The following is a 57,671-nucleotide window of genomic DNA, read 5'->3' as shown; positions in this document are numbered from 1 at the left end:
GGTTATCATTGTTGGATGGCCGGTTGGCCGTCCGTATTGCCGTTCTTGCAAGGCAGCGTCTAACTGACTTAACGGAACTACATAAGTTCTTGAGCAATATAGCGGCCAGCAAGGGAGTCGGAACAGGCTCGTAAAGGTAAAGTTAAGTTAAAGAATGTTAAGGCTTTTCGGCCAATGTTAAATTGATGGCGTATCCCGAAAGAATGGTCTGGAAAAAACCGTGCAGTTTGTTACCAACCGGCAAATGATTGCCGTTGTTGCCGACGGATGAATGGCTTTAAGTTGATTGTCGGAGGTTTGGCGGTTACAGTTAGCCGACTGATTTATAAAACACTTTTAAAAGGGATTGCGCATGAAAGCATTATGTATGCTGATTTTTGCCTTATTGACAAGCTGCACCGGCATTCCCGAAGGGGTTACGGCGGTTGACGGTTTTGAAGTTAACCGCTATCTGGGCACCTGGTACGAAATCGCGCGGCTCGATCATCGATTCGAGCGGGGCTTGGAGAATATTTCTGCAACCTATACCTTGCGTGAAGATGGCGGTGTTGATGTGCTGAACAAGGGCTGGGACACGAAGGCCGGTGAATGGCAGCAGGCGCAAGGCAAGGCCTATTTTGTCGAGCAGGCGGATAAAGGCAGACTGAAAGTGTCTTTTTTCGGGCCGTTTTATGGCGGCTATAATATTATCGAGCTGGATAAAAAGGATTACGCTTATTCGATGGTAACCGGGCCGGATCGCTCTTATTTCTGGATATTATCCCGAACCAAACAACTGCCGGAGGCGACTTTGCAAGCATTGATCGATCGCGCCAAGGCATTGGGTTTTGCTACCGACAAGCTTATTTTTGTCAAGCATGACTAGCTTTTCGGTCTACGGATTACGGTCGTTCAAACTATAATCTTGTGACTTCAATCCTTACCGAACTTATGCGCCACAATACCTTGCCGAAACTGGATAATTTGTTTGGTCGCACCAGTTCCCTACCGGTCGCGACACTTCCACCATCCATGGCAGTCGTATGAATAAACCGGCAGAACCTCGCAAACGGGCCAGTGTCAAACTGGAGACGGCTGTAAAACCTAAACCCCGAACGCCACGGAAAACATCGAAAAAGACATTGCCCAAACCGCCGGTTGCCAGTTTTAAACATAGACTGTTGATGATCGGTCTTGAAGTGCTGGGGTTGGCAATAACTGCGGTTTTTGTCGTTATGATTTTGTTGGGCTATTCGGCCGGCTGGTTTTCCGGCACCCGTTTTTTCACCAGCCTATTGCCGTTTGCAATCGGCGTATTGGGATTGATATTGGCGGCGGCCGTGTTGCTGATAGGCTGGTGGAAGCTGCGTAAATGGTTGCAGGACAGGGCGGCGATATTATCCCCGATTCTGGCTATCAGCTTTGCGCTGGTCATCGGCTGGTTTGTGATGCAAAACCATTTTGCCCAAGCGTTCGGACACTTTCGCATGCTGGTCGGAGGCAAGCAGGAAGCCAGCCGGGTTACGCTGGCTCATCAGGTCTACGCCGCCTACCGGCGTTATGATCCGACGCAATTGCTACAGATGGTTAACCGGGCAGAGACCTATAATCCGGCTATTGTTGAAGCGGCCAAGGTGTTCGATATTGATCCCAATCTTCTGCAAGGCATCGCCGCGACGGAATCCTCCTTTTTGCCCAGAGACAGCCGGGATGGTGGGCATGGTCTGTTTCAAATTACCCAGGTACCGAAAGCGGTCATGGCGCAGGCCGGCAAACAGCTGGCGGTAAACAAGCCTTCATTGCTTGATCCACGGCACAATGCCTTTATCGCCGCCGCTACATTAAAATACTATCTGACCGAGATGCACAACGATCTGTTTTTGGGTCTGCTGGCCTATAACATCGGTCTTGCCAATGGCGGCCTTCGCTTTATCATGCAACAGTACGGAGCGACCGATTTTGTCACCATACAGCCTTATTTGCAGCAATTGCCCCGCGATTATCCGATTCGTGTTTTATCGCATGCGCTCGCTTTCCGGCTCTGGAAAATAGAAGGAAGATTGCCGGTTTATGAAGAAGGCGACAATGCTATGCGTATCCAGCGCATTGGCATACCTGGACTGCAAGCGGAGCTTTAGTCAGGTAATGCGTAACAGGCGGGCGACAAACAGGGACAATGGACAGTTGCCCTAATAAACAACAACCATATGTTATTTAAACACTTTATGGTTAAGAAAAAGGAGCTTTTGTAGGGCTCATTCCATTAACGAAGTATTCAATTTATCTTGTTATGGAATCGGTGGATTTCGTGGGCGTGGAAATAACCGGGGTCAGAGTAAAGGTTTACTCTGGCCTTTCCGGTTTTATTGTTGTGAAGTTGATAACTGTATTATTTACGGCTGCCGGCTGCGGTATCGGGCGTGTCCATAATACGGTTTAGCAGGTTGGTCTGTTGTGATACTCTATCGGCTTGAGTTAAATCGATCATACCTTTAAGATCTGAAAAACGTTTCTCAGCTTCTTTTAATTCTTCTGTTGCCTTAATCAAATCACCTTGTTGTACAGCTGTTCGAGCTTTTTTCAAATAATCATTAGCACGGTTACGATTACGGTCAAGTTTATCGTTAGCATTGATTTCTTTACTTAATTTTAGTGCATCTTTGATATTGTTTATAATGACATCGTCACCGGCTTTGCCAGTGTCTGCCGCGCCCCCGCTGTTTCTTACCTGAATAGCGTTCAATGCTTCAGTAACTTGACCTAAAGTAGCATTGATTCCTTCAATTGGAGTCATTCTATTATACATACATGCCATGCCCAAACAGGTATCGGCAGTAGCGGAAAAAGATCCTAAAGAAAGTGCCAATGTAGTAGCTACGACAGCGCTTTTTAATAATTTCATGTAATGTAAACCTCGTTGTAGTTATTATTATTAGGTCTGTAACTGCCTAGATATTAAGCATATTTAATTAGTTACATGACAATGTGAACTTTATCATAACTCTTGTGAATATTAAATGAATTAACTCGGCTCCAGAAATTTAGGGCATCTCAGGTAGACTCTCTTCCCGATTTCGTGGGGTAGCAATTACATGTAGTTGCAAAAGAGCGAGGAAGTTTTGTCAGCTGTTAATCACTGTCTTATTGTTTCTAATGCGTTCGTTATTTTTATTGACGGCGCAAACAGTACTAAATAGTGGAGAAAATTGAAAGATGTCTTGTACAACTATCAATACAGCGGCCCGGTTAAGCCGATTTTCTAACAACCAACGCATTCCGCATCCTAAGCAGGTCAGTCATACAAGACCCAAGGTCCCGTAAAGGTACGAAGATGGATGAACTCCGTCCGAAGTCACCTCGCAATTACTTTCGACACTAAATGATAACTTAAGCCCACTCTGCACTCAAACTTTCTGCCTGCTCCAGCACCAGTTGCACAGCCTCTTCCTGTTTGTTAGGTGGGTATTTATATTTACGCAATATCCGCTTTACCATCAATCTCAAGCTGGCACGGACGCTTTCACGAACAGCCCAATCTACACTGGTGCTTTTGCGTAAATTTTCCGCCAGCTCATGGGCGATTTTCTTCAGGGTTTCATCACCCAGTTCGCGCACAGAATCTTCGTTGTTCGCCAGCGCATCGTAGAAGGCTAGTTCGTCACTGTTGAGACCAAGATCGGTTCCGCGGTTTACTGCCTCCTTGAATTTTTTTGCCATCTGGATCAGCTCTTCCATCACCTGTGCGGTTTCGATAGAACGGTTCTGATAACGCTTGATGACGTTGGCGAGCAGTTCTGAGAATTTATTCTGCTGCACGACATTGCTGGCAAAGCGGGTTTTGATTTCGCCTTCCAGCAAGCGCTCCAGCAATTCCACGGCGAGGTTGCGCTCCGGCAGGTTACGCACGTCGTTCAGGAAGTCTTCGTCCAGGATGCCGATATTCGGTTTATCCAGCCCCACGGCATTGAAGATGTCGACGACTTCTTCGGATACCACCGCCGAGCCGATGATCTGGCGGATGGCGAGTTCGCGCTCTTCATTGGTTTTCTTTTTGCCGCTGATTTCTTTCTTCGTCAGCAACACTTTGACCGCCTGAAAGAAGGCGACTTCTTCACGCACGGCCTTGGCTTCGTCCAGCGTGCAGCAAAGAGTAAAGGCTTTGGACATCGCCAGGGCAGTATCGCCAAAGCGTTTCTTGCCATCCTTGATGCCAAGAACATGGTTGGCAGTTTTCGCCAGCATGCTATGGCCACCCGTCAGGAATCCGCTGTAATCAAATTCGTGCAGCATGGCCCGTAATATATCGAGCTTTTCTTCCAGCACGGCATAGGCTTCATGAGAATCGACGGTCGGGCGTCCGCGTCCTTTACTGGCGGTGTATTCCTTTAATGCGTGTTGCAGGTCATTGGCGATGCCGATGTAATCAACCACCAAGCCGCCCTGTTTGTCGCGGAACACGCGGTTGACTCGCGCAATGGCTTGCATCAGGTTGTGACCCTTCATCGGCTTGTCCACATACATCGTATGCACACAAGGCGCGTCAAAGCCGGTCAGCCACATATCGCGCACGATCACCAGACGTATTGGATCTTCGGGGTCTTTGAAGCGCTTTTCCAGACGCTTTTTGACTTGCTTGGAATAGATATGCGGTCGCAGCAGTGGCTTGTCGCTGGCGGAGCCGGTCATCACCACCTTGATCACACCCTTTTCCGGGTCTTCATCGTGCCAGTCGGGGCGTAGCGCGATGATGGCGTTGTACAGGTGCGCGCAGATTTCGCGGCTCATTGCCACCACCATGGCCTTGCCGGATTGTGCCTTGCTGCGTTCCTCGAAGTGAGCGACCAGATCTGCGGCCACTTGCCGGATGCGGGGTTCTGCACCAACGACGCTTTCCAGCGCCGCCCAGCGACTCTTCAGCCGGGCTTGCTGGTCTTCTTCCTCGTCTTCCGCCAGTTCATCGACTTCGGCGTCGATGTCTGGCAATGACTCTTCCTTCAGACCCAGCTTGGCCAGCCGTGACTCAAAATAAATCGCCACTGTCGCGCCGTCTTCGCGGGCCTGCTGCATGTCGTAAATGTGGATGTAATCGCCGAACACAGAACGGGTATCGCGGTCTTCGGAGGATACGGGCGTGCCTGTAAAAGCGACGAAGGTGGCATTCGGCAGTGCATCACGTAAATGTTGGGCGTAACCGACCTGATAGCGCGTTAAATAGCTGGCCGGCTCTTCGGCAGCCATCAAAACGTCGTCATTCCTGTTAAGTTTGCCCCCGAAAGCTTCTATCGGGGAGTGGGTACGACGGACAGTTTTGAGTTTTGCCTCAAAACCGTACTGGGTGCGGTGCGCTTCATCGGCAATCACCACGATATTGTGACGATCCGACAGCACAGGGAAGCTGTCTTCATCCTCGCCGGGCATGAACTTCTGGATCGTCGCAAACACGATGCCGCCGGAAGGACGATTGGCCAGCTTGGCGCGTAAATCCTGACGGGTTTCGCCCTGTACCGGCTGCTCGCGCAATAAATCCTGCGACAGCGAAAACACGCCAAACAATTGCCCATCCAGATCATTGCGGTCGGTAATCACCACGATGGTCGGGTTTTCCATCGCCACTTCCCGCATCACGCGGGCGGCAAAGCAGGTCATGGTGATGCTCTTGCCGGAGCCTTGCGTATGCCAGACCACGCCGCCCTTGTGACTGCCGCCGGGGCGTGATGCGGCTACCACCTGCGTGATGGCCGAACGCACCGCATGGAACTGGTGATAACCGGCGATCTTCTTGACCAGCGTGCCGTCATCTTCAAACAGCACAAAAAAGCGCAAAAAACCCAGCAGATAAGCCGGAGCCAACACACCGCGCACCAGTGTTTCCAGTTCGTTAAACTGACCGAGCGGATCAAGCTCCACGCCATCAATCGTGCGCCATGCCATAAAACGCTCTTTGTCGGCAGAAAGCGACCCCATCAGCGCTTCGGTGCCGTCCGAAATCACCAGCACTTCGTTGTACTGGAACACATCTGGAATCTGCTCTTTGTAAGTGTCAATCTGGTCGTAGGCCTTCCAGATATCGGCAGTGAGGTCGACAGGGTTCTTCAGCTCCAGCAGCACCAGCGGCAAGCCATTGATGAACAGGATGATATCGGGGCGGCGGGTATATTTTGGGCCCTTGATCGAGAACTGATTAATCGCCAGCCATTCATTGGCAGCAACATCCTCAAAATCGATCAGGCGCACAAAATCGCCGCGTGTTTCAGCCTGTTTTTGATATTCCACCGGCACACCGTTGACCAGCAAGCGGTGAAAGTGTCGATTGGCCGCCAGCAGCACCGGCGTATCCAGATTCAAGACCTGCTGCAAGGCATCTTCGCGGGCGACCAGCGGAACCAGAGGATTGAGCCGATTGATCGCATTACGCAAGCGTTCGACCAAAACCACCTGGATATAATTGCTGCGCTCGGGCGCACTGCCGTCCACCGCAATCTCGGGGCCATAGACAGCCGTGTAGCCGACATCGGCCAGCCAGCTTAGGGTTTCTTGTTCCAGTTGATCTTCGGTCATGGTTTTTGTTCCAATACTTGCCAGTGGCCACCCTTCGCCGAACCAATACGCGCCAAGCGCCCTTGTTGCTTAAGTTTCTCAATTTGCTTCAAAACAGCGCGTTTGCTGATACCTAGCGCATCGCCCAATTGCTGAGTCGAACATTGCGGGTTTTCACGAAGTTGTTGAAGAATTTTTTCCCCGGTTTTTGGTGAGCCTATCGGTGAACCTATCGGTGAACTTATCGGTGAACTTTCGATGGAATCCGTTAGAGAGGGCTGCACCCAATCCATCTCGAGCAGGGTCTGATCAAATGGTTCGCACGAATCAAACAAGCGCATAATGTTTCCTGCTGTCTCCCAGCCTGCGCGAATTTTCGGCAGACCAGAGCCCGCCCTTTCCCCCAAGTTGATGAACAGAAACATCTGGTGCAGTGTGCGATTACGACAGTCGCTGGCTCCGCCGTGCAAAGCTTGCTCTACGGGAACCCGCATCATGCCGGGATTGCGAAAAACGAATCCCGCCGGTTGTTTCACCACCAGTACTGAGGCACGATCTGAATAGTCCGCATGGATCAGGGTATTTACCAAGGCTTCGCGCAGCGCCTGATGCACCGGCGTGTCATCAATCCGGGTATCGCCTTTCAAGACAAAGGGTACCTTCAGGTCGGCGGTCAGCTTGCGAATCACGCGACGAAAAAAATCAAACAAATTGCCGGACCAGGAACCGTCGGGGACCACGCGATCCAGCCAACGGGTTTGAGAATCCTGGTCGGCAGGCCGTTCCTGATAATCGAGAAAATACAGCGGAAACGCCTCTACGATGGATGGCCAATGCCCAAACATCAACAGCCCCGCTGCCGTCAGCCCAGTTTCGCCGGAGGTTCGATGCTCGCGCCAACCGCCGATCAGCCGCAGAAAATCAATATCGGTTACATCGATCCACGGATGCCCGGGGCGATGCACAGCAAAAGCATTGCGATAGGCATGCAGGCTTTCTATATCCAGGTCCTGCAAGCCAAATTTGTTGAGGATGCGCGTGTCGTGACTGTCTTCCAGTTGCTCGGCCAGCATGCGCTTGACGGTTTCGTCGTCGCAAGAACGGTCGCCTTCATGCAGGCGGCGATAGGTATTGCCCAGGGGCTGGCCGTTGAGATACACCGGCTTTTGTTTGCGCGTCGCTGCAGGTATACGGATCATTAACACCGTTTTTCCTTCCATCGTTACTGCCGTCACATCCTTATCCGTCAGCAAATTCATGCTGACCTTGGCGCGATTGTTCAGGGTATTGAACAAATCGGTACGGATTTTCTCGACATTGGCAATGCCGGCGACACTGAATACACCGGCCTTTTCGCGCACACCCAGCAGCACCACGCCACCGTGCATGTTGGCCATCGCCGAATAAGTCGACCAGAAATCTTTCGGCACTTCACCCTTGCCGTCCTGGCCTTGCGCCAGTTTGCATTCCAGGTCGACCGATTCTGCCAGCAGCGACAGGTCTTCCAAATGATACGGGTCTATCATGCGATGGTTTCCTCAAGCAATGTTTTGGCTTCGGGCAAGCGCAGCTGACCGGAGATCAGGCGGGGGAGCAAGGTGTCGCGGAGGGTGGTTAGGGTTTGGGCTTGTTTTTCGTTTTCTGTCAAGCGAGTAAAAATTGGATTTGCGACGTCTAAAAAATTATCTAACAGATCCACAGGCGGAACCTGCACAGGTATTGGCCGAAAGGCTTTTTTGCTTATCTCCATAAAAGTCGATCCATTAGCGCGGCTCTTGATTACTTCCATGTTTTGCTTGCACCAAAAATACATATAAAGCGGCGGTAACTGACTGCTTGGCAAAATAGCGATGTAGCCTTGATTGATCGCTAGTGGTATTTGAGCAATAGCGAGATAGCCAATTGGTGCACGAGAAGAGAGCAATAAAGTGCCAATTGGTAGTAATCCTGAACTTACTTTTAACACACCTTTTGCTGACAATAACCGCTCAGTTTTCAAAAGTACTGGCGATTGCAAACCAGATAAATCTCTAGGAGTGGTCCAAGCAAATTCAGCTGGCTCCCAATATTCCGTCTCTTTTGTATTCGGGGTGCCACCACCTACGATTTCCACGACATCACCAACAGGCGCAACCCGCCAGCCACTCGGCACCAACCCCAGTTCCGATTCCTCGAAGCTGTCGGGGAAGAGCGCGGCGGCTTCGGCATCCATGCCTTCCGGCTCGCGACCTTGTTGTTTGGCGCGCACGGGGTCGAAGTCCACGAACCAGGATTTGAACAGGGCCTGCGCGATGGCTTCGAGGGTGGTGTTAGTTTTGCGTAGTAGTGCGATGCGGTCATCAATTGGTTTTAATACAGCTACAACTAATTGCTGCACATCAGTACTTGGTATCGTCGCCGTAATTTTTCGCTGATCCCTCAGACTGACATAATCAGCCATATCAGTCTGGCCCTTCAAATAGCCAAGCTGATTTAAAAATTCTTGGCTGTTCATCCAGTAATAGAGATATTCTGGCAATAACTTTTTTTGATCCAAAGAGCGCCAAAAACATAGCTGCGGCGAATAAACGAATCGGGGGGTATTTGCACCGACCAAAGCAAACCGGCCTACGGTGCCTTTCGATGTAAACACCACATCACCTGGTTTGCTGATTTTATTTCCTACTTTTGCTAGATCAGCTTCGGGAAAAAAATCAGGATCGTTAAATTTAAATCCATCGTTGATATTTGCAGCTCGCGCAAACGGGATACCGGTGGAGGAAAGCTCACTGTTTTTTGCGCGATAGCCATCCCCAATTTCCAAGAATTTCTTACTAATTAATTGTTCAACTTGGTAAGTGGCAGCCTCAAAACTCATACCCCAAGCCTCCCAACTTCTGGCGTATCAGTTGATCCAGTTTCGCGCCTTTCGCCATTTGCTCGCCCAGCGTTTCGGTCAGCCCCGTAGGTCGGGTTAGCCTCGTAGGTCGGGTTAGCGTAGCGTAACCCGACATGTTCGTCGGGGGCTTGTCGGGTTACGCTACCGCTAACCCGACCTACATTGCCATTATGTTTATTCATGTCCAATGCCTTCAAAATTGATGATGTTTTGACCCCAATCGGGCGGAAGAATACCGGCTTCGACATAATGCTGGAAACCGGAATAGCCTCGTAGGTCGGGTTAGCGCAGCGTAACCCGACATTTTCGGTCTTTGGTGCATCGGGGGCTTGTCGGGTTACGCTATCGCTAACCCGACCTACGGTTTGTGATTTGTTGTGGGGTTTATTCATGACCTATGCCTGCAAAATTAATGGCGTTTTTGCCCCAATCGGGCGGAAAAATACCGGCTTCGACATAACGCTGGAAACTGGAATACGGCCATTCTATGGGCGATGATGCTAATCCATGTTTGACCGGGTTGTAATGTATGTAATCGACGTGACGTTCGAAATCGCTTTCGTCACGAAGCAAATGCTCCCAATAACGGTGTTGCCAAATGGCCTGCTCGCCTCGCGCTTGGCGGGATGCGTTACGCATGCTGTGTAAGGCCGGGTCGCAATGCTTGGTAAACCAGGTTTTGATTAATCGCCAACGGGTCGCGAAATCAGCATCGCCGGGCGGTAATGTCCAAATGCAATGTAGGTGATCAGGCATAACCACCATTGCATCGATTTCGAATGGACGCGATTTGCGGACGTTACGAAAGGCGTTGCGCAGGACTTCGACTGCTTCGGGGTTGGAGAAAATGGGTTTTCTTCCTTGCGTCACTAGAGTGAAGAAGAAGGAGCCGCCGGGGGTGAATGCGCGTCTGTATTGCATATGTGAGATTGGTTGTCGGGTTACGCGATAAGGCTGCTAACCCGACCTACGGGGTGTCTGTCAAAACTCATAGCCCAAACCTCCCAACTTCTGGCGTATCAGTTGATCCAGTTCCGCGCCTTTCGCCATTTGCTCACCCAGCGTTTCGGTCAGCTTTTGCATTTTCTCGGCAAAGCCCTCGTCATCGTCTTCAACCGCTTCCGCGCCGACGTAGCGACCCGGGGTGAGGACGTGGCCGTGTTCGGCGATTTCTGCCAGGGTGACGCTGCGGCAGTAGCCGGGGATGTCTTGATAAATCCCCCCTTCGACGGGCTCAGGGCGAACGATTTCTTCATCCGTTCGTGGTGAGCTTGTCGAACCACGCCATGCGGCCACGGTGTTGGCAATCCTTTCGATGACTTCATCGGTAAATTCGCATTGCACGCGGCTGATCATGCTGCCCAGCTTACGGGCGTCGATGAACAGTACTTCGCCTTGTCGAGTGCGCTTTTCTTTGACCAGGAACCACAGGCAGGCCGGAATCTGAGTGTTGAAAAACAGCTGGCCCGGCAGGGCGATCATGACTTCGACCTTGTCGGCATCGACCATCGCGCGGCGGATGTCGCCCTCGCTGTTCTGGCTGGATGACATCGAGCCGTTGGCGAGCACGATACCGGCGCGGCCTGCGGGTTTAAGGTGGTGCAGCATGTGTTGCAGCCAGGCATAGTTGGCGTTGCCTAGCGGCGGCGTGCCGTAAATCCAGCGCGGGTCGCCTTCCAGGCTGCCGTGCCACCAGTCGGAGATATTGAATGGGGGATTAGCGAGCACAAAATCGGCGCGCAGGTCGGGGTGCTGGTCGCGCACGAAGGTGTCGGCGGGTTCTTTGCCCAGATTGAAGTCGATGCCGCGAATGGCGAGGTTCATCGCCGCCAGTCGCCAGGTGGTCGGATTGGCTTCCTGCCCGTAGATGGAGACATCGCCCAACTTGCCGCCGTGGGCTTCGATAAATTTTTCCGATTGTACAAACATGCCGCCCGAGCCGCAGCAGGGGTCATATACCTGGCCGTGATGCGGGGCGAGCACGGCGACCAGGGTTTTAACGATGGAAGCTGGCGTGTAGAACTGTCCGCCGCGTTTGCCTTCGGCGCTGGCGAACTGGCCGAGGAAGTATTCATAAACCTGGCCGAGCAGATCGCGGGCGTGGTTTTTAGCGGTATCAGTCGATTCGCCAAAGCCGATTTGCGAGACCAGATCGACCAGTTCGCCGAGTTTGCCGTCGGGCAGTTGCACGCGGGCATAGCGTTTGTCGAGAATGCCTTTGAGTTTGGGGTTTTCGGCTTCGATCAACGACAGCGCGTCGTCGATGCGCTTGCCGATGTCGGCCTGTTTGGCCTGGGCGCGCAGGCTTTCCCAGCGGGCGGCTTCCGGCACCCAGAACACGTTGACTTCCTTGTAGTAGTCGCGGTCTTCGAGTTCTTCATTGATCAGGTCTTGGTCGGCGTCATCAAGATAGTAATCGTCCTGGCTATCGGCAAACTTGCGCGTGAGTTCGGCGCGGCGGGTCTGGAAGGTGTCGGAGATGTATTTGACGAAAATAAGGCCGAGCACGATATGTTTGTATTCGGCGGCGTCCATGTTGGCGCGCAGTTTGTCGGCGGTGGCCCAGAGTGTTTTCTTGATGTCTTCGATCATGCGTATTTGCTTGAGAAATTTGAATTATTATTAATCTACAACTGAGATAAAGAATTATTTGCTGTTGGTGCGCATCCGTTCCTGTAATTTAGATGCAGATTGGCGGGCATGGTAGCATGAAACGGTGGGGCATTGACGTGGTAAGCACCGTCAGACCAAGGAAATCACACTATATTGTTCTATACCTTTACGACTTATTTGGCATTGGAAGAGGCTATATCGGCCCTCTTCCTTGGATAGGTCTACAATCGAAAAAGTCATAGTTGACTAAGGTTTAGATGGGCTAACAGCAGCTGATAGATACCTACAGCTTACTAAGTGGGGGATCCAGGGAATGTCAACGACATCAGAAGTTGCCGGTGGATTGTCCAAAGAGATTCAATCTAAGCTGCCGCGCAAAGTCGGGCAAACAGGCATAAAAAAACCGATTGTTTTTAAAAAACAATCGGTTTTTTATATATGGCGGAGAAGCAGGGATTCGAACCCTGGGAGGGGATCAACCCTCAACGGTTTTCAAGACCGCCGCTTTCGGCCGCTCAGCCACCTCTCCATACCCGGCGTATTATATAGGGTGTTATATTTATTGCAATATTAATTCTTTAATTTAAACCGGATATGATGGAATCCGAAGCCTGTGTAACGGAATGCATTCTGAACGGGTGCACAATAGGTTTCATCTGTTGCCGTAATTAATATCAACAACTGTGTACCGGGTTTCTTTAAGCTCATTGTTAATGGCGACTTCATCATCAACGGTTTTTTTAAGCAGTGCTCTTGCCAGCGGCGAATCGAGGCTGATGTATTGTTTCTTAGGATTAAGTTCATCAGCTCCGACAATGCGGTAGGTCACTTCTTCGCCCGCTTCATTCTCCAAGGTCACCCAGGCGCTAAAGAAAATCCTGTCCTGATCGTCAGGCGGTTGGGATACGATGTTAAGGTCGGGCAGGCGTTTTTGCAGATAGTGAATGCGCCGGTCGATGCCGCGTAATTCTTTTTTTCGGTAAATGTATTCGGCATTTTCGGAGCGATCGCCTTCCGCTGCCGCCGCTGATAAAGCCTGGGTAACCTCTTTGCGTTTGGTCCACAGGTCCCTCAGTTCAGTTTCCAACGCTTGATAGCCTTCCGGCGTGATGTAAGGGGATGACTTGGGCCCCGGCGGTCTCCAGCGCGACATGATTGATTTCCTGTGGTTGTATGATGGATTGAAATAATTTTTCAGACAAAAGAGCTGCAACTCTTTATCATAGTCGGCTTTTAAATTACGAAAAAGGTTTTATCATGCAAATAGCTGACAATATGGCTGTCTCAATTCACTATACTTTGACTAACGATGAAGGCGAAGTGCTGGATAGTTCAATAGGTGATGATGCCTTGGTTTATCTGCACGGTACGGGAAACATCATTCCCGGGCTGGAAGATGCTTTACAAGGCAAAGTTGTCGGTGACAAATTTAAGGTGCGCATTGCCGCCAAAGATGCTTATGGCGAACAAAATGATGAGATGATTCAGGTGATTTCACGCGCAATGTTTGAAGGCATAGACGAGCTTGAAGTCGGCATGATGTTTCATGCCGATGTCAGTTCCGGTTCCGGCGAAGTCACCATCGTTAAGATCGAGGGCGATGATGTTACCATTGACGGCAATCACTCGCTGGCAGGAATGGCCTTAACTTTTGATGTGGAAGTTGTGGATGTTAGACCGGCGACTAAAGAGGAAGCCGAGCATGGACATATCCATGGCGCGGGCTGTCATCATTAGGCCGTAACCTAATCTAAAAAAGCCTTTAGTAATTCAGCGGTATTCGCCATGCCTTTATGGAGGTGCCGCTCAATTTCTTCCATAGTTATTTCTCCTTCCGATTTTCCTGCGGCCCAATTGGCGACTACGCTGATCGCGGCATAATCCATACCGAGTTCTTTGGCTAACGCGGCTTCCGGCATACCGGTCATGCCGACCAGGTCGCAGCCGTCTCTTTCCATGCGCTGGATTTCTGCGGCGGTTTCCAGGCGCGGACCTTGGGTGCAGCCGTAGGTACCTATCGGGCTGATTTTTATGTTGATTTTGGCAGCGGCGCTAATTAAGCGGGAGCGCAGTTTTTGACTGTACGGACAGGTAAAATCTATGTGAGTAACCGTTTCGTCTTCAAAAAAAGTATGCATGCGTCCATAACTGTAATCGATAATCTGGTCGGGGATGGCGATATGCGCAGGAGCCATTTTGCAGGTAATGCCTCCCACTGCGGCGACGGCGATGATCTGTTCAACACCGAGCTGTTTAAGTCCCCAGATATTGGCCCGGTAGTTTATTTTGTGCGGGGCGATGGTATGCGGATTGCCGTGTCTGGCCAGGAATATAATCTGGCTGTTGTTCAATTCTCCGGTAACAAACTCGGCAGATGGCGAACCGTAAGGCGTGCTCAGTTGTTCGCGTTTGATGATTTTTAAATCGCTAAGCTGGGTCAGGCCGGTGCCGCCAATGATGGCTAATTGAGTCATGATGTTTATTCCTTGCAGGCGTAAATGCCCGGTGAGTTGCGTAAATAGCCTTTGTAGTCCATACCGTAGCCGAACAAATAACGGTTTTCCACTTTCAGTCCGATAAAATCCGCAGTTAATGGTTTTTCATGGCCGAGGATTTTATCCACTAACACGGCGCTGTAGACAGCTGTCGCGCCTTGTTCCCGGCAGTATTCATAGATAGCCTCAAGAGTAATGCCTTCATCGAGAATGTCGTCAACGATAAGCACAGTGCGGTCTTTAAGCGGAGTTTCCGGTTTAACCAGCCATTTGATACTGCCGCCTGAAGTCTGGTTTTGATAACGGCTGGCATGAATAGAGTCAATGGTTAACGGGATGGTTAATCGGGTCAGTAATTTGCCGAAAGTAACGATGCCTCCGTTTATAACGCAGAGTAATAACGGGTTGCGATCGGCAAGCGTGATATTGATTTCCTGAGCCATGTTATCGATGGCGGCTTCAACTTCCTGTTCGCTGTGCAGCAAATCGGCCGTTGCCTGGACGTGTTTGATTTCTTCAAGCATGTTTATAGGGTGTGGTTGATGATGAGGGTTGATAACTGCTGCCATTTTTCGGATTGCATCAGCTGTTCGCGGTGCATTTGCGGTTTGCCTTGCATCCTGCCCAGTCGTTGCTCTCTGATGGGATTCCGGGTTATCGGCAAGGCATCCAGTACCTGCCCGGCGGCCGCCGGGTTGTTGCAGACCAGGATCATGTCGCATCCTGCAAGTTGGGCCAGTCTGGCGCGTTCCGGGAAGTCGCCGACCGATGCCGCGCCTTCCATGCTTAAATCGTCGCTGAACACCGTGCCGTTAAAGTTTAATTCCTTGCGTAATATCTGCTGTATCCAGAACGGCGAGAAACCGGCCGGATTCGGATCTATTTTCGGATAGACCACATGCGCAGGCATAATGCCTTCCAGACCTTCCTCGATCAGTTGTTTAAAGGGCGTCAAGTCTTTTGCCCGGATGCTGTCCAGATCTCTTTCGTCAACCGGCAAGGTCAGGTGCGAGTCCAAAGCCACTGCACCGTGTCCGGGGAAATGCTTGCCGGTTGCGGCCATGCCAGCCTCATTCATGCCCTTCCTGAACAGGCTTGAAAGACGTGTTGCAAGTGCCGGATCGGTTGAAAATGAACGGTTGCCGATGATTTCGCTGACGCCGCAATCAATATCCAACACCGGCGCAAAGCTGAAATCGACACCGACAGCCAGTAATTCGGCGGCCATCAACCAGCCTGCCGGTTCCGCCAATTCAGGGCTTTGTGCGTAGCTTGAGGCAGGTGGCAAGCGCGTGAAACCTTGTTGAAAGCGTTGTACTCTGCCGCCTTCCTGATCGACGGCGATCAGTATGTCGCCATTACGCGCGGCGCGGATACTGTTAATCAGCTCGGTCACTTGTTCGGGATTTTGATAATTACGCGAAAAAAGGATGACCGCCCCTGTATTGGGATGGTTTATTTTTTCTTTTTCGTCTTGGGCCAGGGTTAAGCCGGCAACATCGAGCATTATCGGGCCGATCGGGAGATTAGTTGTCATTGCCTTGTCAGTACTTGGATTGGTTTTAAAATTGATGGGCTTGGCCTTATACTAGACCATTATTTTCCAGTTACACGGAGTCTGTTATGCGTTTATTAATTGTAGTATTAAGTCTTTTGTTTATGTCTGTTGCTGTTGCAAATGAAGGGGCAAAAGAATCGGAAGCGGAAGCCGGTGCAAAATACATGGAAATGACTCCCAAGTTTACCGTTAATTTGGCGGAACCAAAAAAGTTTTTGCTGATTAATGTTCAACTATTGGTTGAAGGCGCCGGCACTATTGCGGCGGTAAAAAAGCACATGCCTGCATTAAGGCACGAATTAATCATGTTATACAGCGGTAGGCCGTCTGAAGGATTGCAAACCATGGAACAGCGCGAAGCATTGCGTCAGGAAACCACTGCTGTTATTCGTAAGACACTGGAAAAGATGGAGGAAGGTGACAAAGGACACGGCGCGCCCGCTGAGAAAGAGGATTCCGAAGAGGGCGAGGCTAAACATACCGAAGGTTTTAAAGAGGCCTATTTTACCGAGTTTTTGGTTGATTAAGATTTTTAAGGCATAAGGCGAAAGGTCTTGTGCCTGTTTTACATTCCCAACTGAGCTTTAACGCGAGTTAAGGTGTCTGCAATTTGCCGGTCTGTGTAAGGCTCAGCAGTGAACTTCCCCCAGACCGGCGCAGGCCAGGCTTTATCGGTCTGATAGCGGACTATGTGGTGGATATGCAGTTGCGGGACCATATTGCCTATTGCGGCAATATTCATTTTGTCAGCTTTATAAAGCGCTGCCAGATTTTCGGCAAGATAGCTGGATTCTTCGGTCAGCAATTCACGCTCGGCTCTGCTCAATTGATAAATTTCCTGCAAGCCCGTCCGTTCCGGAACCAGTATAAACCAGGGATACTGGCTGTCATTCATCATTAATAAACGACATAACTCAAAACGGCCGATAGTTATGCAATCCTGATCCAAGCGTGGATGTAGCTGAAATGCCATGACACTATTTATCCTCAGAAACTGAAAGCAAGACTTGAAAATGGTTGAATAATCAGTTTAACTTAATATTCTGACTGAGAATATAAAATATTGTTTCAGTCGCTCCCAATCAAACCGCTGTCCCCTACGAAGCCCGCGTATTTAGAGGGTTTCTTGTTTCTAGCTGTTGCAAGCAATCCCATATAAGCGCACAATAAATATGTACCAAGGCGTGTACCAAATTCTCTTGGTACTCATTTGGTACGCAATAATCGCTATAAGCAGCATAACTAAAAGAGTGTAGCAAAATTCCTGGTACACATCGGAGATAAAATGGCTAAATTAACTGACATCCAAATTAAAGCCTGGATCAATAAAGGTGAACACTTTGAAGGTCGAGCTGATGGTGGCGGCCTTTATCTTTGCTACCGTAAAGAAATGGCTGCTCCGATGTGGCGATACCGTTATCGGTTGGCTGGCAAACAACGCCAAATGTTTATCGGTTCCTATAAGGATTTGTCGCTTTCCGACGCCCGGCGTAAGGCTAAAGAATTAAGCGCCCACGTGTCTTTGGGACATGATGTCGCAGGAGAGAAACAAATACGTAAAACCGCAGCTGTGGCCCATATTGAAGCTGAAAAGAACCGTATTACAGTGGCGATGTTAATTGAGCGCTATTACAAGGCGCGTGTTCTTCCCAGGCTTGAAAGGCCTAAACAGGCATTAGGACACCTAAACCGACTAAATGCAGCTCTGGGTAAAATGTTGGTTGAGGACGTGACCAGTAAACACATTAGCTCCATGTATCAAAAAGACCTTCTGCGTGGACATCCGGCCAGCACTAATAAACTGAGAGAGCACACACGCATGGCTTTTGGTTATGCGGTAGCACTAAACATCATTCCCCACAACCCAGCACAATGGCTAGATAGAAGCTATGCCGGAGGTGAACACAAACCACGCGAGCGTAACCTGGGGCGCGTGGAATTGGAGTCGCTTTTTAATGATATGGCAACAGCAAAAGGTTTTGGTAGAGACAACTATTTAACCGTTAAATTACTGTTAATTCTTTGTGTTAGAAAATGCGAGCTGATTAAGGCGTTGAAGTCTGAATTTGATCTTAATGGTGCCATATGGACGCTGGAAAAGCATAGAACAAAAACCGAGAAGGCCATTGATATTCCATTGCCGACGCAGGCGGTTGACGCTCTTAAGGAACTGTTTATCAGGTCGGCAGATAGCGATTGCCTGTTACCGGCGCGCAAGGCTCAGCACAATAGATTGAAGCATATCAGCGAGCCCACGCTTAATGTAGCGCTGCAAAAAATAACCAGCATCAATCATTTTACTGTCCAGGATCTACGGCGGACGGCAAAAACTAAATTACAAGAAATGGGGATTGATGAATTTATTAGTGAGCGTTGCCTAAATCACAAAATATCTGGAGTGGCTGGCACTTATGGCCGGCATGACTTTTTTGCTGAGCGGAAAAATGCTTTGCAACTTTGGGCAAATTATCTGGAGTCATGCGAAACGGGCAAAGATTGGAACGTAACCCCGCTAAGAAAAGCGGTATAACCCGAATTAACCGGATAGCCTTAGCGGGCAACAAGCAGGAGTCGTTACCCTACTTCCGGTTAACTTTTTATAACGATTGCACCTTAACGGAGTGTTTTTTTTGAATAAGCCCACGAGCTCCAAACTTTTTAATTTTAAAGCATACCTAACACTTCCAGAAGCGGCGGAGTGGCTTACCAACGCATATGGGGAAAATGTTGCAGAAGCCGACATTTTGCGAATGGCTTTAGGCCGGGAGATTAAATTGTCATTTTTTTTGATAAATGGGACTTGGGCCGCCCCGTGTAATATTGGCGAAGAAGGGAGCTTAATCCTGCAAGATAAGGAATGGGTATCAATAATTGGTTTATTGGATGTGCCTATGTTCCAAGGTAATTATTTTGAAGTTGAGAAAATGCTTTGGAATATGACAGGAAAGACATCGGCCAAGCGCCCGGGTTGTTATAAGGCTTTTCTTGAAGGAGATGACGGTATTATTTTCCAGCTTAAAGATTCATTTAATATTAGCGAGTATCAAGCCGGTTTTAGAGAGAAATTAAAAGAACAGCGGCGGCAAAATGCTATTAACAATACCAGCAAGGAAAACTCAGAATTACTGTTGAGTATGATAGAAGAGGAGCGGATAAGTGGGCTAAAAATACAGTCACAATATCAAGGCTCTACTCTGCCAAAAGATGGCGAATTTGTTATTCGCAGCAAGGTCTTAGATGAGCTTAAGCAGAGGTTCACTTCAATCGGGCTGGATGACGAAAGCTTTGTATTGCCCAACAACAAAGCCTTGCTTAATGCTACTGAAAGTAATCAGGCATTATCCCTTAATGAACTATCAGAATCTACGCCCAACCCGACAGCACGTAATGTCGACACACCCCCACAGCAGCTAAGGCTGAATGACCTTAGAGCATTTATGGATCACTTGACAGAGATAGCTAACACAAAAAATATTGACTTTGATCCGTTAGATTTACAACTTACTAAACTGCAACTTTTTAAAGAGCTACAGGACCGTTATCCCAGATTCAAAAGGATAAAAATTGACCAATTTGAAAGGGATTGGAAAGCCGCAAAAGACGACATGATTTGCGCTAACCAACATGCAATGAGTAAAAAAGGAGAAGTTTTTTTAAGGAATGTTTTTGGTTAAATTTCAATTACATGAAGATTATTTTGCCTACCTATAATACCTACCTTTACCCCCCCTTACCCACGTTACAAGCATAAAAACAAGCGCTAAAGTTTAGCCACAGTCCGTATCGATTCCGATACGGCGCACACCTTACGAGGAAGTAACGTGGCTATAACAAACAGTATTTTACCCGCCGCTATTGATTCATTAGTGCGACTCCCTATCGTTAAGCAGGCGACCGGGAAATCGAGAACAACAATTTACCGGGATATTGAGAAAGGCCTGATGACTCGCCCGGTGAAGATTGGCGGCGATAGATCAGCATGGCCTCAAAGTGAAATCGTGGCGATCAATCAAGCACGCGTAGCTGGTAAGTCCGACAACGAGATAAAGGCGCTTGTTGTCTCGCTGGAAGTAGCGCGGGTTGCGCAATGAACCCCCCAAAATTACCTGTCATTCAATCCTTGGGCGGAGCCGCCCTGGGCATGATGCTAAAGGGCGAAAAAATCAGCCATTTGGACTTTATGACCGACACTCGCAGCTACTGCTTGCGTCATCCAGTTTACAAATTGAGATGCGCTGGCTGGCCGATTTTGGATGAGGTCAGACCTGGCGGCATCGCTAAGTATTCGGGTCGCAGAACGCATTACAAAGTTTATTTTATTGATCCATCAAAACTGATTGTCTTGAGAAAAGAATTAGATGGAAGGTTATATAAATTTATCGCGGCGATTGATGAACTGGAGCGGAGGCTCAGAGATGAGCACTGATGCGACCCGTTGGGCATGGTTGCAAAGAGAGATAAAACCGACCGCAAAGCTTGTTTTACTCTCAATGTCTGACAGAGCGGGTGAGACCCATGAATGTTACCCAAGTATCAAAAGGCTTTGTGAAGACACTAACCTGGATCGAAAGACCGTTATTAGGTCGGTCAAGGCTTTGTGTGATTGTGGACTGATGACGGATACAGGGAAACGAAAGGGGCTTACTGGACAGGTGATTGTTTATCGATTAATCGGTGTCGTATCAAGAAGCCAAGCTGATGAATTGGAGGATGACAACGATACCAAAAGCGGAACGGTTCCCAAACCGGAACAGTTCCCTTTTTCCGATGAAACAGTACCGTTTTTCCCTCGAAAGAGTCCCAAAAACGGGACACGGAATCTATCAATAACCTAACAAGGAACCTTTCAAAGAACCTATCAATTAATAAAGCACCAAAAACGTCTGACATTGACTTGTTAAAAAAAGCCGGGGTCGATGAACAGCTGGCAGATGACTTCTTAAAAGCCAGAAAGGCAAAAAAAGCGCCACTTACCAAGACGGTGCTTGATGGAATCGAGAGGGAGGCTGAGGCAGCTGGAATATCTGTTGCTGAAGCAGTTCGTATTTGCGTCGAACGCAACTGGCAAGGGTTTAAGGCTGAATGGCTTACCAACTCAAAAACATCCTCAAGTAATCAACCCACAGGAATTAGCAGAGATGAATGGAATAGCACCGACTTCTGATCGGATTGAATCCGATCCTCTGGCAAAAACCATTGTCAGTATGATAAATGCGATGGAGGCCGACTACGGTCAAACGTTTATAAAACAATTCCGTGACGCGGAGGTTTTAAAAAACTACAAGCGGCGACTTTACCAAAAGCTTAAAGATTTGCCGATTGATGCGATTGTCAACGGCTACGAACTCTGTGCTGAGCGAAATACAAAATTCTGCCCTACCGTACCGGGAATAGTGGAAAGCGTCCTAGAGGCGGTTAAGCGCAATAAAAAACTAGCTGCTAACAAAGTTGAAGCCGAAAGCATTGCCGCATTGCCCGCACCAACAATAATCTGTGACCCACTTGCGCTTTTAGCCAAGGCTAAAGCAGCTTCAAGAACTGACAGCAAAGAAGACAAGACGGCGTGGATGGCGCGCAAAGCTGAAGCGCTTAGGAACAATGAAGCCGTGCTTATCCTGCATGGATACAACATCAAACGCCGATACGCTCAACCCGAGCACTTATGTGTAGTCAACGGCTGTCGCGATACAGGGACGCTGAGCAATGGAACCAAGGGTAGCGACAACTGGTTTTGTATCAACCATTTCAAAACAGCAAGCTAAAAATGAAAAACAAACCAGCAATGCCGGTAGACATCAGCACGGAAGAAAAGCTTAGAGATTATCTTCATGAATCAACCAAGAACATCATTGGGCTTATCGAAAGCGGTCATCTGAAATTCAAAAATAACAATGACCTGGAGCACTTCACACAATTTTTACTACTCGTGTCCGACCTTGCGTGCGAGGGCACCGTGAACTATCAACGCAATCCGGGCGAAGCCATTCACTAATTTTCAAAAAACGGAAAATCCCGAAAGATGGGCAAATAAATCAATTTAAAATCTATCTCACTTAGCAATTATCAAAAAAGGGCAAAATAATGGATCAAAAAATCAACATGGCAGATTTTAAAAACGCTAAACGCACCGTCGAAACTATCATGGGAGTTACCACCGCCATAAAAAAAATAGACCTTGCTGTCTTAGGCCAATGCCCGGTAAAGGCGCAAAAAGTAAATGACTTTATCGACTTTCTTGATGCCATCGTCAGTGAGGCCGAGGTGGTTGTCAGCCAAGCTAAAAACCAATTTGAGGCGCGTCCGGTTGACCTGGTAAACGCAGCGGTTTCAAGAGTCTGTGCAATCCCGCAGGACATCTTTCTAGATGAAAAAACGATTCAAAACCTAATTGAGCGTCATAAAATGCAAATTGAAGTGCTCGAAAAACAGGGCTTTGACGACAAACAAGCCAAAGCAATTTCCCCATATCCACAAGCCGAAATTGACGAACATACGGCCAATGTCGCCGCCCTGAAAGTCGAACTAAAAAATCTGGAAGAGTTCTTATCAGACCCGCTGTTATGTGACGAAAAGCTGCTTGATGGCGCAAAACTTGAGCCCTATCTTCAACATCAACAGCAAAACCACCAAGCATGATGACAGGCACTGAACAAACCCTGCTTGTTCAGCCGCAGAGCAAAGCTGAAATTGCAGTTTTAAAAACCGTTTCCGCGCGATTGAAAGAGGCGCGCGGCCTAGCCGGGATTCATGACTACCAAGTAGCCAATTGGCTCGGCGTTCCCGCTGCCGAGCTGACCGCCTTGGAGGATGGCATTTACACAATCCCCTTATCTACAATCAAAAAAGCGGCGGAAATATACGGCGTGTCTGTCGATTTTCTCTTCGGAGAGACCAACGACTGGGAGTTGTGCCAAGAAGTTCGCAGGGAAAGGGATTTTTCAGCCCATTTACAGAGTTTGCTCATAACAGAGCAAGCCAAAGTAGCAACAAAACTGGTTGAGCAAGATAGCCGGATAACCGCCTTGTCCGAGGCCGCCACTGTACTAGCACCGGCGATTAGAGCCGTTTATGACGCGCTTTTGCGCTTTTGGGAACTAAATCCCAGCTTCGACAGCATGCACGGCGGCGCTCCGGTAATTAAATGTCTTGATCTAGCCGACAAGGCAGCGCACGAGGCAGTTTGTCAGTTAATTCGACACGGTATTTTGCCGTTTGAAGTGCTGAGCAACTATCCATCTCAAGAACCAAAAAATCAAACAGTCTAAAGGTTAACCATGGCTACAACACCCGCACACACATCGGAACTAGTAAAAACATTCGGAGTGAGAATGCGCACGGCCCGCGAATTATGCGGCTTTAGTCAAATCGTAGCCGCAAAGCGGTTAGGCTATTCAAATTCATCAAAATTGAACAAAGTCGAATTGGCCAGCGATACCAATTCAATTCCATTTTGGCTCATCCCAAAAGCATCACAAGTCTATGAAGTCTCTTCTGACTATCTTCTTGGGCTCGCTGACAGTTGGGAATGTCTTCACGCCGAGGCGCTGCAAAGCCAAATCGAAAGAGCAATACAACAAAGCCAGTCAGTCCAAAATAACCCAATCCGGCAGCTATACGGCCATGTATCAAACATTGAAAACGCGGTATCAATCAACTTAAAACAAACCGTCGAATTTAAAGACTTGGTAACCCGGTTTCGCTGTCTAAACCCTGGCTTCGACAATGAGCTAAAACTAGGCGCAAAACTACTCAGAATGGCTAATGAAACCACCCAGGAAGCCAACAAAATTGCAAAGCAATTGGCCGAGTATCACAGCTCAATCAAGCAAATTATCAACTAAAAGGAGGCTCAGGTGACAGAACAAAAACGAGGCGGTAGACGGCAAGGCGCAGGCCGAAAAAAAGGAACCAAAAACAAGGTTACGGTTGATTTAAAAAATAAAGCAGCCGAGTACACCGAGGAGGCGATCCAGGTTTTTGTCGAGATTATGAGAGATTCAGAAGCGCCGGCGGCAACAAGGCTCCAAGCGGCTGATAAGATCCTCGATCGCGGATATGGTAGACCGGCAGTCCATATAGAAGCGCAGCATAGCGCCAAAATGGACCCAGAGCTAATGCAGAAACTTGAAACTGAATTCGTCGATAGAATGGCGAACGCGAGAGAGCGCCAGCGGCAAGTGTTGATCGAGCGCGGCTTGCTTGATGAATAAAATCAAAACCAGCCACAGCCTACGCCCAGCTTGATAAGCACAGCTTTTTTCGGTTTGAATAAATAGAAAACTATATCAAATGACATCTAAAACAAGCAATTCAAAGCGCGGCGGCAAGCGGTTGGGGGCCGGGCGCAAAAAGAACGTTCCCAATAAGCTGACGTTTAAGTTAAAGCAAGTCGCAGCCGAGTACGGTGAAGAGGCTCTTAATGTCCTTACCACGCTAATCAGAAACGAAGAAACGCCGCCTAATATCGTATTAGGAGCCTGCAAAGAAATTCTGGACCGGGGCTTCGGAAGGTCGGCAATAACGATTGATCCGCAAGAAATCAACCTGAATGTATTTCCGGCAAAAGAAGTGCTGGATGGTATTTATGAAAAAGCTCTTGAAGAAGCCGCCAAACGCGACCAAATGTTAATCGGTAGGCGCGAAAGGCTTGGCATTTTAATCGAGCATGACCCTTTTTAATCAATTAACAAAATATTAAAGGTAAAACAATGGCACTTCAATCCGATTCACAAGGTTTTTTAACCGGCAACCCGGTAGATTTAAGTAGAGCCGTTGATCAGCTCAAGCAGATAAGAATAGATGTTCGAGACATTAAACGCTCGCTGCTCGGAGCGGTTGCGAATGTTCGCGATAACAATCATTCAAGAAGCTCCAGCGGCGGCAGTAATGCGCGCAATAGGGGTTCGTCGGCAAGCGGACAAAGCAGTGCCGACAATAGCGGCGTGGCAACTCCAAATAGGCCAAGAAGTAGCAGTACATCCAGTAGTGTATTTCCGCCGGAAAGCCCAGGGGGAACCGTCATCCCAAACGGGAGAGGTCGCGATGCTTCAGGCAGATTTTCCGGTAACAGGAGTTCAGGTAATCAAGCATCAAGTCCAACAGATACGCCTGATGAAGACCCAGAAGATAAAAAGAAAAAGAAAGACCAGAGTAGTTTTCTAAGTAACGTTGCAAACAGTATTACCACAGCGGTAAAAGAGTCTACCAATGGCGTCGAAGAGGCCGATCCTACTATAAAGGCGTTCCAGGAAGTCGCTGAACCCATGCGCCGTGGTTACGAAATATTTACCGGCGGCGGTGGCGACAAAAAAGAGCGCTGGTACAAGAAAATATTCAAGGAGCTGAATCTTTTTAGAAAAGATGAATCCGTATTCAACCGGGCGGCTAATAGGAGCCTGCATAATATAGAAGACAACCCAGGCGGTGGTGGCGATGGTGATCAAAGCTTTCTTGGCGGGTTGTTAGGCAGTATTTCACCATGGATTATGGCGGCTATTACCGGACTGGGTGGCGCACTTCTTACCGGTATAGGCTCTGTTCTTGGTATTATTTTTTCGCCTATCGGCTTGGCTATTGGCGCGGCTTCAGCGATTGCCTGGGGCTTATTTACGGAGAGTGGACAGAAGTTCTTTGGTGAGGTCGGGGCTAAGCTTATTGCCGGATGGGATGTTGTCGTTACCGCATTTGCACCGATAACGGAATCAATCGGTAAGGGCTGGGATACTGTAAAAGGTGGTTTCGATAGCCTAATTAACGGCATGGTGTCGTCTTGGGATGCTTTTACAGGGTTCCTTAAAGACAAGTTCGGTATCGATATTCCGGCTATCTTAAAACCCGTTGTTGACGCAGGCGAAAAAGCGGTAGAGGCCACAAAAGAAACCGTTAATGCCGGTGCCGATATAGCGAAAAACACCGCCAACGAGGCGGTTGATGCAGTACAGAAAAGTTCACCGAAAACCACCGAGGCGCTGGGCAATGCCTGGGATAAGATAAAAGAGGGCGCTAGCAATATATCCAGACGCGCTAAATTTAACGAAGTCGAGGCGGCGCTAAATTTCCAAGGCGGAGATCAAATCACCGGGCTTAGCGATGTTCAAACAAGAGCATTAGCCGCGAATACGTCAAAAACAGAGAGCGGCGGTAAAATAGACGCAGATAATAAACAAGGTTATTTCGGCCAATATCAGTTTGGAGCCGAAGCTCTGGTAGAAAGTGGATTGGTAAAGCAAGACAAGCTGGAAGAAGCCAAAAAAGCATCCGGTAAAGATTGGTACAAAAAACGCAATTCACGCGGAGAAATTGGAGGGCATGAGGCGTTTTTACGTGATAAATCTAACTGGAATACCGAAGGCGGATTAGATTCCTTTTTGCAAGATAAAGGGGCGCAAGATAAGGCGTTCGTCAAATACACCAATAAAAATGTTGCTGGCGGAATTAGGAGTGGAGCTATTTCTAATAGCGATTCTGCTGAAAAGATAGCCGGATATTCTAAAGCTGCGCATTTGAAAGGCGTGGGCGGCGCGAATAAGTTGTTTAAAAACGGCATTGAAAGCACAGATGGTAACGGAACATCGACGGCGACATACGCAAAACAAGCAGCTACCGCTATGACAGAAACGGTTGACGCGATCAACGCAAAATTAGCAAAAGATGAGCATCTTGCCGAAACTCCAGCCCCCGCCGTAGCCTCAACGTCCGACGATCCAACTCAAGGCGGTCGATACAATGCCATAAACGCAAACTATATGCCGCTATATCATCAACTGGCAGCGGGTCCGGTAAACACCCAAGTACAAACGGCTTCGACATCAATGCCAAAAGTGCCGACATTTGCACCGCCGCCGCCCATTGCTGAAGCGCCGCCGATAATACAGCCGCTGGGTAGTGATTTAAACAGAAGTATTTCCGTAAACATGCCAGCTCCCGATGTAGGGCAGGATGTCAGGGATCGGGGTATAGCTCATATCGTGACAGGGGGCATGTCGGGAAGGGGGTAAGTATTTTGATGGTTGAGTTTTCAGCCATCACCTAAAAGGTAAATGTGGGTGCAGCCCATGTTTAAAATAAGGCCGCAAACCGTATTTAAAAAAACATAATAAAATCAATCGATGTCGGGATTTCCGACATTTTAAAAACAAGACGGCAATGCCAACGGCGGTGTCTGGATTTGGTTGCTTTGGCGGAAGTCCGAGACATCTACCCCCGATTCCGGTAATCAGACATCCTTTGTGGCGCTACCCTCAAATGAAGCCGGTGAGGGTCGCCCAAGCGGGGCACTGGAGCAAAGCAACTGGGCGATCAAAGTTCAAGCATTAACAACTAATATTTATTTGCTCAAGGTACTGGTTTTATTCAACTCGACATGTTGTCTATATAGAGCTTCACCGAGGTTCGTCAAGATGAATAAGAGAATACAAAGTGGTGGTAAAAGCGTATCACAATTAAACCACCAATCAATGCGAAAAATATAAGTCATTGAAATATTTGGGTACGTCAAATCAGCGTACCCCAGCAAAATCAAGCTGTCCTATCAACAAGTAGAGGTAACAACGGATGTAACCCCCTCCATTCTTCAAGAACAGACGTTAAACCTTCTGCAAATTTGCAGAAGGTTAACAGGAAAGACGTAGCAAACATGCTATTCCTTTGATTTTATTGAACTCGACATTATGACGATGCATATGCCTATTGCCTACGATTCTCAATTTAACAGGCTGAATGATTGCTGTTATACTGTTAAAGCCCCGTAAACGGTCGTCCAGATTCTTCGTCAACTTCGTTTGATGATAGGTCAGCGAGTAGCCCTGCTGGGTTTTCGTTTTTTCTTTCTGACCTGAGTTTCTGAATTACAAGTATGTGGTCCCTGAGATGTCAGGCAGCAACCTGGCTAACCGGGGTTTGTTATTTACAGAATCAAGAATTGAATTTTTCGGTTCTATAGGGGGATCGATCTCAGGCTCTTGACCTGAAACAACCGTTTCCCCTTTTCTTTTTACCACCGTTCGTCACAATGACGCGCCCTATTCGGTCAATTTGCAAGTCTTTGATTTACATGCCCTAGATTCAATCGATGGCATGTAAATCAAAGACTTGAATTAGCCATGACTCATTTAGAACTTACTGGTAACCATTAGCTGAGATTCGCGTTTTGGCAGCAAATATCCTTGAGCATTTTGTCCAGACTCAGTTTTTAAAGGTGCGGAAAATTTCGCAGCTTCAGCGCCAAGAACTTTAACGACTTTTTTATGAAGTCGGCATGAGCTAATTCAGCCGATCCATAATCACCAGGATGCTATGCATGCCATCACAAGAAGAAAAAGAACAACTCCAGCACATACTCACCGAGCAAAACAAAATCCTTGCTGGCGCGCCGTCATTTGCCGCTAAACGGGCCGCACAGAAAGCCAAGCTGGAGGCTATGAGAAAGTTGGGTATGATTGTCGCCAAACAAGAAGAATAATTTTTAGTTGCTCATCTTCTAATTGCAGAGTTATACTTTCGGCGCACTCACACATTGAGTGCCGATATTGGCGTATCGGAAATACAACAGCGCACATAGCCGCTTAATGCGGTTTTTTATTGTGCAAAATTCAGCGCTTCTTTATGTCGGGCTGGGTGGAGCAGTCGCAAGACTGGCCGGTTCTGTTGTTCCGGAACGCCAACTTCGTCCAGTCCGGCACCCGCTCAAAATCATGGTGTCGGCTTATAAAAACTATAATCGAGATAATATCATGGACACTCAAGCAAAAACCGAAAGCAATGCCAATCACATCAATTTTAAACACAGCGAAAATGGCGGGATTGACTTCAACGGTAACTCCGTTTTTTCAAATGTATTGATGCTGGGCGCGTTAGCTCACACCAGAGAATACGATAAAAAAACTTTCCATAAGAAATACCAAACTGATATAACCGGCTTAGAAATCCTTCGCTCAAGAACACATGAAACAATAACTGTGATAGCTGATAGTGTCGTGGCCTTGGGTGAAATAATGGCCTATGCGGATCTGGAGAATGTCGGCAAGAGCAGTTTAGTAACATTGGGGTGGCTTATTAGTGGTTTGGCGGAGCTGCAAAATCAGTTGATATTCGAGAATTACGAAGTCACTGACGCCTTGAATAATCGCGAAGCACTTTATGGAAAGGTGTAATCATGATGGCTAATTCAACAGATAAAACCGACGAACAAACTTCAGTCACTAATAGCGCCGCTGTAGATTTTTCTCACCGTCTGGCCGATCCAAATTTAAGCAATAGCATAAGTTTAGTGAATAACATTGGCTTAATGACCGAGAGAGCCAATGGAGTTTTGCAACTACTATCCTGGCATTTTCAGAGACATAATGCTGACAGGCCTTCTGATACCACTTTCTGTATAGCTATTGATACGATAATGCAGGAGTTAGATGACATAAAAGCCACAGTCAGTGCCTATTGCGACGCCGACATAGCCAAAGAGCGGGGGCAATCATGAGCTCTGCCGAGCAAGCTATCGATACCCAGTCAAAGGAGGAAAGCCTTGGCGCGTTTAAAACCGCATTCATTAAACCAAAAGGCACTAAAAAAGGCACTATACACGAAAAGCCTATCGTTCTAATTTTTATACAGGTAACTGATATTAAATAATAAACATAGGTTTTGTCGGGATTCTGACCTGATGATTGGTAGTCGTCAGGTCAGTGATTCGAGCCCTGTTACTTTGGAAATTGACGAACTTGCCGAACATTGGGATCAATGCCGGTACCGCCTTTATACGAATAGAATGAGATAGACGGGATTCCATCTATTGATTCCTCAGATTTGAGGAATTCAATAAAATCAATAGATTGCTCAAATCTGAGAAATGCAGGGGTTGATTCGGTTTCGACCCTTCTGGAAGTCAAGACATAAAGACACAGCTTTTTATCGGTCTTTACGGACTAAAAGATGATTCATATTTGAATGATAATAAAATTCAAGGCGTTACTGTCTTTATGGTTTAAAAGATGGTGAGTATGACCACCATAAGGAAATTCAATGGCTTGAGCTTGCCGATCCTGTGCTTTTGGCCTAATCCATGTTCCTATTCAGGTTGTTGAGTGACGATTTTATAAAGGTAAACGCTGACTACCTTTATAAAACTCCTCGCGGAAGGTTCGGGGGAACTTGGGCGCACTGGCAAATAGAAACAATCAAAATCAGTTATCCGGAAATTCCGGATAACTAAAAATAAACAGTCAGAACCGGTAACTTTCGGGTTATCGGCTTTTATTGCTTAGTAAGAAAAGCGGCTGGAGACAATACGAGGATAGACACTATTGAGATTAATTGAAGGGGTGACACAGCTCGCCCTTCATTCCGCCGTTAATTAGCATATCAAAACCAAGGCCGGGTAATACCGGCTTTTTTGTACCTATTTTCCCAAGCAATCCCGTGGTGTATCATGTCAGCTCATTAAAAACGAGTACCAAGGTGTGTACCAAATTCTCTAGTATCACTTAACACATTAATATAAAACAAAAGCTTATAGTAATACTCAACATTCTGACTGAGAATATAACAATAATAGGAGGATAGCTTTATGTCTGCCCAAACCATTTCAGATCAAGTCGTTTCAAATCAAAATGTTCTTAATGATAACCCGCTGACTGTTTCGTTCAGGTTGTTGTTGGGGCTGTATGCAATCATTCCTTTGTGTTTATTGTTGCAATTGTTTGACAGTTGGTTCTGGCAGGGGTTTTTGCAGCAGAATTTACCGAGCAGTCCGAAGCAGTTTTTATTGTTTCAAATTATCTTTGGAACGCCGCATATCGTCGCCAGTTCCATCTTGTTGGTGAGCAATACCGAATATCTGAAATTTTATAAGATGAAAATCATTTTGATGACGGTTGCCATTACTACGGTTTTCGGCGTGGGTAGCTTGTTTATTCCCTATAAAGTGCTTTACGTGACGGTGGCGGCCTGGACCGTATACCACGTACTCAAACAGCAATTAGGCGTAGGGCGCGGTCTGTATCGTCTGCCCGATTGGGTTTTTTATTTGTTATTGTGGCTGAGTGTGACGGCGGGCCTTTTCGTTTATGTCGGCATATTTCTAAAAAACAGCCTGGATGCGCAGCAGTTGGAATGGATCAAGCTGAGTGCGGGAGTCTTATGTGCGGGGCTGGTTTGCAGTGCGCTGTTATGCGAACGTTATGTGACCACGCAATCGGCCAGATATTTTTTGTGGTCCAATGTTTTATTGGTACTAAGCACTTTTTATCTTTTTGTTCAGCAGTATTATTTCCTGGCAATTTTGCTGCCAAGACTGGTGCATGATGCGACGGCCTATATTTTCTATGTGGCGCATGATTACAACAAGCACCACCGGCAACCGCAGAATTTCATGTATCGCTATGCGGCGCGTTGTCATGTACCCATTTTTATCGTGTTGCCCCTATGTTCCTTTACGTTGGCGTTTGCGTTGCAGTTTTACGGGGATAATGCCGTTAATGCGGTAACCGAGTTCTTTTTCGGTGTGGAGATTCGTAAAGCGATTACCCTGGGTTTGCTGGGTTATCTGGCGTTAATGCATTACTACACCGAGGCATTTACCTGGAAGCAGGGCTCGCCCTATCGGCGCTTTATTGCGTTTTCGAAATAGCGGTTGAATGGTCACGGATTGATTTAAAACACAACACCACGAACGACTGCAAGGATGCAGGAGGTAGAGCAACGCATGGAGCAGTTGCCGAGACACGAAGAACACGAAGTTTTACTCATTGCATTTCAAAATTCGGCATCTTTATTCCTTCTACTATTGGCTGCCTACATGAATGTAGGTAGCAGGACAATACAGCAGCTATTGCCGGGAGATTAAGATGAGGAGTTTTGCAGTGCAAACACGATACCTTATACCTTGTTTTTCTTCGTGTCCTTCGTGTCTTCGTGGTGAATTAATCAATCTTAAGGTGCAGCGTCAGCATCGCCCAGCTCCCTAACCGCATCTTCGGTATGGAAAAATGCCTTGCCGGGTTGCAGTTGCCTGAGGAAGTCGGTTTTTTCAAGCTTATCGAGTACCGGGCCTTTCGCTTCCGAGATATGCAAGGTCATTTTTGAGGATTGCAAAGTATGGTTCAGGCTTTCCAGGACCTCCAGCGCTGTGGTGTCTATGTCGCTGATTGAGGTGAAAATAAGCACAATATGCTTAAGGTCCGGTTGCCGCCTTAGCTCGGCGTTGATGAATTCCTCGATATAATTGATATTGGCAAAGGTGATGCTTTCATCGACACGCAGTAACAGCAGGTGAGGCCAGGTTTCTACGCTATGACGTTTGATATTGCGGTAATGCTCAGTGCCGGGTATGCGCCCGACCACGGCAATATGCGGCTGGCTGGTTTTACGCAAGTGGCTGATCAGGGTGAGAATAATACCCAAGGTGATGCCTTCCTCAATGCCATAGACTAAAACGCCCAGCAAGGTAGCGGTTTCGGCAATGCCGTCGCCGCGATCGTAACGCCAGGTGTGGGTAATATCGCTCAGTTTCACCAAAGGAATAATGGCGACCAGAATAATGGCAGCCAGCGCCGCTTTGGGGATGTTTTCAAATAACGGGCTAAAGAAAATGACCGCCAAGGCAAGCATAGCGGCGGCGATCAACATGGCCATTTGCGTACGCGCACCGGCGGAAAAATTCACCATAGTACGGCTAAATCCACCTGCTACCGGCATTCCTCCGGAAATGGCGGCGGCCAGATTGGCGACGCCCAGCGCAATTAATTCCTGATTAGGGAAGATTTTTTCGTTTCTGAAATTGGCGGTGACCTTGGCAATGGCTACGCTTTCCACATAGGCAATCAATGCGATAAAGCCGGAATAGGGCAGTAATGTGTACCATTTTTCAATAGGTGAGAAGTCAATGTTTAATGCCGGGAAACCGGATGGAACTTTGCCTACAACAGCCACATTCTGTTGACCTGTCAGATCAAGGTAACTGACGGCCAGAGTTGCCAGCATAATGGTCAATAAGGGTCCGCATTTGCTGATTGCGGTGATTAGGTAAGGCTGCATGCTTGTGTTTTTAAGCATAAAAACCAGTGGCTTGCCGAAAAATACCAGTAAGGCAATTGCGACGAGGCCGATTAATAGGGTGACCGGCACTGCGCCTGAAAAATAATGGCTGTAGCAGATAACATCAACGCCGCATGACGGTGTTTTTAAGCCGAGCAACTGCGGTAATTGGCTGCCGATAATTAACAGCGCGGCGCCGCTGGTAAAGCCGGTGAGCACCGGATGGCTGATAAAATTCACCAGTCCGCCCATGCGTAACAGCGCCATCAGCAACATAATGATCCCGCTTTCCGCCGACAGAATCAGTGCGCTTTGGATGGGGTTGCCTAACACGCTGACTTCCGGCGTGGACAAAGCGCTGGCAATCATAATGGCGGCAATCGAAACCGGCCCCACAGACAAGGTGCGACTGGTGCCGAACAGCGCATACAGCACCGGTGGCAGGATGCTGGCATAGAGCCCGAGTTGCGGGGGCAAACCGGCCAGGATCGCATAGGCAATACCTTGCGGAACCAACAAAATAGCGGTAATGGTACCGGCGAACAAGTCGCTGTTAAATTCCTGGCGGGTGTAGGATTTTAGCCAGCCTACAATCGGAAATAACTGTATTAGTCGTGAGTTATTGGATTTTGAATGGGGCATAGAAGGATAAAGGGCGAAAGACAAAGGGCAAAGGGCGAAAAGTGTAAAGCGGTTTTTTTAGTCTTTCGCCTTGCGCCTTTCGCCTAATAATTTATTCTTCGTTCAAAAACTTTTTAGCGTAGCATTCCAGATGAGGAATATCGATGCGATAGCCCTTGATCATCAAATGCCAGTACAGCCACGGAAAGCCGGTGGTTTTACCCCACCACCAGATAGCACGGCTTTTTCTTGGGTCGAGTAAAGGGAAAGACGGCGTTACCTTGCCGTCATAGGCAAACTCAGCCAGCATCACTTTACTCAGTGAGGTAGTTAACGGGCAGGAGCCGTAACCGTCATAGCCGCCCTGAAGATCCTTACTGTTTTTCAGGTTAAGAATGTTATCAACCACAACCGGAACCTGCTTGCGCACCGCTGCGGCTGTTTTGGCATTGGGTGTAGACCCGGCGTCGCCCAGGCCGAAGATATTGCCGTATTTATTATGTTGCAGAGTGTTGGGGTTGACATCAACCCAACCGGCAGCATTCGCCAGAGGGCTTTTTTTAATGAAATCCGGCGCGCTTTGCGGCGGCGTGACATGAATCATATCGAATGCTTTGGTAATGCGTTGCTTGTTGCCGTCGCTGTCGGTGACTTCAAAGGTGGCGATTTTGGCCGGGCCGTCAATGGCAATCAGATTATGGTTGAAAGAGGTTTTGATACCGTAATCGGCAACGACTTTGCTTAATGCTTTAGCGAAAAACGGCACGCCGAACAGGGCAGGGCCGGCATTTAAAAATTCAATAGTGAATTTGTCCAGCGTGCCTCTTTTACGGAAACGATCAGCCGCCAGATACATGATTTTTTGCGGCGCGCCGGCGCATTTGATCGGCATCGGCGGCTGGGTGAACAGCGCCGTGCCTTCCTTAATGTTTTGGATGCATTCCCAAGTGTATTCCACGGTCTCCGCGGAGTAATTGCTGCATACATTGTTTTTGTTCAGTGTTTCTTTCAAGCCTTTAATCTTGTCCCAATCCAGTTGCAGGCCGGGGCAGACCACCAGGTAGTCGTAACTGATAGTATCGCCGGAACGTAAACTGACGCTGTTGTCATCCGGTTCAAAGGTTTCTGCGTAATCCTTGATCCAGGTGACGGTCGGGTGGATCAAGTCGGCTTCATTACGCATGGTTTGTTTCATGGTATAAGCGCCGCCGCCGATAATGGTGAAGCCCGGCTGGTAATAATGGACTTCGGACGGTTCAACGATGGCAATATCAATATCAGAGTTTTGACGGCGCATGTTGTTGGCAACGGAAACGCCGGCGGCGCCTCCCCCTATGATTAGCAAGGTATGGTGTTGATTTGACATAAATTCCTCTCAGGCATGTAGTTAGTGGGAAATTTTGGTACACGACAAAAAAGTGTAAAGCAACATAATTTCTTTGTCATGTATCCATTTTCACTTTATTAGGCAGCTTCTTTTTTTAGACGCATGAGCGCAATTCCGACTTCACTGGATATGGTGGAGAAAGCCGAGCTGCCAACCAGCATTGCCTCCGCTTCGGTATATTTTTTTGCGTTAATTGCGGATGCGACTTTACCCGCTTCAACGTGAAATGCAGCATGTCTGCTTAATGTTATCGCATAGCTTCCTAAGCCGCCGCATTGACTTTTACCTTCTCCGTGCAGCCACTTGCCGAGCTCGCAACAATTATCCTTGCCAATGGTCGCGGCATCCATCTGTTCTTGCTTGGTTATGGCAGTACGGAATTTTACTTTCCATTCCATATGTTTTTGAATTGCACTGTCTAAATTCATTGTTTTTCTCTTTGTAAGGCGTTGTCAGCCGGATGCGTATGAGTGCAAACCCGGTGCTTTGATGTCTGAATCAGGACGTTTGGCTTTTTTTCCACGCTTCAAACCCACCAGCCATAGACAGCACGTTAGTGTAACCCAGTTGCTGTAGGGTCTGCGCCGCCAATGCCGAGCGATTCCCCAGACGGCAGTAGATGAGTACCGTTTTCGACTTGTCGGCCAGTTCAGGCATGTTACTGATTTTGAACTCCAGCATACCGCGCGGTACCAATAGGGCTCCGTCAACATGTCCAGCGGCGTATTCGCTTTCTTCGCGGGTGTCGATTAGCACGATATTGCCTTCCGCAAGCAGTTGTTTCGATTTGGCGACATCGATTTCAATAATGTGCTGCTTGGCCTCGGCGACCATATCTTCGGTTTTTGTTGTGGCGCGGATCGGCAGCGTTGCGTCTCTGAGCGCTACGGCATCCTGGCGCTCATTCTCATCCAAACCGCAATAACGGTTGGCGGGTACGGCTTCATCAATCAATCGGGGCTTGGGTAGGTTCAGGTTGCTCATGATCTCGATAAACTGTTCGCGGGTTTTGCCTGCCAAACGCGGATTGGTCGTGCGTTCTTGCATGATGCTACTGACCCAGCGCTGTTGATAGTCGTGGCCCGGATAGACCAGCGTTTCATCCGGCAGGGTAAACAAGCGTTGGGTAATACAGTCATAAAGCGCACCGGCATCGCCGCCTTGGAAATCGGTGCGTCCGCAACCGCCTATTAATAAAGAGTCGCCGGTAAACAAACGGTCGCGCCATAAAAAAGAAATACTGCCGCGCGTATGCCCCGGTGTAGCAATGACTTTGATTTGTTCGTCGCCTGCAAATTTAAAAATATCGCCGTCCTGAATTTGAATGTCGGCCGACTCTGCGCCGCACAGGCCGCTGACTGCAGTTTGCGCGCCCAAGCGTTGGCGCAATAGGCCGCTTGCGGTGATATGGTCGGCATGAACATGGGTTTCCAGGGAATATTTCAGTTGCAGGTCGTGTGCTGCCAGCAGCTCAATATACTCGTCGATATGGGTATTGACCGGATCAATCAGGATGGCGTCCTTGCTGATCGGATCAGCAATCAAGTAAGTGTAAGTCCAGGTTTCCTGATCGAATAATTGTTTGAATAGCATGATGTGTCTCCGGTTGGGTTATGGGGTATATCTGGTTAGAGCAAGAGCCGTGCCAAAAAGATTAAGGCAAAGGCTAAAGGCTAAAGGCTAAAGGCGCATAGCTGAATTGCGGACCTTTAGCCCTTTGCCTTGCGCCTTTCGCCTGTTTCATATATTGTTTCATTGAAACACATATTCGATTCAGTGAGACATTAATGAAACAAACGAAACAGATTTCCGCATCTTTGTCAGGCTGGCTGGCGCACCAGTCGTTGCAGCCGTTGTTCTTAAAACTGCTTGATCTTTGCGATATTACAGGCCTGTATATTGTTGACCGGGATCAACTGATTATTCACTGGAGCCAAGGTGCGGCGCAGTTATCGGGATTGAAAATCGAGAATGTCACAGGTAAGCCTTGTTTGCAAGAATACGCGATTACCGAGAGCGGCGACCATCAAAAACAACTCATAAAATCATTGAAAACAGATCAACAAAAAATTAAGTTAGAAAAAATTACTCAGGTTTTGTATGACCGGGATGGCGTTTTCGCCGGCGGTTTGGGGCTACTGCTTCCTGTTTCGGAACAGTCGGACAATACGATTTTTCCGAAAGTCTCAAGCGAAGCTTTTGCTCCTACTCTTGATCTTCGCCTACGTCCTGTAGACGAAGCGGGAAAACTGGGTTTTCAAGGCTTGCTAAGCCGCTCACCGGCCATGCAGGCGGTATTTCAGATTATTCAAAATGCCGCAGAAACGGAAGCCACGGTATTGGTAAGAGGCGAGAGCGGTTCAGGGAAGGAGTTGGTTGCCAAGGCCATTCACGATCTGAGTGCCCGTCGCAACGCGCCTTTCTTGGCGATCAATTGCGCGGCTTTGTCCAGTAGTTTGCTGGACAGCGAGTTATTCGGCCATGTGCGTGGCGCGTTTACCGGAGCGGTCAAGGATCATAGCGGTCTGTTTCAACGCGCGCACGGCGGGACCCTGTTTCTGGATGAAGTGGCTGAGTTGCCGCTTGAATTGCAGGCCAAGCTGCTTCGTGTCATACAGGAAAGAAACTATATTCCGGTCGGCGGCGACCGTTCGATTGATGTCGATGTGCGTATCGTCGCCGCAACCCATCGTTCATTGCGGGAAGAAGTCAAAATGGGGCGGTTCCGAGAAGACCTGATGTACCGGCTCAGGGTTGTGCCCATTTTTATTCCGCCGTTACGGGAACGCCGGGAAGATATAAGTTTACTGATCTGGCATTTTATCCAACAGCATAATGCCGCCAATTTCAGGAAAATCGAAAAGATCGATCCGCAGGCCATGCGCGCTTTGCTGGACTATGCATGGCCGGGCAATATCCGGGAACTGCATAATGTGGTGGAATATGCTTTTGCGGTAGGCAGGGGGACGACCTTACGTTGCTCTGAATTGCCGCCTGAGTTTAGGGAGTCGCGTACCGTTGGGCTGCAAGCTGTGCAAAATTCGCCGCTGTCGGCGGACGAGGAATCCGCTGCAATCCGTCAGGCGCTGGAGCAGAGTAATGGCAGGGTTACCCTAGCCGCCCGTTCGCTGGGTATGAGCAGGGCAACGTTCTGGCGTAAGCGCAAGATTTATGGGGTTTAAATAGTCTTCACGCCGCTGTTAAAACGCTATGATGTTCTTAATATTTAGTAAGCTATTTCCTTTTAACGAGGTGATTCATGTCTTCCGTACTTACATCTGGTCATTTTTCCGCCGAAGAATATTTAACGCTGGAGCGTAGCGCTTCCTATAAAAGCGAATTCCACGACGGTCAAATTTATGCGATGACCGGCGCAAACCGGGAACATAATTTGGTAACCATTAATATTGCAGGAGAATTAAGCATACAACTCAAAAAACGCCCCTGCGAGGCCTATGTCAACGACATGCGCGTCAAGGCAGCCGAAGCGCGCAGCTACCATTATCCGGATATTGTTGTTGCCTGCGGTACGCCTCAATTTGAGGACGCACATGTAGATACCTTGCTCAATCCTACATTGTTGATTGAAGTGCTGTCGCCTTCTACTGAAGCTTATGACCGAGGGGGCAAGTTCGCCCATTACCGTAAAATCCCTACATTGCGCGAATACCTGCTGGTTGCCCAAGACCAGCCAAGTATCGAACGTTACCTGCGGCAAGGCGACGTTTGGATATTAACGGAGGCCGTGGGGCTTGAAGCTAGCGTGCCGCTGGAAAGCATAGACTGCGTTCTTGGCTTGCGCGAGGTTTACGATAAGGTTTTAGATGATTGGAAAGTAGAATAGAGTATTTGATGTGCTGCCCGTGGCTCTTGGCACAGTACGCGTTGGCTGCATTATTCTCATGCATAGGTTACCGCCTTAAGTTAACCGGTTCGGGATAAGAAAAGAAGCTGGCTTTTTGAATCTAAAAGGCTTATTTACAAAACAATTCGCCCAAAAATGGCTGCCGGGAATAACCTTGGCAGGGTCTTATTGAGATGTAGTGGAGCCCATTACTATGTTCAAAAAAATGTGTCCTAAAGTGTTGGCGGCTTTTAGCAACCTATTGCCGCTTGTTTAATTTCCCTGATCCCAAACTAAAGTTAGTTTTTAGCAACCGTCCGGTTTTTATTCCTGATCCACTCGCTCCATGATCCCGCATAAAGCTTGGAACCGGATAATCCCGCATATTCCATCGCCAGCAAGTTATGGCAAGCGGTGACCCCGGAACCGCAATAATGAACGACTTGTTCGGGCGCGTTAGAGCCGATTAGCTGTTTAAATTGTTCGCGCAATTGTTCCGCCGATAAAAACAAGCCATTGCTGTCCAGGTTTAATTGGAAAGCCCGGTTTAATGCATAGGGAATATGACCTGCAACCGGATCGATAGGTTCTTGTTCGCCGCGATAGCGTTCAGGTGTTCTGGCGTCGATCAGGCAAATTGATTTTTTGGACAGACTGTTTTGCACCTGTAAGGCAGTCAGCCATGCCGCTTCGTTCAGGTACGGCCTGAATGTGACGGGTTTAACAGTAGGCAAAGTTGTGGTGATCGGCAGGCCTTGTTTTTGCCATTGCTTGATACCGCCATCCAATACCGCAATTTTGTCGTGGCCCATGCAGCGCAATAGCCACCAGAGGCGGCCTGCGAAAGCGCCGCCTGCATCGTCATAAGCAACAACCTGACTGGTATTGGTTATGCCCCAGTCGCCCAGTTTTTTTGCCAATACGGCAAAGTTCGGCAAAGGATGGCGGCCGGTAAAGTCGGTGATCGCCGAGGACAAGTCTTTGTCCAGATGGGCGTAGCGGGCATTGGGGATGTGCCCATGCCGGTAGGCTTGGGCACCGGCTTCGGTATCCGCTAATGAAAAGCGGCAGTCGACGATGATCCAGTCGGGATTGTTAAGTTGTTGGTGGAGCGCGTCTGTGGAAATGAGTGTCGTGTAAGTCATATTGCTATACCGTTAAGATGATTTTGCCGATGTGTTGGCTGCTTTCCATGAGTTGATGGGCTAAGGCGGCGTCGATGAGCGCAAAAGTTGAGTGTATAACTGGTTTGATTTGTCCGGATGCTAATAAAGGCCAGACCTTTTCAATCAGTCTGCCCGCGATTGCGGCTTTGAAAGCATCGTCCCTGGCTCTTAATGTAGAGCCGGTCAGAGTGAGCCGTTTAAGCATGACAGGCAACAGGTTTATTTCGGCTTTCGGGCCGTTTTGGATGGCAATTTGCACCAGTCGGGCGTCGTCGGTCATGCATTTTAGATTACGCGGGAAATAGTCGCCGCCGATCATGTCCAGGATAACATCGACGCCTTTGTTGTCGGTAAATCGCATTGTTTCCTCAACAAAATCCTGCTCTTTGTAGTTGATAGCGCCATCGGCACCGAGTTGCAGGCAGAATTCGCATTTTTCGTTTGAGCCTGCCGTGACTATGACTTTGGCGTTGAAGGCTTTGGCCAGTTGTATCGCCGTCGTGCCTATGCCGCTGCTGCCGCCATGCACCAGTAGCGTTTCGCCGGGCTGCAAATGGGCGCGGTCGAAAACATTGCTCCAGACGGTGAAAAAAGTTTCCGGCAATGCGGCAGCTTCGTTAAAAGACAGATTTTCCTGTATGGGCAGACATAAGGCCGTTGAAGCAAGGCAATATTCGGCATAACCGCCGCCGGACACCAGTGCGCAGACCCTGTCGCCTTCATGTAACTGACTGATGTTGTCGCCCAACGCAACGATCGTTCCTGCAACTTCAAGTCCCGGAATGTCGGATGCGCCGGACGGAGCCGGATACAGGCCTTTGCGTTGCATCACATCGGGTCGATTGACACCGGCGGCAGCTACCTTAATTAACACCTGGTTAGCTGACGGCGTCGGTATGGCGCGCTGAACCGGTTTTAAAACACCGTTTTCAATTTCAATGGCAATCATCTGTTTAGGAAGCGGCATAGTCACAACATCGTCAATAATCCAAGTTGCGGTTATTATATGCCCCAGTTATTGAGATGCTAACTTAAATAATGGAACACGGATGGCACGGATTAGAAGGGTTTAAACGGATTTCTCAAAAGCCGAAGCCAAGTTTGTTATACCGAATATACTCAAAAGCGGGTTTATCATTGAGTAGGGCATGGATGTTGAAGTGTTTACGACTTATCGCTGAATTTAGTCATTCATATCTGCAATCAATGCGCATGGTTCAGAATTTAACTTTCTGCTGATGGATTGCATGTTTGCTTGAAAAATTATAACTAGAATTTTAATGTTTGAATGTAAACCAATGGAATTGCTTTACAGCTATTTTATTGAAATCCAAAAATAGCAGATACAAATTTAGAGGGAAGTTTGCGGGGTGGGAATGTTAGAATGAGGCGAGCTTGGTTCAAATATCTCAATGGTCACTCGGCAATTACAGCATATATTCAGCATTACAATTTGAAACATGGAAAGTCTGCTCAAACCTTTTAATCCAAAAAATGCTTCATTTGGTCGCCGTGAAATTTTTGCGCTTCGCTATTTTTGGTTAACCGAGGGATTTGAGGTGTTTAAGGCAGGGAGGATAAATTGTGTCCGGTCTTAATCGTAATGAGTCTTTAACCAGGACTGAATTAATCGACAGCCAACTCGCTCGCGCGGGTTGGTCGAAAAGTCGACGAACGCTCATCGAAGAAGTCTTGCTCCAAACAGCAGATCCGAGCGGGGCATACGGCAACGAGCAGTTTGCCGATTATGTCTTACTGGGTTCGGATGGAATACCCCTTGCCGTGGTCGAAGCTAAGCGCACATCTCGTGATGAACTCTCAGGCAAACGCCAAGCGGCCGATTATGCGGACGCCATCAAAGCCAAATTTGGGGTTGATCCCTTCATCTTTCTAACCAACGGCAAAGAAATCCAGTTCTGGGATCGAGACCGCTATCCACCCAGAAAAGTTGCAGGTTTCTACACGCGGGATGATCTTGAGCGGCTGCGACACCAACAGCGCTATGCACAGACCTTGCATGATGTAGCCATCAATACCGATATTGCGGATCGCGTTTATCAGAACGAAGCTATCCGTCGCGTCACGGAAGGGATCGATGCCGCCAAACGCCGGTTTCTGCTGGTAATGGCAACCGGCACAGGCAAAACCCGCACGACCATTTCCCTTGTAGACACTCTGTTGCGCGCCAAGCGCGTACAGCGAGTATTGTTCTTGGCAGATCGCCGGGAACTCGTGCGACAAGCCATGTCCGAGTTCAAAACTCACCTTCCAAACGAGAGCCTCGCCCGCATCGAAAGCGGCGAGACATCCGGCGCGCGCATCCAGTTTTCCACCTATCCCAGCATGATGCAGGTATACGAACGCCTCTCGGTCGGTTACTACGACTTGGTCATCGCTGACGAAAGTCACCGCTCGATTTACCAGCGTTATAAAGCCATCTTCGACCATTTCGATGCGATTCAACTTGGCCTCACCGCTACACCGACCGACTATATTGACCACAACACCTTTGAGCTCTTCGATTGCGGCGACGGCGCGCCCAGCTATTACTATAGCTACGATCAAGCCATTGAGGATAAGAACCTCGTCAACTATCGTGTGCTGGATGCGCAAACCAACTTCCAAATCAAAGGCATTCAGGGCGATGCGCTGCCGGAACCTTTAAAGAAAATGGCCCGAGATCAAGGTGTGGAACTGGACGAGCTCAATTTCGACGGCAGCGACATCGAAAAAGGCATCGTCAACCAAGGTACCAACGATGCGATGGTTCGCGAGTTCATGGACAAGTGCCGCAAGGATGTTCGCGGCCTGCCGCACAAAAGCATCATCTTTTCCGTCAGCCACGCCCATGCCAAGCGTCTGTACGAAAGTTTCAATCGCCTCTATCCGGAACTGCAACGGCAAGGCATGGCCGAGATCATCGACAGTCATATGGAACGCGCCGATGCCACGCTGGATGACTTCAAATATAAAACCATGCCGCGTGTCGCCATTTCAGTGGACATGCTCGATACCGGCGTCGACGTGCCCGCCATCCAGAATCTCGTGTTTGCCAAGCCGGTATTCAGCCGCGTCAAATTCTGGCAAATGATCGGGCGCGGCACTCGGCTGCACACCGACAAGGCGAGCGGCAAAGTTAAAAAGGACTTTCTGATTATCGACCATTGGAAGAACTTCGCTTATTTCAAGCTCAAGCCAGACGGCGAGGTCGATCACCCCAGTGAGCCATTGCCCGTGCGTTTATTCCGGCTACGCCTGGAAAAGTGGCTACTCCTGCATGCACAGCAACTCGACAACGAGCCCACTGTAACCGAGTTACAAGCCATGCTTGCCGCACTCCCGCGTCAGAGCATCAACGTGCGGCCGCATTGGGATGAGCTAGACGCCTTGATGCAACAGTGGCCCACGCCCAGCCAAGCCGTACAAGAACATCTCTCGCAAACCATCGCGCCGTTGATGCGTCTCGCGCCGCTGTCGGGCCTGGATGAATTGCAATTTCGCGTCTGGTGCGAACGGCTTACCGTTGCGTGGTTGAAATCCGATGAGACCGAACAGGCCAAAGTGATGGAGCGCATTCAAGAGGCCGTCGCTAGTCTCGCCGACAACATTCCCGAAGTGCAACGCATTCAAGAACAACGCGCCTGGGTGCTTTCGGCAGGCTTTTGGCAGCACCTCGATTTGTCCAGGCTTGCCGCATTGCAAGCCACTTTTGCACCGTTGATGCGCTACCGCACCTCTACGCCCAATACCACGGTCGAAATCAATTTGCCGGATACCATCAGCCAACGCAGTTGGATTATTTACGGCCCCACCGGCGAAGGCGCTTTTGCCGAAAGTTATCGCGAACAGGTTGAGGCGCTGGTGCTGCGCTTGGCGGACGAGTTGCCGGCATTGGCTAAGCTCAAGAGCGGCGAGAATTTATCCGACGATGAACTCGACAGCATCGCCGCCACGCTTAACCGGACCGATTTATTCGTCACCGAAGACACATTGCGCAAAGCCTTCGAGCACCCCGCAGCTTCGCTCGCCGATTTCTTGCGCCACATCCTCTGTGAATACGCCCATCTGCCCAACCGGGAACAGCGCATCAACGCCGCTTTCGACAGCTTTATCTCACAGCACGGCTACCTGCGCGCCAATCAACTCACCTTCCTGCGCGCGGTAAAAACCGCGGTACTACGCCACGGACGCATTACTCGCGCGGCGCTCAGCGAACCGCCGCTGTCGCGTGTCGGCCGCGTCGAATCGTTGTTTCCGCCGCAGGATATAGAAGAACTCGTTGCTTTCGCCAACCAATTAGTTGACGAAGCCGCTTAAACCTAAGGAAAACCATTCAATGCTCGCCCCACACATCAAGAAAAAAGTCGACAAACTCTGGGACCGATTTTGGTCCGCCGGTCTGACCAACCCGCTGGTTGCCGTCGAACAAATCACCTACCTGCTGTTTCTCAAACGGCTGGAGGACATCGATAAGAAACGTATCGAGAAAAAACTGCCGTCAATTTATGCACTGACAGCGGCAGAACAAGCCCAGATTCAAGCCGCACCGCCGGAAAAGCGCGAGGCGCTACGCAAGCAGCTTGATGCGGAACCTTGCCGCTGGAGCTATATCCGTCAAGAAAAGACCAACCCTGCGCATCTGATTGAAAGGGTCTTTCCTTGGCTGCGGGGAATCGAGGCGCGTTTAACGAATGATGATAACGACACCGAGCTAGGCAGTCTTAACAACCGCATGGCCGACGCTTATTTCCAGCTCGACCCCAACAAAGGCCAAGTGCTGGGGGATGCCATCGATCTGATCGACCAGCTGTTCGCTCGCGTGGGCGACGGTTCCGCCGCTCAAGACATTATGGGCGACACCTTTGAACACCTGCTCAGCGAGATGTCCACGGCTGGTAAGAACGGCCAGTTCCGCACCCCGCGCCATTTGATCCGATTCATGGTTGAGTTACTTGATCCGGAACCCGGTCAGCGCATCATCGATCCGGCAGCGGGTACGGGCGGTTTTTTGTTCAGTGCCCAGCAATACCTGATGCGCAAGTATTCCGCGCAAGATATTGTGCTGCTGGAATGGGATGGAACGCCGCATCGAGCTCATGGCACAGGAGCCACGAAGGAGCAGTACGCCGCTATCCACCATGGCGCCAATTTCGTCGGCCTCGACAACGACCGCACCATGGCCCGCATCGGCTGGATGAACCTGGTGCTGCACGACGTCACCGACCCGCATCTACTGCAAGGCGATTCCTTGAGCAAACGCGACGGCAAGCCCAAACTGGCCGAACTGCTCAAGTCCGAGTCTTACGATTTCGTGCTGGCTAATCCGCCATTTACCGGCACCGTCGATACCAACGATTTGGAGAAAGATTCCCTCCTTTTTCCTCGTGTCGGAGGCGGAGGCAAGAAAAAAGACGATGCGCTGACCAACAAAAGCGAATTGCTGTTTTTGTGGCTGATGCTGGATTTGTTGGACGTCGGCGGTAGCTGCGCTGTCATCATTCCCGAAGGCGTATTGTTCGGCAATACCGATGCCCATAAAAGTCTGCGCCGCGAATTGCTGACCGAGCATGTCGTGGAAGGGGTTATCTCGCTGCCGGGCGGCGTGTTCCAGCCCTATACCGGCGTCAAAACCTCTATTCTGCTGTTTCGTAAGGAAACCCGCCGCGAGGAAAAGCAAAGTTTTACCGGCCAGAACCCGCGTACCGAATACGTCTGGTTTTACGAGGTCGAAGAAGATGGTTTCACGCGCGATGCCAAGCGCAACGGCCGTCCTGGTCAGCGCAACGATCTGTGGGATGCGCTGGTCAAGTTCAAGATATGGAAGAGCGAAGGCCGTACCGGCGCTAAGCGCTTTGAGAAGACCTTGTTGCAACCGAGTTTTCACCCCGAGCGCTGGAGGCAAGCACTGTTGCGCGATACCGCTGACAAACTTACCCCTGCTGGGGAAGCTTTTGCAGCGCTGCCCGACACCAATATGTGGGACGGTCAGGTTTGGGGCATCCATGAATTATTTTCTGATCTGCCGACCGATCCAAAGGAGGCTGAAAGCTTCATTTGTGAAAAAGTAAGAGATGATTTGGAAGAGCTACTTACAGATCGGCTTGCTGATTACATTGCCCCAGCACACATAAAAAGTACATTGAACTCAAAAGAAAACACGGAACTGACAAAGGCTTATTCGAAATTTATCACTGAGACCAAGCGCCTAGCTAATGCTTGCCGTGGATTGTTTGAGCCTGATGACTCGCCTGCATTAAAAGTTTGGAATGATTTAATTACATCAAGTATTAATAGCGATTGGTTGTCTATAGATGCCTATAGTAGCGCCGAGCAGAACGTCAAGTTAACTGCCGATAAGCAGGGTCAGCCAACCATTAGTTTCGACCCAAGGCTCGACGAAGGTAAATTTAAAAATCGCTTGTTAGGTTTAGCTCGTGAAGTCGCCAAGCTTGATGGCTTCGATGTTACATTGCGTAGTCTCGCCATCGACCAAGAGACTGATCTTACCGCTGCCAAACATTGGGTGGTGCCGGTGCGCGAATGGCTGCTTAATGACGAGTGGCAATCGGCCGACGGTAGTCTCAAAGGCTCGCACGACGCCAACGGCTTGGTGCGTCCGCAATACGTCGAGACCATGTTGGCTAAGCGGCTCTATGATGAAAAGGGGCAGTTGAAAGATGGCCTGCTTGACCCCGATTGTATCGAAGCCCGCGATTGGAATCTTTCCGCCGGGCAATACAAACCTTTTGATCTCACACAGCTCAAAAGCGACAAAAGCGTGGTGGAGTTAATAGGTGAGCTACTCCAAACCGAGCAGCAGATTATCAGAGATTTGGACAAACTGTTGGTTATGGTGGAGGAACGGGAATGAGTTGGCCTCATGTGCGCCTAGCACCATCACTGGCGCAAATCGTTCGTGGAGTGACTTTCTCGCAAGGTGACGTCTTTTCCAGCCCAATGCCAGACGCAGTGTCCGTTCTTCGAGCAGGAAATATCCAAGATAGACTAATCATTGATCGTGATTTAGTCTGGATTTCTTCGTCTTTCGTGTCCGATGCACAGCGATTGAAAAAGAATGACATTGTTGTATGCATGTCATCGGGCAGTTCCTCGATTGTCGGCAAATCTGCGATATTGGAGGAGGACTTTGATGGAACATGGGGGGCTTTCAATGCGGTAATTCGAGCCAAGCCAGATGTCCTGTTACCGAAATATTTATCTTGTTGGCTAGATTCGCCAGCTTTTCGAGCTTGGAGAGATAGACAAGTGCAAGGCGCCAACATTCAGAATATTCGGCAGTCTGACCTCGCATCGATGATAATTCCGCTCCCAACTCTCCTTGAACAACAGCGTATCGTCGATGTGTTGCAGCAGGCTGAAGCGCTAGTTGCTCGGCAAAAAGCACGAAGTGGACAACTCAACTTGATGATCAAGGCTTATCTTGATCGGTTAGTCCTGGGCGTTGATGGAGTCGAGTGGGTACAACTCGGCACCCTCGTTGAAACTCGTTATGGCACGTCTGTTTCGGCAGATGAAGAGATTGGTTTCGGTACACCAGTTCTTCGTATTCCGAACGTGATGGGTGGTGAAGTCGATACGACAGATATGAAATACGTTGGGTTGTCCTCGGCTGAATTGGATCGACTGCTTTTAACCAAAGCCGATGTGCTTATTGTCCGATCAAACGGTAATCCTGATTACGTTGGCCGCTCAGCGCCCATTACGGAAGATATTGTAAAGGCGGGGATGGTTTATGCGTCCTACCTGATTCGTTTACGTACCAACACAGAGCAGCTGCTTCCAGAGTATTTGAGCTCGTTTCTCAATAGTACATTTGGCAGAGCAGCAATGCGCAATACGATTCGCACAACAGCGGGTCAGAGCAATTTGAGTGGCGAAAATCTGACAAAAATCAGAATTCCGCTACCAGCGATTTCTGAGCAAAAGAAGTTCGCCGCGTTTTGGCACGAGGTTAGATTATTGCGACAGCTTATTTCTCAGTCCGAGCGAATTGCCAAGCGACTTCAGTCGGAGCTGACAGTCTTTGCGCTTTCTGGTGAACTGACCGAGAAGTGGCGAGAAGTACATCAAAAAGAGATTGAAGCCGCAATAATCGAAAGAGATCAAATACTGCGCGAACGCGGAGCTAAAGTATCTATTCGCACCGAAGTCTTCGCTCCACCTGAACGCTCCGCTGATTTTCCCCGCCCCACGCGCTACTGGCTACTCAATGAGTTGAGCGAATTTCAGGGATTTGTGCTTGATGCCATGCGTGAGTGGAAGGGAACGTTACTTGCCGATAATGCTTCCGATCTTGATGAGTTTTGTCGGCTATGGCCCATTGAGCACGAGCGTAATATGCACGACCGAGTCAAGCGCGCACTGGAACAGCTTGCCGCTTTGGGATTGATCGCCAAGGTGGCATTACCCAACGACAACGGCGACTTTGTTACTGGCTATCGCCGATTGCGGCCGGAGGAAAAATCCCGACTCAACGATATTGCTGCTTTGCAAGCATCGTTAGAGAGCATTAGTCATGAAGCAGGCACTGCATCATGAAGTTGCGTTACCTGCATATCCGTAATTATCCGCCGCTAAACAAAGCGCAAATTGTTTTCTCCAGCCATTCGCCGCTCGATAGATTATGTGCGATTCGCTTTGTTGTCGGGGTTAACGGCAGCGGTAAATCCCATCTTTTACGGGCTATTAGCAAAGTGTTTTTGTCGCTTGCCGATTGGTGCGCGCCTCACTTTCCGGTTTCTTTGGTCTATGAACTCGGGCGGGATCGTCCGGCCCCTGTTGTGGATCAATATATTGTGGGTAATGAAGCCGTTGTAGGAGGAAGCCAACGTCAAACCGTTATTCTGTCGGCACTGCGTGAAGAAGAACAGTTAGAGCCTGCGCTTTGGGTGAGCGAGAGTTTTACCTTCCTGCCGACAGCCACCAATGACGATTTTGAAGAGCTGATTCGGTCGTTGTATGCCAAGCAGGCGGCTTTTGAGCCCTTGCCGCACGGCTTCCGTGCGGTCATTGCGCCCGGAAATTGGCCCAGTGGGCGAGGTACCGCACAGCTACCTTATTTGCCGCGCACTGTGCTGGCTTACACCACCGGTGCGCTGGCTTCGTGGCAAAGCCTTTGGGAGCGCAACTCTGACAGCGAAGGCGTCGATCTAGTGTCCCAGTCTGATGAATACGACTCGACTCGTGAGCGGCCTCCCGGTTGGAATAGAGATAAAGAACACGAACATCTGCTGAATGAAATCTTGTTACAGGACGAAGACAGCGAAGCTAATAGTGAGCAGATGAATCAAATGGCGCAGTTAGCTCAGGATATTGGTTCAAAGGCCTGGGAACCTATTTTGGTTACGCCCGAGCTGCTTAAGTTTGCGGTGCTTTCTGTGGCTTTGCCGGTAGGGCTGAAAGATGTTTTTTCCGGGACTGTAGAGCCTGATCCGTCAAACCAGATATTACGTGAGTTATTGAGCAGAGCCGGTTGGAAGTGGCCTGTTTCAGTCGCTGTGACGATTGATTTTCAGCCCGATAGACTGCCCGAGAAGAAATTACGCCGCTTGCTGCCGTGGTTTTATGCCGCCGGGGAAGTGATTGCGCAGCCGAACCCCAGTAGCTTGCGTATCCTCCACTACGATATTGGCGGAGACTTCGATCCCGACCTTGTGCCGGATGCGCCGGGAATGGAAGAGCTGCGGCAAGTTACTGAGAAGACGCAAGGCCACGCCTTGCAGGCATTGATAGGCAACGAGAACAATTTCAGCGCCTATGAACGCTTCCAACGGCTTTGCGATTTGCATGAAGAAGGTTTGATTGCTGAAATTTCGTTTTGTCTCCGCAAAGACGATACCGACGATTTGATTCGCTTTGATGAATTGTCCGACGGCGAGCAAATGGTGTTGGGACGTATGGCCTTGTTCCATTTGCTGGAAGGACAGCAGGATGCCTTATTGTTATTGGACGAGCCGGAGACGCATTTTAACGACAAGTGGAAGCGGGAAATCGTCGACATCATTGACGCCGCTATTGGCCGCACCGCCAACGACGTACTGATTTCCACGCATTCGGCCATCGTATTAAGCGATGTGTTCAATGATGAAATCGTGATGATGCAGAAGACCGCCGACGGTTCAGTGATTCGGTCGGTGTCTGAACAAACCTTCGCCACTGACCCCAGCGCCCTGATGATGACTGTGTTCGAAGCCGAAGACAGCATCGGTAAGCGGGCGCAAGAATTTATTGAGGAAAAATTAAGCTTAGCCAGCGGTACTGAGGCTGACATCCAGCAATTAGAGCAACTGATTGCCCGCATGGGCTCCGGCTTCTACCGTAGTGAGTTGCGTACGCTGTTGAATAAATGGAAGGGTCATGCTTAAGCCTATCTGTCATATTGCTTGCACTCCAGCCCTGCGTGCCTGCCGTCGCCTGCAAGAGCATCTGGTGGCTTGGCTTTGCGACGTGAATGTCGGTTCGGCGGACATTGTTAAAGTCAATCTGATGCCTCCGCGCGTTCCCACGCAAATTGAGGCGGACTGGCTTTGGGCATTTTTGCAACGTGAGCTTGCCGGGAAGCCCTTGCTTTCAAGAGCTCAAGCCGTGGCGGCCATGTCACAAGCAGACAAGGAATTTTTGAATGACTGGGTCGCAGCAGTCAGCAATCTGGAGAAACAGTTTCAACCCAATTCGCCTGCTTGGCCGATAGCCCGCCCGGCTATTCCCGATATGTCGTGGCAAGCATTCAGGGAGTTAATGGAAGCTTTCTACGAGAAGGGCTTTCGTAGCGGTCTTCCTTATGCAGCGAATGGTTCGCCTGTGACTAACGGTGGCGTAACGTATGCTCAGTTTGTCAAAGAATTTCGCGATACGCACCGACTGAACCCGAATCCGGGCGCCAGAGAAGTTTGTGTACTGTGCGGAGGCGAACTTAAAGATATTGAAGTAGATCACTGGATTGCCAAGAGCGTTTACCCACTATTGAGCGTTTGCGCCGATAACTTGCTGCCTATCTGTGGGGAGTGCAATTGCACCGATAACAAAGGTACTAAGGCCGTTCACGTCCAGGGTAGCTTTTCAGATTGGTTTCATCCTTATCGACGACATGCCAACGGTAATATTCGGCTGAACTACGATTTGCAAAAGCGTTCAATAATTAGTGCGCCAATAAATCCGACAGACGCGGCAAAAGTCGTTAACCTCGACAATCTGCTTAATTTAAGTAAACGCTGGACGCGTGAGTTCAAGGCGGAATATGCGAAGCAGCAAGGCGTATTGCTCCAACGCGAGCGACGCCGGATAATGAGGGCTCAGGCGAGGCATACGCAGGACGAAATCCTGCTACATTTGCAGAACGTACAAGGCGATCTTGTATCGACTGAACCCCATTACGAAGTCCATAGCATTTTATGCATCGCTATGCTTGATCAGTCTAGGTTGGCTGCATGGAAAGCCGAGCTAGAGTTAGTTGAATGAACACCCCAGATCCTGTTCGAACCGTGCTGAGGCTAGCTCCGGCTTAGATAAAATCTCATTGGTGACGGCGTAGCTGCAAAAATGAACGATTTGTTCAACTTTAAAACACTCATTGGTAATCATCTGATTAGGAAGCGGCATAGTTACAACATCGTCAATAATCCAAGTTGCGGTTATTATATGCCCCAGTTATTTTTATAAACAACGTGTGGGTAGGATAAAACAGATGATTCGTGCAGGTATTGTGGGCGGAACCGGATATACCGGTGTTGAGTTATTGCGGATTTTAGCGTTGCATTCGGATGTCGAGGTGGCGGTTGTAACTTCGCGCGCCGATGCAGGCGTTAGAGTGGATGCGCTTTATCCCAGTTTGCGGGGGTTTATCGACGCCGTATTTAGCTTGCCCGAAGTCGAAACCTTGGCCGAATGCGATGTGGTGTTTTTTGCGACGCCGAACGGCACGGCGATGCTGATGGCGGAGCGGTTGCTGACGCGCGGCGTTAAAGTGATCGATCTTTCCGCTGATTTCAGGTTGAAAGATGCAAAGGAATGGAGCAAATGGTACGGTATGGAGCATGCTTGTCCCGATTTAATCGCCGAGGCGGTTTACGGTTTGCCGGAACTGAATCGCGAGGCAATTAAACAGAGTAATTTAATCGCTTGTCCGGGCTGCTATCCAACCGCCGTGCAGCTGGGTTTTTTGCCGTTACTTGAAAACGATCTGATTGATGTTAAGCATTTAATCGCCGATGTTAAATCGGGCGTCAGCGGGGCGGGGCGTAAAGCGGAGTTGGCGACGTTAATGAGCGAAACCGGCGAGAGTTTTAAAGCGTATGCGGTTGGCGGTCACCGGCATTTGCCTGAGATTGCTCAAGGGCTTGAGTTGATGGCTGGAAAATCGGTCGGATTGACCTTCGTACCGCATTTAACGCCAATGATCCGAGGTATACACGCTACTTTATATGGTCAGTCGCACGGTAATCCTGATGACGTGCAGGCCTTGTACGAAAAAAGATATGCTAACGAAACGTTTGTTGATGTATTGCCGCCAGGTTCGCATCCTGATACCCGAAATGTACGGGGCAGCAATAACTGCCAGATTTCGATTCACCGGCCGCAGGGCGGTCAAACTATCGTGGTGTTATCGGTGATTGATAACCTGGTTAAGGGCGCAGCGGGGCAGGCGGTGCAAAATATGAATCTGATGTTTGGGCTAAAGGAAGACTCGGGATTAAAGAGTGTTGCGCTTTATCCATAGGGCAAATAATCAGTTGTACACACATTCATAATTCTTGACTAAAAAGCTGGGTATAGTCATAATTTCTTCCAACTTCATTTTTATAGTGTTACATGTATGTCTAATCCGATAGTTTTTACTGACAGCGCCGCCACCAAGGTGGGTGAATTAATAGCCGAGGAAGGTAATGATAATCTGAAGCTGAGAGTTTATGTTTCAGGAGGGGGGTGTTCAGGGTTTCAATATGGCTTTACTTTTGATGAAGAAGTCAATGAAGATGATACCTGCGTTGAAAACGGCGGTGTCACGGTATTGATTGACTCGATGAGTATTCAATATTTAACCGGCGCTGAAATCGATTATAAAGAAGATTTGTCAGGCGCTCAGTTCGTTATCCGTAACCCTAACGCGACCACTACCTGCGGTTGCGGGTCTTCTTTTTCCGCGTAGTTATTTTATAGTTTCTCCCCCCTCGTTGGGCGACAGGGTGTCACCTACAGGGATGTAGGTGCTTAGCGTGAGCAGGAGCGGAAGCTGCGCCCTTTTTGTTTCCCTGATAAATTCCTCCAAGAATGACAGAGTTCATTGCTCCTGTTACTTCTTTAAGATTGCCCGGCAGATTGTTTAACGTTTGTCTGGCTAACCATGCGAAAGCCACAGCCTCAACATGATCGGGATGAAGTCCATACTGCTCTGTTGATTCAACCGGGCAGTCAATGTTTTGTTGGATGAGCTCCAGTAAATATTCATTGTGAATACCGCCGCCGCAAATCAATATGCGCTCAGTAGCCGGTGCGTGCTTTTTGATCGCATCGCAAATCGTTATCGCCGTCAGAAAACATAAGCTGGCTTGTATGTCCTCGGCTTTGTAACTGAATGCGTCGAAATACTGATAAATCCAGGGAAGTGAAAAATATTCTTTGCCGGTGCTTTTTGGCGGAGCGGCGTTGAAATAGGCGTCTTGTTTTAATAGCGCTACCAAGCCATGATCGATATTGCCGGTTTTGGCCCAGGCGCCGTTTTTATCGTACGACTGGTTTTGGTGCAGCTTGATCCACAGATCCATTAAGGTGTTGCCGGGGCCGGTATCAAAGCCGATGACTTCTGCCGACTGCTGTTTAGGCAAGACGGTAATATTGGCTATGCCGCCGATATTTACGATGCAGCGATGTTCATGTGGGTGGTGGAAAACGGCTTGATGAAAAGCCGGAACCAGCGGTGCGCCTTGGCCTTTGGCTGCAATATCCCGGCGTCTGAAATCGGCCACGGTGGTAATGCCGGTAAGTTCGGCAATTATATTGGGATCGCCGATTTGCAGGGAAAAAGGAAATCGGATGTCAGGCGCATGGTAAATGGTTTGTCCATGGCTGCCGATGGCATTGATCGATGAGGCGGGAATGTCGGCTTTAGCAAGCAAGGCATTAACGGCCTTTGCGAATAAGTGGCCGAGTCGGGCATCCATTGTGCCGTATTCTTTGAGCGAAATTAGCATGTCAGGCTTGCTAAGTTGCTGAATTGTACTTTGAATATCGCCGGGAAAGGGCAGGTATTCAAATTCGACAAGACGGGCTTCATTGTTTTTAAAATCCACAAGAGCGGCGTCAATGCCATCCAGGCTGGTTCCGGACATGAGTCCAATATAAAGTTCAGGCATCGATTTTGATTAATCGTAACGAGAAGACTGCATGGATGCAGGGGGTAGGGCAATGCCGGGAGCAATTGCCGAAGGGTTTTTTGCAAATAAACTTTTGGCTTTGGCCTGAGCAAGTTGAGTAAAGAACGGCTGGGTTTGAGTATTGAAGTCGGCCAGTAATACATTACTTATAGGCATTGAATGCGGTATCTTTACCGTTTCAGGATCGCGATAAAGTCCGTCCACATGAAACTCATAATGTAGGTGAGGGCCAGTGGCCAAGCCGGTTTGGCCCACAAAGCCGATAACATCGCCCTGTTTAACATGATTGCCGACTGTTAAGCCTTTCTTAAAATCAGACATATGCGCATAAAGTGTTTCATAGTGATCATTATGTTGAATAATGACTACTTGTCCATAAGCGCCTTTGCGGCCACTAAAGGTAACGATTCCGTCCCCGGTTGTTTTGACAGGTGTACCGATTCTTGCGGCATAATCAATGCCTTTGTGAGCGCGGATTCTGTTAAGTATGGGGTGCTTACGGTGCATGTCAAAAGGGGAGCTGATCTTTGCAAAGTCAACAGGCGTAGTTAAAAAAGCTCTTTGCATGGACTGCCCGTCGGGCGTGTAATAACTGGCAATGCCGAATTCATTGATGTATCTGACTGCGGTGTATGACGATCCTTGGTTAATAAACTCAGCGGCAATGATTTCGTCGCTGTCAGTTTCTTTACCATCAACTATTTTCTTCCCATAAACAACCGTGAATTGATCGCCAGGGCGTAGATTGGTGGCAAAATCAATGTCCCATGCAAAAATATCGGTAAGTTGCAGGATCAGCTCTTTTGATAAGTCGGCTTCGAGGCCATCCAGAAATAAGGATGTTTCTATAGATACATGAGCGGTGTTGATTTTTGTGATTTGTGGATGGTCGATTAAGGTGCGATGGAATTGTTTGTCATTATTTGTGTGGATGATTTGATCTGATTCTGCATTATCCAAGTCCAGATTAGCAGGGGCGTGTTTTTGCATTTTCTTGTAGTGGAGGGGTTTGATTGATACAGACTCGCTCGACTTGGAAGAAATAACGGTATGCTTTCTGGTGGACGGATCATCAAGAGAAGCAACAGCGTTAGTTTTATGGCTCGACTTGGACGAGACAATAGACTGCTTGTTGCTTTTTAACTTGGCGGAAACGATGGTTTGCTTTTTTGCAGTAGTTTTAGATGCTGAGGCAGATTTTCTTTGCGTCGTTAGCTTGGATACAGCAATAGAGTCTTTTTTATTGGTGGACTTTGATGAAATAGGATTCTTTTTGTTGTTTGATTTGGTCTTAACAGGTGCCGCAGAGGTGTTTTTTTTATTATCAGGTTTGGTATGTTTTGACTGAAGGGGGGCGGCAGAAATAGTTTTAGCTGTTGCGTGCATGCTTGCTGGCTTTGTCTGTGTGTAGCCGGTTACTGAAAAGGCTACGCTAATTCCAAAGAGCAAGTATGTGTAGATTTTATTTTTCACTAGGCTGTGCTAAGTAATTGAAAATTATATAAATCAAGAAGCGTTTAATGGATTTGCGATTTCATTTTAAGCGGTTTTAAAGGTTTTTACCAATTAATTAGGTCATATAAAAGTTTTTATTCAGCGGAGCTGATTATTAATTCTATAATGGATTATTTATAGATATTTTGGAGAAAGAAATTGCAAGAGGACGTATTGGCACACCTTCTTAGAGGGACTGATGAGGTTTTAATCAAGCAAGAGTTAATTAAAAAATTGGAAGAGGGGCGGCCTCTTCGAATTAAGGCGGGCTTTGACCCGACTGCCCCCGATTTGCATTTGGGTCATACGGTATTGATTAATAAATTGAAGCAATTTCAAGAGTTGGGGCACGAGGTGTTGTTTCTGATTGGTGATTTTACCGGGATGATTGGCGATCCAACAGGGAAAAATGTTACACGTAAGCCATTGACTCGGGATGAGGTTATTGACAATGCAAAAACCTATGAGGAGCAAATATTTAAAATCCTGGATCCGACTAAAACATTGGTAATGTTTAATTCAAGCTGGATGAATGCGATGTCGTCGGCCGATTTGATTCAATTGGCCGCAAAGCATACTGTGGCCAGAATGCTGGAGCGGGATGATTTTAGCAAGCGTTTTAAAGGTGGTCAGCCTATTGCAATACATGAATTTTTGTACCCTTTAATTCAAGGCTATGATTCTGTGGCGATGAAGGCCGATGTGGAATTAGGCGGAACGGATCAAAAGTTTAACTTGCTGGTTGGGCGGCAATTACAAGAGGCTTTTGGGCAAAAGCCGCAGGTCGTCATGACAATGCCAATTTTGGAAGGCTTGGACGGCGTACAAAAAATGTCCAAGTCACTTAATAATTATGTGGGCATAGCCGACTCTGCTGATGATATGTTTGGCAAATTAATGTCAATATCAGATGAGTTGATGTGGCGTTATTTCGAATTGTTGAGTTTTCGTCCCATGACTGAAATAGGGTTATGGGCGGAGGAGTGTAAGCAAGGTGCAAACCCGAGGGACTATAAAGTAAGGTTGGCTCAGGAAATTATAGAAAGATTTCATGATGCGTCCGCTGCGGTTAAGGCTCTGGAAAACTTTGAAGCGAGATTTCAGCGTGGAGCGATGCCTGATGAAATGGATGAGTTGGAATTAAAGATGGATGGTGTCGGTTATGGTATAGCGAATCTATTAAAAGATGCCGGATTAACAGAGAGTACATCCGAGGCTAATCGCATGATAAAACAGGGAGCGGTGAAAATTGACGGAGAGAAAGTCTCTGATCAAAAGCTGGAAATTTCGGCAGGTACCAATCATGTTTATCAGGTAGGAAAAAGAAAATTTGCGCGGGTAACGATAACCTCTTGACGCAGTCAGAAAAAGCTGTAGAATGCGCAGTTCTTTCAGGGCAGGCGCCTTGGCAGAGACAGCAACAAGAAATAAAGTTGGCAAGCATGTTGACAAGCGGACTGGGTAGGTTATAATGGTCGGCTTCATCGGGGTTCGGTAAACGGCTTCGGTGGTTCGGGATGAAAAAATAAAGTTAACAAGATGTTGACAAACTGAATTGGATCTGTATAATTGTCCAGCTCAACCGGGGTTTAACTCCACGCTCTTTAAAAACCTGATCAAAATAATTTGTGTGGGTGCTTGTGATGGATTGTTTATGCTTGTAATAAATAATCGACACAAG

At 48.5% G+C, this 57,671-nt stretch carries 52 protein-coding genes and 1 tRNA gene; 32 read left to right on the top strand and 21 right to left on the bottom strand.

What is annotated here, in order from left to right; all coding sequences use genetic code 11:
- The first annotated feature begins 352 nt into the window (after positions 1-352).
- Together Q8L79_RS05245 and Q8L79_RS05240 are read left to right on the top strand one after the other, a co-directional pair.
- Positions 353-865, top strand: a complete 513-nt coding sequence (locus tag Q8L79_RS05245; RefSeq protein WP_305268605.1) for a lipocalin family protein — start codon at positions 353-355, stop codon at positions 863-865.
- Between the two features lie 157 nt (positions 866-1,022).
- Complete coding sequence (locus tag Q8L79_RS05240) at positions 1,023-2,117, top strand: lytic transglycosylase domain-containing protein (protein WP_305268603.1); 1,095 nt, start codon at positions 1,023-1,025, stop codon at positions 2,115-2,117.
- A gap of 251 nt (positions 2,118-2,368) precedes the next feature.
- On the opposite strand, the gene Q8L79_RS05235 is transcribed toward Q8L79_RS05240, so the two are convergent.
- The 9 genes from Q8L79_RS05235 to greB form a co-directional block, all read right to left on the bottom strand.
- Positions 2,369-2,881 (bottom strand): hypothetical protein, encoded by a 513-nt coding sequence (locus Q8L79_RS05235; RefSeq protein ID WP_305268601.1) that lies wholly within the window; start codon positions 2,879-2,881, stop codon positions 2,369-2,371.
- A 485-nt stretch (positions 2,882-3,366) separates the two neighbouring features.
- Positions 3,367-6,537, bottom strand: a complete 3,171-nt coding sequence (locus Q8L79_RS05230) for a type I restriction endonuclease subunit R (RefSeq protein WP_305268599.1) — start codon at positions 6,535-6,537, stop codon at positions 3,367-3,369.
- Positions 6,534-8,042: an RNA-binding domain-containing protein gene (locus Q8L79_RS05225; RefSeq protein WP_305268596.1), complete on the bottom strand. Its 1,509-nt coding sequence runs from the start codon at positions 8,040-8,042 to the stop codon at positions 6,534-6,536. Before Q8L79_RS05225 ends, Q8L79_RS05230 begins: the two co-directional genes overlap by 4 nt.
- Positions 8,039-9,373 (bottom strand): restriction endonuclease subunit S, encoded by a 1,335-nt coding sequence (locus tag Q8L79_RS05220; protein ID WP_305268595.1) that lies wholly within the window; start codon positions 9,371-9,373, stop codon positions 8,039-8,041. Before Q8L79_RS05220 ends, Q8L79_RS05225 begins: the two co-directional genes overlap by 4 nt.
- The gene (locus Q8L79_RS05215; protein WP_305268593.1) at positions 9,370-9,786 is read right to left on the bottom strand and encodes a hypothetical protein; all 417 of its coding nucleotides are present in this window, start codon (positions 9,784-9,786) and stop codon (positions 9,370-9,372) included. The genes Q8L79_RS05220 and Q8L79_RS05215 overlap by 4 nt, the downstream gene beginning before the upstream one ends.
- A complete protein-coding gene (locus Q8L79_RS05210; RefSeq protein ID WP_305268591.1) occupies positions 9,779-10,315 on the bottom strand; it encodes a transposase in 537 nt (178 codons plus the stop codon). Before Q8L79_RS05210 ends, Q8L79_RS05215 begins: the two co-directional genes overlap by 8 nt.
- 60 nt (positions 10,316-10,375) lie before the next feature.
- On the bottom strand, positions 10,376-11,986 hold the full coding sequence (locus Q8L79_RS05205; protein ID WP_305268589.1) for a class I SAM-dependent DNA methyltransferase: 1,611 nt from the start codon (positions 11,984-11,986) through the stop codon (positions 10,376-10,378).
- A gap of 460 nt (positions 11,987-12,446) precedes the next feature.
- A tRNA-Ser gene (locus Q8L79_RS05200) sits at positions 12,447-12,536 on the bottom strand.
- 123 nt (positions 12,537-12,659) lie between these two features.
- Positions 12,660-13,160 (bottom strand): transcription elongation factor GreB, encoded by a 501-nt coding sequence (gene greB / locus Q8L79_RS05195; RefSeq protein ID WP_305268587.1) that lies wholly within the window; start codon positions 13,158-13,160, stop codon positions 12,660-12,662.
- Between the two features lie 104 nt (positions 13,161-13,264).
- Between greB and Q8L79_RS05190 the strand changes: the two genes are divergently transcribed.
- Positions 13,265-13,744: a peptidylprolyl isomerase gene (locus tag Q8L79_RS05190; RefSeq protein WP_305268585.1), complete on the top strand. Its 480-nt coding sequence runs from the start codon at positions 13,265-13,267 to the stop codon at positions 13,742-13,744.
- A gap of 8 nt (positions 13,745-13,752) precedes the next feature.
- Here Q8L79_RS05190 and Q8L79_RS05185 read toward each other — a convergent pair whose 3' ends face one another.
- Genes Q8L79_RS05185 through nagZ form a run of 3 tightly spaced genes read right to left on the bottom strand, consistent with a single transcriptional unit; the run spans position 13,753 to position 16,039 of the window.
- A complete protein-coding gene (locus Q8L79_RS05185; RefSeq protein WP_305268583.1) occupies positions 13,753-14,481 on the bottom strand; it encodes an S-methyl-5'-thioinosine phosphorylase in 729 nt (242 codons plus the stop codon).
- 5 nt (positions 14,482-14,486) lie between these two features.
- The gene (locus Q8L79_RS05180; protein WP_305268581.1) at positions 14,487-15,026 is read right to left on the bottom strand and encodes a hypoxanthine-guanine phosphoribosyltransferase; all 540 of its coding nucleotides are present in this window, start codon (positions 15,024-15,026) and stop codon (positions 14,487-14,489) included.
- 2 nt (positions 15,027-15,028) lie between these two features.
- Positions 15,029-16,039, bottom strand: coding sequence for a beta-N-acetylhexosaminidase (gene nagZ, locus Q8L79_RS05175; protein ID WP_305268579.1), 1,011 nt, complete (start codon positions 16,037-16,039; stop codon positions 15,029-15,031).
- Between the two features lie 86 nt (positions 16,040-16,125).
- On the opposite strand from nagZ, the gene fliL reads away from it, so the two are divergent.
- Positions 16,126-16,587, top strand: a complete 462-nt coding sequence (gene fliL, locus Q8L79_RS05170; protein WP_305268577.1) for a flagellar basal body-associated protein FliL — start codon at positions 16,126-16,128, stop codon at positions 16,585-16,587.
- Positions 16,588-16,625: 38 nt separating this feature from the next.
- Here fliL and Q8L79_RS05165 read toward each other — a convergent pair whose 3' ends face one another.
- A complete protein-coding gene (locus Q8L79_RS05165) occupies positions 16,626-17,033 on the bottom strand; it encodes an HIT domain-containing protein (RefSeq protein ID WP_305268575.1) in 408 nt (135 codons plus the stop codon).
- Positions 17,034-17,345: 312 nt separating this feature from the next.
- Between Q8L79_RS05165 and Q8L79_RS05160 the strand changes: the two genes are divergently transcribed.
- From Q8L79_RS05160 to Q8L79_RS05075, 18 genes are all read left to right on the top strand, one after another.
- Positions 17,346-18,590 (top strand): site-specific integrase, encoded by a 1,245-nt coding sequence (locus tag Q8L79_RS05160; RefSeq protein WP_305268573.1) that lies wholly within the window; start codon positions 17,346-17,348, stop codon positions 18,588-18,590.
- Positions 18,591-18,690: 100 nt separating this feature from the next.
- Positions 18,691-19,734, top strand: a complete 1,044-nt coding sequence (locus Q8L79_RS05155; protein ID WP_305268572.1) for a hypothetical protein — start codon at positions 18,691-18,693, stop codon at positions 19,732-19,734.
- Positions 19,735-19,881: 147 nt separating this feature from the next.
- Positions 19,882-20,151, top strand: a complete 270-nt coding sequence (locus Q8L79_RS05150) for an AlpA family transcriptional regulator (RefSeq protein ID WP_305268571.1) — start codon at positions 19,882-19,884, stop codon at positions 20,149-20,151.
- Positions 20,148-20,486, top strand: coding sequence for a hypothetical protein (locus tag Q8L79_RS05145; protein WP_305268570.1), 339 nt, complete (start codon positions 20,148-20,150; stop codon positions 20,484-20,486). Before Q8L79_RS05150 ends, Q8L79_RS05145 begins: the two co-directional genes overlap by 4 nt.
- Complete coding sequence (locus tag Q8L79_RS05140) at positions 20,476-20,895, top strand: helix-turn-helix domain-containing protein (protein WP_305268568.1); 420 nt, start codon at positions 20,476-20,478, stop codon at positions 20,893-20,895. The genes Q8L79_RS05145 and Q8L79_RS05140 overlap by 11 nt, the downstream gene beginning before the upstream one ends.
- Before the next feature lie 192 nt (positions 20,896-21,087).
- Complete coding sequence (locus Q8L79_RS05135) at positions 21,088-21,822, top strand: hypothetical protein (protein WP_305268566.1); 735 nt, start codon at positions 21,088-21,090, stop codon at positions 21,820-21,822.
- Positions 21,823-21,824: 2 nt separating this feature from the next.
- A complete protein-coding gene (locus Q8L79_RS05130) occupies positions 21,825-22,052 on the top strand; it encodes a hypothetical protein (RefSeq protein WP_305268564.1) in 228 nt (75 codons plus the stop codon).
- A gap of 89 nt (positions 22,053-22,141) precedes the next feature.
- Positions 22,142-22,696 carry a hypothetical protein gene (locus tag Q8L79_RS05125; protein WP_305268563.1) on the top strand — a complete coding sequence of 185 codons (555 nt, stop codon included), beginning with the start codon at positions 22,142-22,144 and terminating at the stop codon, positions 22,694-22,696.
- A complete protein-coding gene (locus Q8L79_RS05120; protein ID WP_305268562.1) occupies positions 22,693-23,325 on the top strand; it encodes a helix-turn-helix domain-containing protein in 633 nt (210 codons plus the stop codon). The genes Q8L79_RS05125 and Q8L79_RS05120 overlap by 4 nt, the downstream gene beginning before the upstream one ends.
- A gap of 63 nt (positions 23,326-23,388) precedes the next feature.
- Complete coding sequence (locus Q8L79_RS05115; RefSeq protein ID WP_305268560.1) at positions 23,389-23,901, top strand: helix-turn-helix transcriptional regulator; 513 nt, start codon at positions 23,389-23,391, stop codon at positions 23,899-23,901.
- Positions 23,902-23,913: 12 nt separating this feature from the next.
- The gene (locus Q8L79_RS05110) at positions 23,914-24,270 is read left to right on the top strand and encodes a hypothetical protein (RefSeq protein ID WP_305268558.1); all 357 of its coding nucleotides are present in this window, start codon (positions 23,914-23,916) and stop codon (positions 24,268-24,270) included.
- A gap of 79 nt (positions 24,271-24,349) precedes the next feature.
- On the top strand, positions 24,350-24,739 hold the full coding sequence (locus Q8L79_RS05105) for a hypothetical protein (protein ID WP_305268556.1): 390 nt from the start codon (positions 24,350-24,352) through the stop codon (positions 24,737-24,739).
- A gap of 29 nt (positions 24,740-24,768) precedes the next feature.
- Positions 24,769-27,057, top strand: coding sequence for a hypothetical protein (locus Q8L79_RS05100; protein WP_305268554.1), 2,289 nt, complete (start codon positions 24,769-24,771; stop codon positions 27,055-27,057).
- 1,301 nt (positions 27,058-28,358) lie between these two features.
- The gene (locus Q8L79_RS05095) at positions 28,359-28,520 is read left to right on the top strand and encodes a hypothetical protein (protein ID WP_305268553.1); all 162 of its coding nucleotides are present in this window, start codon (positions 28,359-28,361) and stop codon (positions 28,518-28,520) included.
- A 121-nt stretch (positions 28,521-28,641) separates the two neighbouring features.
- A complete protein-coding gene (locus tag Q8L79_RS05090; RefSeq protein WP_305268552.1) occupies positions 28,642-29,211 on the top strand; it encodes a hypothetical protein in 570 nt (189 codons plus the stop codon).
- A gap of 2 nt (positions 29,212-29,213) precedes the next feature.
- On the top strand, positions 29,214-29,534 hold the full coding sequence (locus Q8L79_RS05085) for a hypothetical protein (RefSeq protein WP_305268551.1): 321 nt from the start codon (positions 29,214-29,216) through the stop codon (positions 29,532-29,534).
- The gene (locus tag Q8L79_RS05080) at positions 29,531-29,686 is read left to right on the top strand and encodes a hypothetical protein (protein ID WP_305268550.1); all 156 of its coding nucleotides are present in this window, start codon (positions 29,531-29,533) and stop codon (positions 29,684-29,686) included. Before Q8L79_RS05085 ends, Q8L79_RS05080 begins: the two co-directional genes overlap by 4 nt.
- Before the next feature lie 934 nt (positions 29,687-30,620).
- Complete coding sequence (locus Q8L79_RS05075) at positions 30,621-31,682, top strand: hypothetical protein (protein ID WP_305268549.1); 1,062 nt, start codon at positions 30,621-30,623, stop codon at positions 31,680-31,682.
- A gap of 302 nt (positions 31,683-31,984) precedes the next feature.
- On the opposite strand, the gene Q8L79_RS05070 is transcribed toward Q8L79_RS05075, so the two are convergent.
- From Q8L79_RS05070 to Q8L79_RS05055, 4 genes are all read right to left on the bottom strand, one after another.
- Positions 31,985-33,730: a SulP family inorganic anion transporter gene (locus tag Q8L79_RS05070; RefSeq protein ID WP_305268548.1), complete on the bottom strand. Its 1,746-nt coding sequence runs from the start codon at positions 33,728-33,730 to the stop codon at positions 31,985-31,987.
- Positions 33,731-33,821: 91 nt separating this feature from the next.
- Positions 33,822-35,075, bottom strand: coding sequence for an FAD/NAD(P)-binding oxidoreductase (locus Q8L79_RS05065; RefSeq protein ID WP_305268546.1), 1,254 nt, complete (start codon positions 35,073-35,075; stop codon positions 33,822-33,824).
- Between the two features lie 98 nt (positions 35,076-35,173).
- A complete protein-coding gene (locus Q8L79_RS05060) occupies positions 35,174-35,524 on the bottom strand; it encodes a CZB domain-containing protein (protein ID WP_305268545.1) in 351 nt (116 codons plus the stop codon).
- Positions 35,525-35,594: 70 nt separating this feature from the next.
- On the bottom strand, positions 35,595-36,689 hold the full coding sequence (locus Q8L79_RS05055; RefSeq protein ID WP_305268544.1) for a rhodanese-like domain-containing protein: 1,095 nt from the start codon (positions 36,687-36,689) through the stop codon (positions 35,595-35,597).
- Positions 36,690-36,883: 194 nt separating this feature from the next.
- On the opposite strand from Q8L79_RS05055, the gene Q8L79_RS05050 reads away from it, so the two are divergent.
- Both Q8L79_RS05050 and Q8L79_RS05045 read left to right on the top strand, forming a co-directional pair.
- Entirely contained in the window at positions 36,884-38,278 is a 1,395-nt protein-coding gene (locus Q8L79_RS05050; protein ID WP_305268542.1) for a sigma-54-dependent Fis family transcriptional regulator, read from the top strand.
- Between the two features lie 77 nt (positions 38,279-38,355).
- On the top strand, positions 38,356-38,940 hold the full coding sequence (locus Q8L79_RS05045; RefSeq protein WP_305268541.1) for a Uma2 family endonuclease: 585 nt from the start codon (positions 38,356-38,358) through the stop codon (positions 38,938-38,940).
- Positions 38,941-39,239: 299 nt separating this feature from the next.
- Here the strand turns inward: Q8L79_RS05045 and Q8L79_RS05040 are convergent, their stop codons facing one another.
- Positions 39,240-40,085, bottom strand: a complete 846-nt coding sequence (locus tag Q8L79_RS05040) for a sulfurtransferase (RefSeq protein ID WP_305268540.1) — start codon at positions 40,083-40,085, stop codon at positions 39,240-39,242.
- A 4-nt stretch (positions 40,086-40,089) separates the two neighbouring features.
- Entirely contained in the window at positions 40,090-41,073 is a 984-nt protein-coding gene (locus tag Q8L79_RS05035; RefSeq protein ID WP_305268539.1) for an NAD(P)H-quinone oxidoreductase, read from the bottom strand.
- Between the two features lie 617 nt (positions 41,074-41,690).
- On the opposite strand from Q8L79_RS05035, the gene Q8L79_RS05030 reads away from it, so the two are divergent.
- From Q8L79_RS05030 to erpA, 7 genes are all read left to right on the top strand, one after another.
- Complete coding sequence (locus Q8L79_RS05030) at positions 41,691-44,423, top strand: DEAD/DEAH box helicase family protein (protein ID WP_305268538.1); 2,733 nt, start codon at positions 41,691-41,693, stop codon at positions 44,421-44,423.
- Positions 44,424-44,442: 19 nt separating this feature from the next.
- Positions 44,443-46,977 (top strand): class I SAM-dependent DNA methyltransferase, encoded by a 2,535-nt coding sequence (locus Q8L79_RS05025; RefSeq protein WP_305268537.1) that lies wholly within the window; start codon positions 44,443-44,445, stop codon positions 46,975-46,977.
- On the top strand, positions 46,974-48,665 hold the full coding sequence (locus Q8L79_RS05020; protein WP_305268535.1) for a restriction endonuclease subunit S: 1,692 nt from the start codon (positions 46,974-46,976) through the stop codon (positions 48,663-48,665). Before Q8L79_RS05025 ends, Q8L79_RS05020 begins: the two co-directional genes overlap by 4 nt.
- Positions 48,662-50,491 carry an AAA family ATPase gene (locus Q8L79_RS05015; protein ID WP_305268533.1) on the top strand — a complete coding sequence of 610 codons (1,830 nt, stop codon included), beginning with the start codon at positions 48,662-48,664 and terminating at the stop codon, positions 50,489-50,491. The genes Q8L79_RS05020 and Q8L79_RS05015 overlap by 4 nt, the downstream gene beginning before the upstream one ends.
- Complete coding sequence (locus tag Q8L79_RS05010; protein ID WP_305268531.1) at positions 50,484-51,584, top strand: hypothetical protein; 1,101 nt, start codon at positions 50,484-50,486, stop codon at positions 51,582-51,584. Before Q8L79_RS05015 ends, Q8L79_RS05010 begins: the two co-directional genes overlap by 8 nt.
- 226 nt (positions 51,585-51,810) lie before the next feature.
- A complete protein-coding gene (argC, locus tag Q8L79_RS05005; protein ID WP_305268530.1) occupies positions 51,811-52,842 on the top strand; it encodes an N-acetyl-gamma-glutamyl-phosphate reductase in 1,032 nt (343 codons plus the stop codon).
- Between the two features lie 96 nt (positions 52,843-52,938).
- Positions 52,939-53,271, top strand: a complete 333-nt coding sequence (gene erpA, locus Q8L79_RS05000; protein WP_305268529.1) for an iron-sulfur cluster insertion protein ErpA — start codon at positions 52,939-52,941, stop codon at positions 53,269-53,271.
- Positions 53,272-53,311: 40 nt separating this feature from the next.
- Here the strand turns inward: erpA and Q8L79_RS04995 are convergent, their stop codons facing one another.
- Both Q8L79_RS04995 and Q8L79_RS04990 read right to left on the bottom strand, forming a co-directional pair.
- Complete coding sequence (locus Q8L79_RS04995) at positions 53,312-54,475, bottom strand: anhydro-N-acetylmuramic acid kinase (RefSeq protein ID WP_305268528.1); 1,164 nt, start codon at positions 54,473-54,475, stop codon at positions 53,312-53,314.
- Positions 54,476-54,484: 9 nt separating this feature from the next.
- On the bottom strand, positions 54,485-55,969 hold the full coding sequence (locus Q8L79_RS04990; protein WP_305268527.1) for a peptidoglycan DD-metalloendopeptidase family protein: 1,485 nt from the start codon (positions 55,967-55,969) through the stop codon (positions 54,485-54,487).
- 180 nt (positions 55,970-56,149) lie between these two features.
- On the opposite strand from Q8L79_RS04990, the gene tyrS reads away from it, so the two are divergent.
- Positions 56,150-57,346 (top strand): tyrosine--tRNA ligase, encoded by a 1,197-nt coding sequence (gene tyrS, locus Q8L79_RS04985; RefSeq protein ID WP_305268525.1) that lies wholly within the window; start codon positions 56,150-56,152, stop codon positions 57,344-57,346.
- Positions 57,347-57,671: the final 325 nt, after the last annotated feature.

This window comes from Methylobacter sp., from assembly GCF_030680395.1.
GTDB lineage: Bacteria > Pseudomonadota > Gammaproteobacteria > Methylococcales > Methylomonadaceae > Methylobacter_A.
The sequence above is the reverse complement of the archived record's forward strand: the minus strand, read 5'-3'. Positions and strand labels throughout refer to the sequence as shown.

Bases quoted from the DNA above. Each gene is read 5' to 3' on its own strand.
- Q8L79_RS05050 (WP_305268542.1), top strand. From the start codon at position 36,884: ATGAAACAAACGAAACAGATTTCCGCATCTTTGTCAGGCTGGCTGGCG.
- Q8L79_RS05125 (WP_305268563.1), top strand. From the start codon at position 22,142: ATGGATCAAAAAATCAACATGGCAGATTTTAAAAACGCTAAACGCACC.
- Q8L79_RS05070 (WP_305268548.1), bottom strand. From the start codon at position 33,730: ATGCCCCATTCAAAATCCAATAACTCACGACTAATACAGTTATTTCCG.
- Q8L79_RS05190 (WP_305268585.1), top strand. From the start codon at position 13,265: ATGCAAATAGCTGACAATATGGCTGTCTCAATTCACTATACTTTGACT.
- Q8L79_RS05065 (WP_305268546.1), bottom strand. From the start codon at position 35,075: ATGTCAAATCAACACCATACCTTGCTAATCATAGGGGGAGGCGCCGCC.
- Q8L79_RS05130 (WP_305268564.1), top strand. From the start codon at position 21,825: ATGAAAAACAAACCAGCAATGCCGGTAGACATCAGCACGGAAGAAAAG.
- Q8L79_RS05085 (WP_305268551.1), top strand. From the start codon at position 29,214: ATGATGGCTAATTCAACAGATAAAACCGACGAACAAACTTCAGTCACT.
- Q8L79_RS05045 (WP_305268541.1), top strand. From the start codon at position 38,356: ATGTCTTCCGTACTTACATCTGGTCATTTTTCCGCCGAAGAATATTTA.
- greB (WP_305268587.1), bottom strand. From the start codon at position 13,160: ATGTCGCGCTGGAGACCGCCGGGGCCCAAGTCATCCCCTTACATCACG.
- Q8L79_RS05205 (WP_305268589.1), bottom strand. From the start codon at position 11,986: ATGATCGAAGACATCAAGAAAACACTCTGGGCCACCGCCGACAAACTG.
- Q8L79_RS05105 (WP_305268556.1), top strand. From the start codon at position 24,350: ATGACATCTAAAACAAGCAATTCAAAGCGCGGCGGCAAGCGGTTGGGG.
- argC (WP_305268530.1), top strand. From the start codon at position 51,811: ATGATTCGTGCAGGTATTGTGGGCGGAACCGGATATACCGGTGTTGAG.
- Q8L79_RS05240 (WP_305268603.1), top strand. From the start codon at position 1,023: ATGAATAAACCGGCAGAACCTCGCAAACGGGCCAGTGTCAAACTGGAG.
- Q8L79_RS05140 (WP_305268568.1), top strand. From the start codon at position 20,476: ATGAGCACTGATGCGACCCGTTGGGCATGGTTGCAAAGAGAGATAAAA.
- Q8L79_RS05080 (WP_305268550.1), top strand. From the start codon at position 29,531: ATGAGCTCTGCCGAGCAAGCTATCGATACCCAGTCAAAGGAGGAAAGC.
- Q8L79_RS05185 (WP_305268583.1), bottom strand. From the start codon at position 14,481: ATGACTCAATTAGCCATCATTGGCGGCACCGGCCTGACCCAGCTTAGC.
- Q8L79_RS05230 (WP_305268599.1), bottom strand. From the start codon at position 6,537: ATGACCGAAGATCAACTGGAACAAGAAACCCTAAGCTGGCTGGCCGAT.
- Q8L79_RS05215 (WP_305268593.1), bottom strand. From the start codon at position 9,786: ATGAATAAACCCCACAACAAATCACAAACCGTAGGTCGGGTTAGCGAT.
- erpA (WP_305268529.1), top strand. From the start codon at position 52,939: ATGTCTAATCCGATAGTTTTTACTGACAGCGCCGCCACCAAGGTGGGT.
- Q8L79_RS05210 (WP_305268591.1), bottom strand. From the start codon at position 10,315: ATGCAATACAGACGCGCATTCACCCCCGGCGGCTCCTTCTTCTTCACT.
- Q8L79_RS05245 (WP_305268605.1), top strand. From the start codon at position 353: ATGAAAGCATTATGTATGCTGATTTTTGCCTTATTGACAAGCTGCACC.
- Q8L79_RS05235 (WP_305268601.1), bottom strand. From the start codon at position 2,881: ATGAAATTATTAAAAAGCGCTGTCGTAGCTACTACATTGGCACTTTCT.
- Q8L79_RS04995 (WP_305268528.1), bottom strand. From the start codon at position 54,475: ATGCCTGAACTTTATATTGGACTCATGTCCGGAACCAGCCTGGATGGC.
- Q8L79_RS05060 (WP_305268545.1), bottom strand. From the start codon at position 35,524: ATGAATTTAGACAGTGCAATTCAAAAACATATGGAATGGAAAGTAAAA.
- Q8L79_RS05225 (WP_305268596.1), bottom strand. From the start codon at position 8,042: ATGATAGACCCGTATCATTTGGAAGACCTGTCGCTGCTGGCAGAATCG.
- Q8L79_RS05115 (WP_305268560.1), top strand. From the start codon at position 23,389: ATGCGCACGGCCCGCGAATTATGCGGCTTTAGTCAAATCGTAGCCGCA.
- Q8L79_RS05035 (WP_305268539.1), bottom strand. From the start codon at position 41,073: ATGCCGCTTCCTAAACAGATGATTGCCATTGAAATTGAAAACGGTGTT.
- Q8L79_RS05160 (WP_305268573.1), top strand. From the start codon at position 17,346: ATGGCTAAATTAACTGACATCCAAATTAAAGCCTGGATCAATAAAGGT.
- Q8L79_RS05010 (WP_305268531.1), top strand. From the start codon at position 50,484: ATGCTTAAGCCTATCTGTCATATTGCTTGCACTCCAGCCCTGCGTGCC.
- Q8L79_RS05055 (WP_305268544.1), bottom strand. From the start codon at position 36,689: ATGCTATTCAAACAATTATTCGATCAGGAAACCTGGACTTACACTTAC.
- Q8L79_RS05095 (WP_305268553.1), top strand. From the start codon at position 28,359: ATGCCATCACAAGAAGAAAAAGAACAACTCCAGCACATACTCACCGAG.
- Q8L79_RS05180 (WP_305268581.1), bottom strand. From the start codon at position 15,026: ATGCTTGAAGAAATCAAACACGTCCAGGCAACGGCCGATTTGCTGCAC.
- Q8L79_RS05165 (WP_305268575.1), bottom strand. From the start codon at position 17,033: ATGGCATTTCAGCTACATCCACGCTTGGATCAGGATTGCATAACTATC.
- nagZ (WP_305268579.1), bottom strand. From the start codon at position 16,039: ATGACAACTAATCTCCCGATCGGCCCGATAATGCTCGATGTTGCCGGC.
- fliL (WP_305268577.1), top strand. From the start codon at position 16,126: ATGCGTTTATTAATTGTAGTATTAAGTCTTTTGTTTATGTCTGTTGCT.
- Q8L79_RS05220 (WP_305268595.1), bottom strand. From the start codon at position 9,373: ATGAGTTTTGAGGCTGCCACTTACCAAGTTGAACAATTAATTAGTAAG.
- Q8L79_RS05145 (WP_305268570.1), top strand. From the start codon at position 20,148: ATGAACCCCCCAAAATTACCTGTCATTCAATCCTTGGGCGGAGCCGCC.
- Q8L79_RS05020 (WP_305268535.1), top strand. From the start codon at position 46,974: ATGAGTTGGCCTCATGTGCGCCTAGCACCATCACTGGCGCAAATCGTT.
- Q8L79_RS05015 (WP_305268533.1), top strand. From the start codon at position 48,662: ATGAAGTTGCGTTACCTGCATATCCGTAATTATCCGCCGCTAAACAAA.
- Q8L79_RS05040 (WP_305268540.1), bottom strand. From the start codon at position 40,085: ATGACTTACACGACACTCATTTCCACAGACGCGCTCCACCAACAACTT.
- Q8L79_RS05025 (WP_305268537.1), top strand. From the start codon at position 44,443: ATGCTCGCCCCACACATCAAGAAAAAAGTCGACAAACTCTGGGACCGA.
- Q8L79_RS05100 (WP_305268554.1), top strand. From the start codon at position 24,769: ATGGCACTTCAATCCGATTCACAAGGTTTTTTAACCGGCAACCCGGTA.
- Q8L79_RS05075 (WP_305268549.1), top strand. From the start codon at position 30,621: ATGTCTGCCCAAACCATTTCAGATCAAGTCGTTTCAAATCAAAATGTT.
- Q8L79_RS05120 (WP_305268562.1), top strand. From the start codon at position 22,693: ATGATGACAGGCACTGAACAAACCCTGCTTGTTCAGCCGCAGAGCAAA.